The 57,671-nt window shown below is 70.8% G+C and carries 52 protein-coding genes, 2 tRNA genes and 1 pseudogene; 12 read left to right on the top strand and 43 right to left on the bottom strand.

Going from position 1 to position 57,671, the window contains the following annotated elements; genetic code table 11:
- Positions 1 to 33: 33 nt before the first annotated feature.
- On the top strand, positions 34 to 291 hold the full coding sequence (locus tag ACLQ23_RS29695) for a transcriptional regulator (protein WP_425881411.1): 258 nt from the start codon (positions 34 to 36) through the stop codon (positions 289 to 291).
- Positions 292 to 667: 376 nt separating this feature from the next.
- On the opposite strand, the gene ACLQ23_RS29690 is transcribed toward ACLQ23_RS29695, so the two are convergent.
- Positions 668 to 1,285, bottom strand: a complete 618-nt coding sequence (locus ACLQ23_RS29690) for a hypothetical protein (RefSeq protein WP_425881410.1) — start codon at positions 1,283 to 1,285, stop codon at positions 668 to 670.
- A gap of 52 nt (positions 1,286 to 1,337) precedes the next feature.
- Between ACLQ23_RS29690 and ACLQ23_RS29685 the strand changes: the two genes are divergently transcribed.
- Positions 1,338 to 1,883 (top strand): HAD domain-containing protein, encoded by a 546-nt coding sequence (locus tag ACLQ23_RS29685; RefSeq protein WP_425881409.1) that lies wholly within the window; start codon positions 1,338 to 1,340, stop codon positions 1,881 to 1,883.
- Between the two features lie 169 nt (positions 1,884 to 2,052).
- On the opposite strand, the gene ACLQ23_RS29680 is transcribed toward ACLQ23_RS29685, so the two are convergent.
- From ACLQ23_RS29680 to ACLQ23_RS29655, 6 genes are all read right to left on the bottom strand, one after another.
- Positions 2,053 to 2,211: a hypothetical protein gene (locus ACLQ23_RS29680; RefSeq protein ID WP_327031668.1), complete on the bottom strand. Its 159-nt coding sequence runs from the start codon at positions 2,209 to 2,211 to the stop codon at positions 2,053 to 2,055.
- Positions 2,212 to 2,419: 208 nt separating this feature from the next.
- Positions 2,420 to 2,557 carry a hypothetical protein gene (locus ACLQ23_RS29675; RefSeq protein ID WP_425881408.1) on the bottom strand — a complete coding sequence of 46 codons (138 nt, stop codon included), beginning with the start codon at positions 2,555 to 2,557 and terminating at the stop codon, positions 2,420 to 2,422.
- 81 nt (positions 2,558 to 2,638) lie between these two features.
- Positions 2,639 to 3,301 (bottom strand): hypothetical protein, encoded by a 663-nt coding sequence (locus tag ACLQ23_RS29670; protein ID WP_425881407.1) that lies wholly within the window; start codon positions 3,299 to 3,301, stop codon positions 2,639 to 2,641.
- Positions 3,302 to 3,655: 354 nt separating this feature from the next.
- Complete coding sequence (locus tag ACLQ23_RS29665; protein WP_425881406.1) at positions 3,656 to 5,014, bottom strand: WXG100 family type VII secretion target; 1,359 nt, start codon at positions 5,012 to 5,014, stop codon at positions 3,656 to 3,658.
- 1 nt (position 5,015) lies between these two features.
- A complete protein-coding gene (locus ACLQ23_RS29660; RefSeq protein WP_425881405.1) occupies positions 5,016 to 5,609 on the bottom strand; it encodes a hypothetical protein in 594 nt (197 codons plus the stop codon).
- A 33-nt stretch (positions 5,610 to 5,642) separates the two neighbouring features.
- On the bottom strand, positions 5,643 to 7,091 hold the full coding sequence (locus tag ACLQ23_RS29655; RefSeq protein ID WP_425881404.1) for a S8 family serine peptidase: 1,449 nt from the start codon (positions 7,089 to 7,091) through the stop codon (positions 5,643 to 5,645).
- Positions 7,092 to 7,710: 619 nt separating this feature from the next.
- On the opposite strand from ACLQ23_RS29655, the gene ACLQ23_RS29650 reads away from it, so the two are divergent.
- From ACLQ23_RS29650 to ACLQ23_RS29635, 4 genes are all read left to right on the top strand, one after another.
- Complete coding sequence (locus ACLQ23_RS29650; RefSeq protein WP_425881403.1) at positions 7,711 to 8,448, top strand: hypothetical protein; 738 nt, start codon at positions 7,711 to 7,713, stop codon at positions 8,446 to 8,448.
- A complete protein-coding gene (locus ACLQ23_RS29645) occupies positions 8,441 to 9,019 on the top strand; it encodes an XF1762 family protein (protein ID WP_387223194.1) in 579 nt (192 codons plus the stop codon). The genes ACLQ23_RS29650 and ACLQ23_RS29645 overlap by 8 nt, the downstream gene beginning before the upstream one ends.
- A 136-nt stretch (positions 9,020 to 9,155) precedes the next feature.
- On the top strand, positions 9,156 to 10,097 hold the full coding sequence (locus tag ACLQ23_RS29640; protein WP_425881402.1) for a tyrosine-type recombinase/integrase: 942 nt from the start codon (positions 9,156 to 9,158) through the stop codon (positions 10,095 to 10,097).
- 359 nt (positions 10,098 to 10,456) lie between these two features.
- The gene (locus tag ACLQ23_RS29635) at positions 10,457 to 11,083 is read left to right on the top strand and encodes a transposase (RefSeq protein ID WP_425881421.1); all 627 of its coding nucleotides are present in this window, start codon (positions 10,457 to 10,459) and stop codon (positions 11,081 to 11,083) included.
- A gap of 73 nt (positions 11,084 to 11,156) precedes the next feature.
- On the opposite strand, the gene ACLQ23_RS29630 is transcribed toward ACLQ23_RS29635, so the two are convergent.
- The 9 genes and pseudogenes from ACLQ23_RS29630 to ACLQ23_RS29590 all read right to left on the bottom strand — a co-directional run bounded on the left by ACLQ23_RS29630 (position 11,157) and on the right by ACLQ23_RS29590 (position 19,246).
- Positions 11,157 to 11,903: a hypothetical protein gene (locus ACLQ23_RS29630; RefSeq protein ID WP_425881401.1), complete on the bottom strand. Its 747-nt coding sequence runs from the start codon at positions 11,901 to 11,903 to the stop codon at positions 11,157 to 11,159.
- Positions 11,900 to 12,426: pseudogene (locus tag ACLQ23_RS29625) on the bottom strand (SigE family RNA polymerase sigma factor). The gene ACLQ23_RS29630 and the pseudogene ACLQ23_RS29625 overlap by 4 nt, the downstream one beginning before the upstream one ends.
- Before the next feature lie 122 nt (positions 12,427 to 12,548).
- Positions 12,549 to 12,977 carry a hypothetical protein gene (locus ACLQ23_RS29620; RefSeq protein ID WP_425881400.1) on the bottom strand — a complete coding sequence of 143 codons (429 nt, stop codon included), beginning with the start codon at positions 12,975 to 12,977 and terminating at the stop codon, positions 12,549 to 12,551.
- A gap of 913 nt (positions 12,978 to 13,890) precedes the next feature.
- Positions 13,891 to 14,385, bottom strand: a complete 495-nt coding sequence (locus ACLQ23_RS29615; RefSeq protein WP_425881399.1) for a hypothetical protein — start codon at positions 14,383 to 14,385, stop codon at positions 13,891 to 13,893.
- A gap of 13 nt (positions 14,386 to 14,398) precedes the next feature.
- Positions 14,399 to 15,100 (bottom strand): hypothetical protein, encoded by a 702-nt coding sequence (locus ACLQ23_RS29610; protein ID WP_425881398.1) that lies wholly within the window; start codon positions 15,098 to 15,100, stop codon positions 14,399 to 14,401.
- 413 nt (positions 15,101 to 15,513) lie between these two features.
- Positions 15,514 to 17,295, bottom strand: a complete 1,782-nt coding sequence (gene selB / locus ACLQ23_RS29605; protein ID WP_425881397.1) for a selenocysteine-specific translation elongation factor — start codon at positions 17,293 to 17,295, stop codon at positions 15,514 to 15,516.
- Positions 17,286 to 18,581, bottom strand: a complete 1,296-nt coding sequence (gene selA, locus ACLQ23_RS29600; protein ID WP_425881396.1) for an L-seryl-tRNA(Sec) selenium transferase — start codon at positions 18,579 to 18,581, stop codon at positions 17,286 to 17,288. Before selA ends, selB begins: the two co-directional genes overlap by 10 nt.
- Positions 18,578 to 19,123: an AIR synthase-related protein gene (locus ACLQ23_RS29595; protein WP_425881395.1), complete on the bottom strand. Its 546-nt coding sequence runs from the start codon at positions 19,121 to 19,123 to the stop codon at positions 18,578 to 18,580. Before ACLQ23_RS29595 ends, selA begins: the two co-directional genes overlap by 4 nt.
- Before the next feature lie 27 nt (positions 19,124 to 19,150).
- Positions 19,151 to 19,246: transfer RNA gene (locus ACLQ23_RS29590), tRNA-Sec, on the bottom strand.
- Positions 19,247 to 19,505: 259 nt separating this feature from the next.
- On the opposite strand from ACLQ23_RS29590, the gene ACLQ23_RS29585 reads away from it, so the two are divergent.
- The 3 genes from ACLQ23_RS29585 to ACLQ23_RS29575 are packed head-to-tail and all read left to right on the top strand — an operon-like array spanning position 19,506 to position 22,722.
- Positions 19,506 to 20,705, top strand: a complete 1,200-nt coding sequence (locus tag ACLQ23_RS29585; protein WP_425881394.1) for an acyl-CoA dehydrogenase family protein — start codon at positions 19,506 to 19,508, stop codon at positions 20,703 to 20,705.
- The gene (locus ACLQ23_RS29580; protein ID WP_425881393.1) at positions 20,702 to 21,556 is read left to right on the top strand and encodes a phosphate/phosphite/phosphonate ABC transporter substrate-binding protein; all 855 of its coding nucleotides are present in this window, start codon (positions 20,702 to 20,704) and stop codon (positions 21,554 to 21,556) included. Before ACLQ23_RS29585 ends, ACLQ23_RS29580 begins: the two co-directional genes overlap by 4 nt.
- Positions 21,553 to 22,722 (top strand): ferritin-like domain-containing protein, encoded by a 1,170-nt coding sequence (locus tag ACLQ23_RS29575; RefSeq protein WP_425881392.1) that lies wholly within the window; start codon positions 21,553 to 21,555, stop codon positions 22,720 to 22,722. The genes ACLQ23_RS29580 and ACLQ23_RS29575 overlap by 4 nt, the downstream gene beginning before the upstream one ends.
- A 695-nt stretch (positions 22,723 to 23,417) precedes the next feature.
- On the opposite strand, the gene ACLQ23_RS29570 is transcribed toward ACLQ23_RS29575, so the two are convergent.
- The 10 genes from ACLQ23_RS29570 to ald all read right to left on the bottom strand — a co-directional run bounded on the left by ACLQ23_RS29570 (position 23,418) and on the right by ald (position 33,152).
- The gene (locus ACLQ23_RS29570; RefSeq protein WP_425881420.1) at positions 23,418 to 24,374 is read right to left on the bottom strand and encodes a tyrosine-type recombinase/integrase; all 957 of its coding nucleotides are present in this window, start codon (positions 24,372 to 24,374) and stop codon (positions 23,418 to 23,420) included.
- A gap of 116 nt (positions 24,375 to 24,490) precedes the next feature.
- Positions 24,491 to 24,564, bottom strand: a tRNA-Pro gene (locus ACLQ23_RS29565).
- Positions 24,565 to 24,752: 188 nt separating this feature from the next.
- Positions 24,753 to 26,159: a ribosome biogenesis GTPase Der gene (der, locus tag ACLQ23_RS29560; RefSeq protein WP_377674119.1), complete on the bottom strand. Its 1,407-nt coding sequence runs from the start codon at positions 26,157 to 26,159 to the stop codon at positions 24,753 to 24,755.
- Entirely contained in the window at positions 26,156 to 26,836 is a 681-nt protein-coding gene (cmk, locus tag ACLQ23_RS29555) for a (d)CMP kinase (RefSeq protein ID WP_355595815.1), read from the bottom strand. The genes der and cmk overlap by 4 nt, the downstream gene beginning before the upstream one ends.
- Positions 26,837 to 27,030: 194 nt before the next feature.
- Complete coding sequence (locus tag ACLQ23_RS29550; RefSeq protein WP_425881391.1) at positions 27,031 to 27,801, bottom strand: pseudouridine synthase; 771 nt, start codon at positions 27,799 to 27,801, stop codon at positions 27,031 to 27,033.
- Complete coding sequence (scpB, locus tag ACLQ23_RS29545; protein ID WP_425881390.1) at positions 27,788 to 28,762, bottom strand: SMC-Scp complex subunit ScpB; 975 nt, start codon at positions 28,760 to 28,762, stop codon at positions 27,788 to 27,790. The genes ACLQ23_RS29550 and scpB overlap by 14 nt, the downstream gene beginning before the upstream one ends.
- Positions 28,755 to 29,885, bottom strand: coding sequence for a segregation/condensation protein A (locus ACLQ23_RS29540; RefSeq protein ID WP_425881389.1), 1,131 nt, complete (start codon positions 29,883 to 29,885; stop codon positions 28,755 to 28,757). The genes scpB and ACLQ23_RS29540 overlap by 8 nt, the downstream gene beginning before the upstream one ends.
- A gap of 41 nt (positions 29,886 to 29,926) precedes the next feature.
- Positions 29,927 to 30,850 (bottom strand): ParA family protein, encoded by a 924-nt coding sequence (locus ACLQ23_RS29535; protein ID WP_088990243.1) that lies wholly within the window; start codon positions 30,848 to 30,850, stop codon positions 29,927 to 29,929.
- Positions 30,851 to 31,031: 181 nt separating this feature from the next.
- Positions 31,032 to 32,015 (bottom strand): site-specific tyrosine recombinase XerD, encoded by a 984-nt coding sequence (locus ACLQ23_RS29530; protein WP_425881419.1) that lies wholly within the window; start codon positions 32,013 to 32,015, stop codon positions 31,032 to 31,034.
- Positions 32,016 to 32,036: 21 nt separating this feature from the next.
- Entirely contained in the window at positions 32,037 to 33,152 is a 1,116-nt protein-coding gene (gene ald, locus ACLQ23_RS29525) for an alanine dehydrogenase (protein ID WP_425881388.1), read from the bottom strand.
- Between the two features lie 217 nt (positions 33,153 to 33,369).
- On the opposite strand from ald, the gene ACLQ23_RS29520 reads away from it, so the two are divergent.
- Positions 33,370 to 33,702: a TM2 domain-containing protein gene (locus ACLQ23_RS29520; RefSeq protein WP_355595805.1), complete on the top strand. Its 333-nt coding sequence runs from the start codon at positions 33,370 to 33,372 to the stop codon at positions 33,700 to 33,702.
- Positions 33,703 to 33,782: 80 nt separating this feature from the next.
- Here ACLQ23_RS29520 and ACLQ23_RS29515 read toward each other — a convergent pair whose 3' ends face one another.
- The 10 genes from ACLQ23_RS29515 to recN form a co-directional block, all read right to left on the bottom strand.
- Entirely contained in the window at positions 33,783 to 34,388 is a 606-nt protein-coding gene (locus ACLQ23_RS29515) for an NUDIX hydrolase (protein ID WP_355595803.1), read from the bottom strand.
- Positions 34,385 to 36,136: a CTP synthase gene (locus tag ACLQ23_RS29510; protein ID WP_355595802.1), complete on the bottom strand. Its 1,752-nt coding sequence runs from the start codon at positions 36,134 to 36,136 to the stop codon at positions 34,385 to 34,387. The genes ACLQ23_RS29515 and ACLQ23_RS29510 overlap by 4 nt, the downstream gene beginning before the upstream one ends.
- Positions 36,137 to 36,299: 163 nt before the next feature.
- Positions 36,300 to 38,915 (bottom strand): hypothetical protein, encoded by a 2,616-nt coding sequence (locus ACLQ23_RS29505; RefSeq protein WP_425736091.1) that lies wholly within the window; start codon positions 38,913 to 38,915, stop codon positions 36,300 to 36,302.
- Positions 38,915 to 40,081 (bottom strand): glycosyltransferase family 4 protein, encoded by a 1,167-nt coding sequence (locus ACLQ23_RS29500; protein WP_355595798.1) that lies wholly within the window; start codon positions 40,079 to 40,081, stop codon positions 38,915 to 38,917. The genes ACLQ23_RS29505 and ACLQ23_RS29500 overlap by 1 nt, the downstream gene beginning before the upstream one ends.
- Positions 40,082 to 40,112: 31 nt before the next feature.
- Positions 40,113 to 41,807, bottom strand: a complete 1,695-nt coding sequence (gene murJ, locus ACLQ23_RS29495) for a murein biosynthesis integral membrane protein MurJ (RefSeq protein WP_425736090.1) — start codon at positions 41,805 to 41,807, stop codon at positions 40,113 to 40,115.
- Between the two features lies 1 nt (position 41,808).
- Positions 41,809 to 42,675 carry a hypothetical protein gene (locus ACLQ23_RS29490; protein ID WP_425736089.1) on the bottom strand — a complete coding sequence of 289 codons (867 nt, stop codon included), beginning with the start codon at positions 42,673 to 42,675 and terminating at the stop codon, positions 41,809 to 41,811.
- A complete protein-coding gene (locus ACLQ23_RS29485; protein WP_425736088.1) occupies positions 42,672 to 42,800 on the bottom strand; it encodes a hypothetical protein in 129 nt (42 codons plus the stop codon). Before ACLQ23_RS29485 ends, ACLQ23_RS29490 begins: the two co-directional genes overlap by 4 nt.
- Positions 42,797 to 43,741 carry a copper transporter gene (locus tag ACLQ23_RS29480; RefSeq protein WP_053657223.1) on the bottom strand — a complete coding sequence of 315 codons (945 nt, stop codon included), beginning with the start codon at positions 43,739 to 43,741 and terminating at the stop codon, positions 42,797 to 42,799. The genes ACLQ23_RS29485 and ACLQ23_RS29480 overlap by 4 nt, the downstream gene beginning before the upstream one ends.
- Before the next feature lie 27 nt (positions 43,742 to 43,768).
- Positions 43,769 to 44,947, bottom strand: coding sequence for a putative cytokinetic ring protein SteA (steA, locus tag ACLQ23_RS29475; RefSeq protein ID WP_425736087.1), 1,179 nt, complete (start codon positions 44,945 to 44,947; stop codon positions 43,769 to 43,771).
- Between the two features lie 119 nt (positions 44,948 to 45,066).
- Positions 45,067 to 46,824, bottom strand: a complete 1,758-nt coding sequence (gene recN, locus ACLQ23_RS29470) for a DNA repair protein RecN (RefSeq protein ID WP_425736086.1) — start codon at positions 46,822 to 46,824, stop codon at positions 45,067 to 45,069.
- Positions 46,825 to 46,935: 111 nt separating this feature from the next.
- Between recN and ACLQ23_RS29465 the strand changes: the two genes are divergently transcribed.
- Positions 46,936 to 47,970 (top strand): helix-turn-helix domain-containing protein, encoded by a 1,035-nt coding sequence (locus tag ACLQ23_RS29465; RefSeq protein WP_425736085.1) that lies wholly within the window; start codon positions 46,936 to 46,938, stop codon positions 47,968 to 47,970.
- A 49-nt stretch (positions 47,971 to 48,019) separates the two neighbouring features.
- Here ACLQ23_RS29465 and ACLQ23_RS29460 read toward each other — a convergent pair whose 3' ends face one another.
- From ACLQ23_RS29460 to ACLQ23_RS29440, 5 genes are all read right to left on the bottom strand, one after another.
- Positions 48,020 to 51,739, bottom strand: coding sequence for a S8 family serine peptidase (locus ACLQ23_RS29460; protein WP_425881387.1), 3,720 nt, complete (start codon positions 51,737 to 51,739; stop codon positions 48,020 to 48,022).
- A 158-nt stretch (positions 51,740 to 51,897) separates the two neighbouring features.
- The gene (locus tag ACLQ23_RS29455) at positions 51,898 to 52,782 is read right to left on the bottom strand and encodes an NAD kinase (RefSeq protein WP_355595975.1); all 885 of its coding nucleotides are present in this window, start codon (positions 52,780 to 52,782) and stop codon (positions 51,898 to 51,900) included.
- Between the two features lie 97 nt (positions 52,783 to 52,879).
- On the bottom strand, positions 52,880 to 53,737 hold the full coding sequence (locus ACLQ23_RS29450) for a TlyA family RNA methyltransferase (RefSeq protein WP_355595784.1): 858 nt from the start codon (positions 53,735 to 53,737) through the stop codon (positions 52,880 to 52,882).
- 36 nt (positions 53,738 to 53,773) lie between these two features.
- Entirely contained in the window at positions 53,774 to 54,112 is a 339-nt protein-coding gene (locus ACLQ23_RS29445) for a hypothetical protein (RefSeq protein ID WP_425736083.1), read from the bottom strand.
- Positions 54,109 to 54,732: a phasin family protein gene (locus ACLQ23_RS29440; RefSeq protein ID WP_355595782.1), complete on the bottom strand. Its 624-nt coding sequence runs from the start codon at positions 54,730 to 54,732 to the stop codon at positions 54,109 to 54,111. Before ACLQ23_RS29440 ends, ACLQ23_RS29445 begins: the two co-directional genes overlap by 4 nt.
- 111 nt (positions 54,733 to 54,843) lie before the next feature.
- Between ACLQ23_RS29440 and ACLQ23_RS29435 the strand changes: the two genes are divergently transcribed.
- Positions 54,844 to 55,182, top strand: coding sequence for an SCP2 sterol-binding domain-containing protein (locus ACLQ23_RS29435; protein ID WP_355595780.1), 339 nt, complete (start codon positions 54,844 to 54,846; stop codon positions 55,180 to 55,182).
- 37 nt (positions 55,183 to 55,219) lie between these two features.
- On the opposite strand, the gene ACLQ23_RS29430 is transcribed toward ACLQ23_RS29435, so the two are convergent.
- Together ACLQ23_RS29430 and ACLQ23_RS29425 are read right to left on the bottom strand one after the other, a co-directional pair.
- Complete coding sequence (locus tag ACLQ23_RS29430; RefSeq protein ID WP_355595778.1) at positions 55,220 to 56,245, bottom strand: HAD-IIA family hydrolase; 1,026 nt, start codon at positions 56,243 to 56,245, stop codon at positions 55,220 to 55,222.
- Entirely contained in the window at positions 56,242 to 57,168 is a 927-nt protein-coding gene (locus ACLQ23_RS29425; RefSeq protein ID WP_355595971.1) for a Replicase polyprotein 1ab, read from the bottom strand. The genes ACLQ23_RS29430 and ACLQ23_RS29425 overlap by 4 nt, the downstream gene beginning before the upstream one ends.
- Positions 57,169 to 57,671: the final 503 nt, after the last annotated feature.

The following is a 57,671-nucleotide window of genomic DNA, read 5'->3' as shown; positions in this document are numbered from 1 at the left end:
CTGCCCGAGCGACGAGCCACTATGGTGCCGGGTATGACTGCCGCAGAGACCCCGGAGCAGATCGCCCGGACCCGGATGGTCACCGCCCGGGCGGTCCTGCAGGGCCAAGCCGACCTGCGGACGTACCCCTATCGCCTGCTGGCCGTGGTCTCCCATCACGGCCTCGGCGGCGGCAAGGTCAGCGATGCGGTTGCTGCCGCCGAGGTCCTGGGCCAGTTCGGCTGGGACCTCGTCAACATCTCGGAATTCGCCTCCAACAAGATCGTCTACGCCTTCCTGCGGAGACGGTGACGATGACTCCCGGACCCTGCTGACCTGACGCGGCTGAGCAGGTGACCGCCATCGCACCGTAGCGTTCCGTGGATCTGCTGATCGCACTACTGGGGTGTCGCGCCGCCCAGCGATCTGCAGGAGGTTAACGCTCACCCGCGGCGAGGCCCGCAGGGGTGGATGCGGTGGAACGGGCTGTCGACAGGCCAGAACTGATGGCTGTTCTTGCCCGCAGGTCGGTTCGGCGCCTGCGATCGGCCCTACGGGCCCCCTCCAGTACGAGCACGTCCCGTTGACCGAGCAGTCGGGAGCCTCGACAGTTGGCGCGCGGTCAGTTGAATACCGGAAGGGCTACGACGGCGGCATGGGTCGAGGTTGCTCCGGCGTGCCGGACGGGTCAGAGGAAGTCCCGCCAGAACGCCACCGTCGCCTTCGGGTTCCAGCGCTGATCTGTCCTGTCCATACCCGGGCCGCCGAACTCCTGATGGATGTAGTCGACCAGGTCCATGCCGTAGTAGATGATGTCGGTCTCCACGATCGAGAGGACTGGGTGCCCGACGGTTCCACGCCCGGCGGGCAGGAACCGATGTCCGTAGACGGGTACCAGCCGTGGTGCCTGCGCAAGCTTGAGCCGCGCGGTCTCCAACGCCTCATCGCGGCCTGCCGGCCGATCGCCCCAGGTGTCGTGCCATACCGTGTTGTGTTCCACGTCGAAGAGCACCCCTTCCACGGGCCACTCCAGGCGCTCCCGAATGGCACCGGAGGTGGCATCGCGCCAGTCCGGCCAGGGCCTCTCCCACGCATAGGACACGTCCTCCTCTGGCTCGAACGGGACGTTCAGCGGCAGCCCCGCCGCAAGGAACGCGCGATGGTCATCGGCGAACTCGAAGCCGTACGTCCGCTCGATGCGATCGAACTCCTCATCCGTCAGGCCCGGCGCGATCTCACAACACCCGGTCTGCGCGAGTCGACGCGCCGCCTCCATGCCCAGTCGGGCACCATCACCCTTGATCACGCCGGCACGATAGTGCTTCGGGCCGGCCAGGATGAACCGATATCGTGCTGCCGTGACCGGCTCTGCAGAGCGTCCGCTGCTCTTCCTCGATGTTGACGGACCCCTCATTCCGTTCGGTGGGACACCGCAGCAATACCCACCTTGCGAGACGGACACTGAACCACGAGTGACCAGCTCGAATCCGCTTCTGGGCAGGATCAATCCCGAACACGGACCCCGGTTGACGGCGCTACGGTGCGATCTGGTCTGGGCCACGACATGGATGGACGACGCAAACGAGACCATCGCGCCACGGATCGGTCTGCCGCAGCTGGCGGTGGTGATCTGGCCGGAGCCGACCGACACCGACGAGCAGGACGAGCGGAACGGGCTGCACTGGAAAACCCGCGCCCTCGTTGATTGGGCCGCAGGCCGCCCCTTCGCCTGGGTCGACGACGAAATCACGAACACCGACCGAGCCTGGGTGTCAGCACATTACGCAGGACACGCCCTGCTTCATCGCGTCGATCCCCGTCAGGGTCTCACTGATGCTGATTACGCCGCACTTCTGGACTGGCTACACAGGATTCAGGACACATCGCCGCGTGGTGCGGCCTGAATCCCCAACCAGAGTTGGGTGCCGCGACACGCCGACGACTCAAAGTCGAGAGCCTCACTAGGCTCACCCAGATACCGGGCCGGCCGCCGCTGGTCCGACATGAGCCCAAGACCGTGCGGTTAATCCTGCGTCCGGCTGCTGCGCCTTCCATCCAGCTGAAGGCTGAGGCTTACCTCTGCGGACGGGCGTTGATCTGCTCGACGGGCGGGAGCCGCCGAACGGGTTCGTCACCGATGGAGTGAACCTCCAGGCAGCACAGATAGCCCTCACCATCGACGAGTAGCACAATGCCGGCGTAGAACTCGTCGTCGCTGATGTCAGCCGACACTGGTGCACCGGACAACACCGTGGCCGGCGCTGCGGCGCGGTCCACAGCAAGGTTGACTGTTAAGCAGCCGCACCCGCAGCTGCCCTCGACTGTGGCGAACGGCAACTGTGCACGCAACTCGTCGTGCCCGGGGAACGGCACGGACAGCAGCCGCGCGATGACGTCCCGCTCTATGTCGCTGAGTGGGCGAGGTATGTCGTCGCCGGTGTCATACCGCCGCCTGATGGGGCAGGCCGGCATGTAACCGCAGCAGCCGGACCTTGTCCTCGCCCAGGATCGGGCGAGCACTTTCGATCAGCTTGTCGACTTCACGGGCACGATCACGGGATGGCCCGTCATAGGTCATGGCCGCCTCCCGATCGAGCCATGGCCGACGGTTATCGAGACCTGACCGGGGATGCACAGCGGATTGATGGGTTGCACGCCACTACCGGGCTCCCCATTCGACGACGCCGGTGAGGTCGTTGGTCACGCGGTTGAGCGAGATCCACGATCCACCGGGAGGGGCCTGCATACGCCAGTCGTTGTCACGCCAAAGCAGGGTGAGCGTAAGCACGTGGTAGCGCGCGGTGCCTGCTGACAGGGCGCGTAGAACTAGCCCGATGACGGCGGTGTCGGGGCTGTAGGACTGGTAGCTGAAGCCGGCGATCTGGCTCAGCTCGCCGGGCTCCGACGAGTGGTCGGGGTTGGCACGTAGGGCGGCCAGGAGCTGGTCGCGGTTATTGCTGGGGAGGAACTGGCGTTGGACGGTGGGTTCCCAGCAGTCGCGACCTGCGGAGGCTGATGAGCGGATCATGATCTGCGCCGCCGCGATAAGAGCGCCGTCGGGCGTGTGTGCGTAGCTCACGGCAGTTCCGCCGGCGATGCGGGTAGGGCCGGCCGTCGCGCTGACCGGCACGGCGGTCTGGCCGACCAGCTCCCACCGCACACCGGCCGGCGGGGCGATCGGCACAGCGGTGGCCAGACTCTGCGCCTTCGTGGTGCCGTCAGGGACCAAAGTCGCGAGTGGCGTCGTGCCGGTGGCATCGACTTCGTCTTCGCCGCCCCGTGTGATGGCGAGCAACACGGCGGCGATGACGACGATCGCCACGAGCGCTGCGGAGACGATGACGCCGGGCCGCGTCCACGGCGGATGGTCGACGAGGTCCCGGCGGGCAGGGCGGGGCATTGGTGATCCTCCTGAATCAGCGCGGTGACCACCGATCTTGCACGGCTATCGGCAGCACAAACCAGATGAATGATCTTCGTGGTGCGGAGAAGGCGTGCCAGCCGCCGTTGTGTCGGAACTCGCCGTCGTTGGGTGACGGCGCCCCCGCTGTTGGACTGACCCGGCTGGCACGAGGTGTCCCGGTTTCCCGGAAGGTCTGCCGCGATCGTTGTCCGACTCGACCCAGCGACGACCGCGTGCCTTCAACGTGCGGAAAACGCTGGTCGATGCTGAATCTCAGCGCAACACGCCGTCCGTGCCGTCGTCGTCCGGGCCCCATACGTCGTCGTCTTCCCTGAGCCAGGTGCCGTGTTGGGACTCTTCGTTGCCGTCGCCGGACCCGCTGTTCGTCCCAGTCAGGCCGCCCCGGACGCCACCGCCGACCGCCCGGGCACCCGTGCTGCCAGACCCACCCCGGCCGCCCGCGCCGACCATGCCAGGCCCCATCGCCGCACCGCCCCTGCTGGACGGACCATTGGCACCGCGCCCGGCACCACCGGTACCAGCCGCGCCACCCGTCATCGGCGACATGCCGAGGCTGACCGGGCGGCCCAGGGAACCACCGCCCGGAATGGGGGCACCGGCCCCGCCCAGGCCTGCCGTGCCACCAAGGCCGCCGCCCCCGGCGCCCAGGCCGGTCGAGCTGGGCACACCACCGCCGGCACCAAACCCGGAGTTCACGCCGGTGAGGGTTCCCGTACCTGCGCCTGCGCCGGCCAAGCCGCTGCTGTACTCGCCGGCCAGAGCACCGCCACCGAGGTCGCTGCCGGCGCCCGAGGGCTTGCCGCTGCCGCTTGGGGCATTGCCGTCGTAGCCGCCAGTGCCGGAGGAGAGGTCCGGGTGGGTGACCGAGCCGACACCTCCCCCGCCAGAGCTGACGTGACCGGTTCCCAGAGAAGGTTCACCGCCGAGACCGCCGGTTGAAGGCCCTCCACCGAGGCTGGCCGGCTGGCCGGCACCGCCGGTGCCCGTCGGACCTTCCAGGTCCACCCCGCTCGGGCCGCTGCCCGTGCGCTTCTCCGACTGAGTGCCTCCGGGGGTCTCCCGCTCCCGGGCTGCATAGTCGTCGCTGACCTGGTCGTAGGCTTTGCGCGCGTCCTCGGTGTTGTTGTTGAAGAATTCGCCGATCCGGTCGTTGAGCTGGCCGAGCTTCTCCATCGGCCAACTACCCGCGAAGTCGGCCCGGATGCTCGCCTCGAACAGCCTCGTCTCGATGACTATGGCACCGTTGCGGGCCGCTGCCAGGTCACCCACGCACCCCTGTGGGACCGGCATCGCGTTCTGCGCACGCTCCAGGTCCTGCGCGGCGGTTTGCAGGACGGTCACGATGCTGTGCTGACCGCTGCCCGACTCCCGGGCACCGTCCACGATCGTCTCGGCTTGCTTGGTCAGCGCTTCCATGTGCGTACGGAACGCGTCGTACGCCGGGCCCTTCCAGCTCTCGCCGAGGTCACGGATGTCGGCGTCCACCAGCCGTTTGACCTCCTCGATGTTGCCCAGCAGCGCCTGCCAGCCCAACGCGGCGCTGGTGATGTCGGCCGGCCGGCCTGCGACCAGCACCTGCCGCGCCATGTCCTCCCAGCTCGGAGTGCTCACGTCAAACTCCTTCCGCGCTGCTGCCCGGAGCGGGGCCGCCGGCCCTCAGGGCTCGCTGCATCTCCTGCGCTGACATCTTGTTCGCCTCTTCGGCGGTGTCGTACTTGCGCTTCACCTCGCGCAGCGCATCGGCCGCCCGATACAGGTCGTTGGAGAGATTCGTCAGCGACTGCGAGGTCGTCTGGTGTAGACCGTGGTGAGCGGCGGCCAGACTCAGCCCTTTGGGAAAACCGCCCAGCGCGCCGCCGGGGCTGGCCAGCGCCGCTTCGCCGCCGAGCAGGTCCTTGATCTCCTCCATGTCGACGGCGAGCCGGCGCAGGTAGCTTGCGTGGCGCTCGATGTTGTCGGCGGCCGCCTCTAGGCGGTCCGCCTCCCACTCGGTGACGTCGCGCTGACCGGGCCCGCCCATGAGCTGTGACGGTGCCGATCCTGCGCCGGCGCGGACGTCATCCTGACGGAACCCCACGGCCGGCCCGTGCGCAGCCACCGTGGCGATGGGCCGCAACGGGCTGCCCGCTGGCATCGCGTCGGCGACGCCGGGCGGCACCCGCGTCCAGCCCTCCACCTGTGGTGGGCTGTTGCCCTCGTCGCTCATCTCCGTCCTCCCCGTTGATCGGTCGGTGGTGTGTCAGCGCTGGTGCGGGCCGCCCAAGCCCTGGGGCGGTGCGGTCCCGGGCTGCGCCGATCCGCCGGGCTGCCCCGGTAGCGAAGTGGGCGGAGGGAATGGGGGTACGGGCTGCGGCCTGGTCTGACGTGGATGAGGATGCTGCGCAGCATCTGACCGCGGGGGCGGCGTACCTCCCGGCGGGCCGTAGCCGGGCGGCGGGACGGCCGGGTGCCCGTACCCGGGCGGCGGGAACCCCGGACCACCCACCAGCGCTCTGCCCGGTTCGGGTCCGACCGGCGGCGCGGTACGGCGGCGCCGGCGGCGGGCGACGACTACGGCCAGCACCACCGCGGCGATGACGACGGCCAGGCACAGCACGCCCGCGACCATGAGGCCGGTCTTGTTCTTGACCTTGATGGCGACAGCCGGCCGTTCGGTCTGCCCGGCGCTGGGGGAGGTCGTCGCTCCATTAGGCTGCGCGCCGGCCGCCAGCAGCGGGTTGCCGTCTACGGCTGGCACCGGCCGCTGCAGCGCGGCAAGCGCGTCCACGGCGCCGAAGCCGAACTCCGGATCCCGACCCGGCACCCCCGCGTCCCGGGCCGTCCGGATCAGGCGATTGATCACGTTCGCCGCGTCCAGGTCCGGGTAGCGTGACCGCACCAGCGCGACCACCCCGGCCATGATGGCGGTCGCCTGACTAGTGCCCGATGCAACCGCGTAGCCGTTGTCCTGCACCGCCGTCGGCACGGGAGCGATGATGTCGTCGCCCGGGGCCGCGAGGACCACCTCAGGGCCGGCGACCGAGGCGCGGGCGAGGCCTCCCGATCGGGTTGTCGCGTTCACCGCGATCACACCAGGCGCGTTCGCCGGGGAGTCGACCGTCCGACCGCCCGCGCCGGTCGCCGCGACGAGCACGACGTTCTTGCTCAGGGCGTACTGGACCGCCTCGACGATCCGGATGCTGGCGGGCTGCTCGAAGCCGATGGACAGGCTGATCACGTCGGCTCCGGCGTCGGTGGCCCAACGGATGTCCCGCGCCACCTCAGCGTCGTTGCCGTTGCCCTCGCTGCCGCTCAGCGCGATCGGCAGGACCTTCGCCTCCGGCGCGATGCCGAGCTGCCGGTTCCGGTCGCCGCCCCGCCCGACGATCAGGCCGGCCATCGACGTGCCGTGGCCCTCCTCCTTATCTCGGTCGATCCGGCCTTGCGGAGATCCCGCCGGGGCGGCACCGGGGCGGCCGGCCAGTTGGCCGGCGAGCGCCGGGTGCGTCGCGTCGACGCCGCTGTCGATGACAGCGATCGTCACCCCACGCCCCTTGGTGATCTCATGGGCCTGCGGGATCTGCAGCGCGTCGAGATACCACTGCAGGCCGCGTACCGTGTCGGCCGCCGACGCTGGAGCTGGCACGCCCACCACCCCGGACCCGACCACCGCGCCGACCATCGACACGGCGACGGCGAACCTCAGCACCGATCGGCGACCTCTACCCGTACGCACGGCACTCCCCGAACCTCGTCGACTAGCTACGCGTTGCGGCTCCGGTCCGGCTCGAGCCGGACCGGAGCCGCACGTCTGATTTTCTCAGCCTTGCACTTTGGTTGGCCTTGCTCATTTCGGTGGAGACGTCGTTGCACGGCCAGCACCGACGGCGCCGCCGTTCTCATTCAAATCTTGCCGACGTCCGGACGGCGGGGAAGTCGCTGCTTCGATCTCAAACACCAGGTTCCGCCCTTCCGTCTCTTGTGGCGGCGGATCCGCGAGGCGGTCCTCCACCGCATGGCCGCCAACCAACCCGGCCGCGTTGCAGGTGAGACGCTAGCGCAACGCGTCAAGATCCCGCCACCCTGCGTGACCAGCCGAGCCGGCGCGACACCTCGTGCAGGTGATCCGACGGTTGCCATCCACGCCAGACTCGTCGGCAACCCGCCGCGCGGTTCGCCACCGCTGCCGGGCCGGAGGTTGGCCAACCGTTGGCCAACGGTTGGATCGCCGTTGGGTGGCCAACGCACTGCTCCCCCAGCAAGCCCGCCGTCACGACCGCTCTTGGTGGTCGTGAGCACGGGCCAGCCGGTGTGGAAGCCACCCACCGATGACCAGATCCTCCGCGACACCCGAGAACCCCAGCGGGCCGACCCCTTCGTCCCGAGACGGCAGACCCGACCCATACGCCGACAGCTCCACCTTCGGCCACCACCGCGACTTCCTTCACGTCGACGTCATCGTCGGTGGCTCGCCGATCTGGATCTCGGTGTGGCGCAGCGGCGCCCCTAGCGAGACCAGCGCGTCCACATTTCGCCGCCTGCTGGCGCGTCGGATCATCGCCGTCTACAGCCGGCGCGGCGCAACCCTGGTCGACTTCGACGGCGACCCGACCGTTCGCGACGAGAGCATTGCCGCGGGCCGCACCTACCGCCCAATCACCCATGCTGCGGACCTGGCCGGCCTCGACACCGTGGAGCAGGTCGACCTGGTCGTGCTGCGCTGGCCTCGACCTCAGCCGCTCGCGCGACCCAGGCCGGTCGACGGTGCGGTGGCCGATCTCTTCCGTGCCCTCCATCTGGTCATCACGCCGGACGGCTTCGCGGTCCTCATCGTCGAGCAGCGTCCGACCCAACCGGCGCCCGCCGAGGTCGTTCACCTGACCGGGCTTGTCCCCGAGGCTCACGCCGGTGGGATGAACTACCTCCAGCACGTCCTCGCGATCCCCGCACCGGTAGGCCTCACTGCGGATAGCGCAGACCCCACACGGTCGGCGGCCAATCTGCACGGCTCGCCGACGGCCCTGCACCTGCTGGTCTTCGTCGTGCGAGCAGGCCACCGTGACTGACCAGCCGGAGACTGCCGCCCACTATCGTCCGTCGCGTCGCCGCCCAGCCCGTCCGCGGGTACGGCCGATCAGCTACCGGCAGGCGTGCGCCTACATCAGCGCCCACCACCAGCAGCTCGAACGACCGCGAGGACACACGTTTTCCCTCGGACTGACCAACCACGCCGGCAACCTCATCGGGGTCGCAATGGTCGGCCGTCCCGACGCACGCCACCACGACGACGGCCTGACCGCCGAGGTCAGCCGCCTGGCGACCGACGGGCCACGCGACGCGTACTCGGTCCTGCTCGCCGCCGCGTGGCGAGTCGCCCGACGCATGGGCTACCGACGCATGATCACCTACACCCGCATCGACAGGCCCGCCGCCGGCCTACGGGCCGCAGGTTGGAAGGTCATGACCGAAACCCCTCCCACACGCGGGCGGAATCGGCTCAGCCGGCACCGAGCGCCGCGCGGCACCGGCGACGCAACCCGCACTCACTGGCAGGTCACCACCGAGGACTGGCGCACCCGAACCGAAGCCGCCGACCGCGTCCCCCGGCGGGCCAGAGATGGACAGGATCCACGGTGACCGGCCACACCGCAGCCGCCCACGCACCAGCGGATCAGTTGCTCAACCACCGCGACGGATCCATCGGCACGCTGTGGCCGGTCCTCGACGACTGCTCGACCTGGAGCGTCACCCCATGCCAATAGACGCAGGAAAGATGCTCGCTGGCCTGCCCCCTTCTTGGCGAGGTTTCCTAGAGGACTGGCATCGGTCATTGCGGTCCGGGAACTATCCGGAGACGACCCGCTACAACTATCTGCTCGCTGCGGCGCAACTGGCCCGCTACCTGCAGGATCGCGCGGAATCGGCACCTGACACGTCGGAGGCAGCACACGATCCCACTGCCGTGGCCCGGGCGCACGTGGAGGAGTTCCAGGCGTGGATGGTGGAGACACGCTCACCCGCAACCGCCCTGAACAAGCACAAAGCTCTGCAGCAGTTCTTCAAATGGCTGGCGCTCGACGAGGAGGAGATCGATCGATCTCCGATGGAGCGCGTTCGGCAGCCCAAGACGCCGCAGAAGCTGATACCGATCATCCGCGACGACGACACGCGACGCATCCTGGAGACGTGTCGCGGCAGAGCGTTCGTCGACCGGCGAGACGAGGCGATCATCCGCCTGCTGTACAACACGGGTGCCCGGCTGTCCGAGGTCGCCAACCTTCATGTTGACGATGTCAGCCTCGCCGACACAGACACTGTTCGCTACCACGGCAAGGGTGCCAAGGACCGCCGGGTACGACTGGGACCCAAGACGGCGCGGGCCATGAGCCGCTACCTCCGAGCACGGTCCCAGCACAAAGGAACGCTCCTTGCGGAACTCTGGCTCGCGGACCGAGGCGTACGGGCGCTTGCGGCCAACGGCATCAAGCTCATGCTCAAACGTCGCGGTCGCCGCGCCGGCGTCGCCAACGTCCACGCCCACCGCTGGAGGCACAACTTCGCCCACGAGTGGAAGCGCGCCGGCGGCGACACAGGCGACCTGATGCTGCTGCTCGGTTGGACCTCAGACGACATGCCCCGGCACTACGGCGCAAGCGCAGCCGCCGAACGCGCCCAGGAGAGCCAATCCCGTGTCGGGATCGGTGAACGTGTCTGAGCCCGAAGAACGGAAAGCCGGGTCGACGGGGCTGACACCCGAGCAGCGTCAACGCCGGGCACGTATAGCCGCCCACGCATCCTGGGCCAAGACGACCGACCGCCGCGCCCGCACGGCAGCCGGGACGCAGGGCTTCCTTGATCGCTTCGAGCGACAGGTCGACCCCGAGGGCCTGCTCGATGCAGATGTACGCGCGGAAATGGCACGACACGCCAGGACGGCGTACATGTTGCAGCTGGCGGATCTGTCTCGGAAGTCCCGCCGTCGGCGTGCTGGAGACACACAGCACTGAGAGCGCGTTCTATGGTCGGACAGCGGGTCCGGTCGATTGGTGAAGCTCGGGCCGTAGACATGCATGGATCGAGTGGCAGTACCCTTCTGACCTGACCGACGCCGAGTGGGAGATCATTGAGGCGATGCTGCCTTCGCCGCAATGGATGGGCAGACCGGAGAAGAATTTCGCCGGGGTCGTCGACGCCATCCCGTACGTGGTGCGCACCGGCCGCACGTGGCGGTACCTGCCCGTCGACTTTGCAGCGGTTTTAGGTCACCGACACCCTCGGGCTCTTGGTCACCGTCTGGGTCCTGACCGCCTCGTGGCAAGACCCAGACGGCGCAAGGGCCTCGCCACCTACCCGGCGACCACCATCCGGCACGCCTTCGCCGACTCCGGCTTCGCCGGCCGCCTCGTTGACTGGGCCCGCGACCCCCTCGCACCACCAATGAAGATCGTCCGTAAACCGGCCGACCAGCAAGGCTTCGTTGTGCACCCGCGCCGCTGGTCGTCGCACGGACCCTGGCCTGGCTTACCGACCACCGCCCCCTGGCCCGCGAGACTACGAAGCCCACCGAAAACTTCAGAAGCCATGATCCGATGTGACGCCCTCGGCGGCATGCTCCGTCGCCTTACCCCGAGGCGCACCCGCCACCGGCCACCGGCCACCAGCCACCAGCCACCAGCCACCAGCCACCGAACCCAGACCTGAACACACCCGACTACCGCAGAAGTGCAAGGTCCTGCGATGCTGTTCCATCTGGGCACATCCAGGCGGTCCCACTTCAGTTGGTGACGACAGCGCCAGGCGGCAGAGGCAACTGATAGGTCCTCGTATCCGGTAGCTGTACCCGGACCTTGATCTGCCAGGGCTCCGCCGTTTGGACCATGACGACCGTGCCGTGGGGGTCGCCTGGCGTGGCGAACGTTCGGCCTTCCGCCGTGGTTACCTCGATCTGGCGGCCGGCCGGAACGGCCACAAGGACATAGGTTCCGCGCCCCGGAAGGTGGCGGACCACCACCACCCCCAAGCCTCCGGATCGCTCGGTGCCACAGACGGCGTCCTCGGCAACGCAGGCGAAGTCGTAGGAGATGTAATCCGACTTACGGTTAAAGGCCCCAGAATTGGTGGCTACCCACAGTTCGGCCGACTTGCCGCCGGCTGCCGCCTCCTCCGGTCGCGCGGACCGCTTCACCAGCACCAGGTCTTCATCCCCCGCCCGCCCGGCAGCCAGAACCTGTTGCGCAGTCACCACCGATCCGCTGTCCCGGCTCAGCCGCCGCACGGTCTCATCAATGTCCTGTCCAGCCGGCGCGACTGGACTCGCGGTGGGCGCGCTCAGACCGAGATCAGTTTCAGCGACCACCAGCCCTCCGGCGGCCACCGCGAATAGAGACAGCCCCACCACCGCTCCTTGCCTCCGCCGACGTCGTGCCCGGCTGCCCCTGACGACCCGAGCCGCCAAGTCGCCGGGCACCTTGTGCGCCTCGACGGCACGGTCCATGAGTGACCGCAAGTCAGAGTCGTTCATGGCGCTACCCCTCCACTAGTTCCGGCGGACACGACACGGGTGTGGACAACATTCCCCGCAGCCGGTCAAGGCCTCGCGACGACTGACTCTTGACTGCTCCGATTGAGCAGCCGAGCGCCTCTGCTGTCTCCTTCTCAGACCAGCCCGCCCAGTGCCGCATAACCACAACTGCACGCATGCGGGGTGGCAGCGAGCGAAGCGCCCGCAGTAGGAGGGCGCGGTCGTCTGCACGCGCCATCTCGTCCCCCGCTGCAGCCTTGTCCGGCACCTCTGCAACGCGCCGACGGACCCAGGGCGATCGCCACCGGCTGACAACACGGTTGGCGATCGCGCGGCGTACGTAACGTTCGGGATCGCCGTCGCGCAGCCGACCCCACCGCGGATAGGTCTGCTCCAAGACCGTCTGCAGGACATCTTCGGCGTCCGTCGGATCGCCACACATCAAGATGGCGAACCTGAGGAGACGTTGGCCACTGCCGTGCACGAAGTCCTCGAAGTCCTGGATGCTCAAAGGTGGCTCCATGTCCTGATAACGCTGCAGCTACAGCAAAGGTTGAGTCACTCGAGCGGCTCGGCCGATTCGCCGAGCCGCTCGGTGGCGTGCCGGTCATCGCCACAGAAGAAATCTCTGGGGCGATGACCGGCTCACGCGACGAGTGCTGACACCATGATCCCGACGCAGAACGCTGCTCCGACCCAGCAGAGCAGGTAAATCCGCTTCTTCCGAGCGGAGAAGGCGGTCGCCCAGGAAGAGGCGCTGCCCGACGCCACTGACGACCAGACCATGATCACCCGACCGAACCCGAAGCTCACACCCAGCAGAGGTGCGAGCCACCACGGGGCCGCCAGTACGGCGACTCCGACGAGGACGTATGGCAGGTGAGTTGGTACGTAGGTGCGCATACCAGAGCCCATCTCGAAGCCAAACTGCAGCGCACCCGCACCATCCGCTCGAACCAGGATGTCACTTGGAACCTGCCGACCGTTCTGAGGTAGCCGAAACGGCACAATCTTGGCGTCGCAGGCGATACAGAGCAATGTCAGCGCGGCGAGCAACAGCAGCCGTGCCGTCAACGGAAGTACCGTCTGCGCCAGCGCCGCAGGGAGTAGGGCCAACATACCGGTCCCCGTAGCGCCCAACATCAAACCATAGTTGAAATATCGAACGTTCTTTGTTCCTCGCCAGACCGACGAGGTCAGCAAAGCTGCTGAGTTGTGGCTTCAAATGGAGCCCGACGTGGAAAAGCCAGCGACGACTCCGACCGAACAGGCCGCCAGAATCGCCCCAATAATGGGCTGTAGCCCAGCGCCGACAATCGCGACGAGGCTACAGCCGACGACGACAGCCCACGTCGCCTCGAACGGTCTACTTAGGCGACCGGCCGCAGAGGCTGATGTACTTCCACCGCGCGGCATCACAAATCAGCCACCCGACCGTTTGCACGAGGTGGTGTACCACCAGTAGTCGCCTGTCGCGGTTTCCACGTCCTTGAACTTTCCGTCCCAGCACGAGACGCGGCCGCTCCCGCCATCCCAATACCACCCCGCGTAGCCCCCACAAGCGGGATCCCAGTAGTGGTATCGTCGCGTCGAGCCGTCAATGTTCCTGGTATCGGTCCGGTGATACCCGTCCGAGGCACACCAGGACGACCCGATGTACTGCCTTCCCCAACATGGAATGTCACCACCAGGGGTATCGTAGGCCATGCAATGCTGTGGATGACGCGATGTCCGAGTGGCCGCGTAGGCGGGAATGCGATCACCTACCCAGCCGAGCATTGTCACGGCTAATGCTCCACCGCCGACGAGCGCCATCCGCAGAAAGCCGCGTCGCTCGTACGTGCTGGGCTGACGCGCGGTTGCGGAAACTTCGGAGTCAGGGCGGTTCGAGGCAAACTGACGAGATGATCCTGATTCGGGCAGGATCACAACTTCCGGAACTCGATCAAGTAGGCCGGGCATATTCCTCTCCTTTGCTCGTTGCTGGCTAGCTGGACACCGCACTACTGCTATTCATGATCTCGTAGCACCTCTTACGCAGAGCCACGGCCGATCCGACCGGTTCAGCGGAGAGTAATTCACCATTCGAATCAATGATGAGAAGGGCTGGCTGGTATGCGAGCAGGAACGGCGAGGTCAGCTCACCAGCGGTCTTCAGCTCAGTTCCTTCGGGTACAAGCCATTCCGTCGAGCCGTCGAGGCTGATCGTCACTGGCCGGTGCCCCACGCCTTTGAGGTCTTGCGCCACGCCGCGCCATTCCTCGAAGGCCTCGGCGCAGGTGGGGCAGGTTTTCGTGACAGCGAGAGCGACCGTGCTGAGCGATCGCTCCGGCGCAGCTAGCTCGGGATATAGCGTCCGGTTCGGGTGTGTCCCGCGAGACTGCAGCTCACGGATCTGGACGACGAGGCCGCCGTAACCTAGGGCGAGGAGCGCGATCGCTAGCCAAGCCGTAACGACTGCGGCTGACAAAACAGTGAACATCTAGCCCCTAACCTCAGTTCGACCACTGAATGTCGAGGGAGTCGAGCAGGTCTTCCAACGCTGCTTCGGTTACCCGCTCGTCACGGCTCCTGTCGTCGGGAATCAGCGCAACCGCGGAGTTATTTACATGCACGAACGTCTCACCGCGCTGAGCCCCGTTCACATCAAGCGACTTCTTCCACACATGTCCGGTGCCGACTCGCAGGCCGTTCCCGTCCGGCACCAAGGCGCCGGCTTCCGTCAGTGGATAGAAGGTGACCGGGCCAGCACCCGAAATGTCCGTCGTTCCGGCCATGTTCCACAGCACGACACCGCTTCCAGCCAACGGGCGGAGGACGAGCCCGGCAGGCGCGTCAGCGATGTCGATCAGGTCGAGAAGGGCGACCACCGCCGTCATGTCCGGCCCACTGTTAGCGCCCCCGAACATCAGGTCGTGGTGGGGCCCCTTCCAACCGATAAACCAGCCGTCGCGTTCAGCATTTACGGCGCGCAGAAGGGTGGACGATTTGTACGTGATCCGGTCGACAACTTGAAGTTTCTGACTCTCCAGGTTCTTGTCGACATAGCCAGGGCGTCCGATAGTGACACCGACCGAAACTGTCTTGCTTGTCAAGCGCATCTGCCAAAACCAGTCGTCCCGCAGTCCGTTTACCCTGCAGGCAAATGAAACTCGACGCCCATCTGGCGCCACAGTTTTGTAGGTCTTTACCGTCATGAGATCCCTCTCTTTACTGGACGACATGCGACTCGCGCCACGTGCACCTGTGGGTAGAAATTCCCCGAGCGCCAAGCTGATGGTCAGTCTGGTCAATCCACCCATAACTCCGATGGAATTGCGGGTTGACCGCTCAGAGGGGACGTCCGATTTCGCGCCGACAGCGCTGGATGTTCGCGACCAGCGGAGAGGAATCCGACCTGGGCGACCTTCCTCGACCCACAATACTGGGCAGGTCGCGCAACAATCGGCTTCGCATCAAGTAATCCCCCGTGTAAGAGCGCTCAGATCATCACTCCACGATGGATCTTATATTAGTGGCCCCCAATGTCAACCTCGTAGTCCGGCGGCCCGAGTGTGTACTCATGTCCAAGTTGGACATGTTGTGCCACTATTGGGACCATGAACCCCGATTATGTCGGTTGTCGATGGACCATTCGGTGTGTGGTACCCGTGCGTCGGGTGGCGCCCTGATTGTCGAGGTACTCCAGCAGCGGCACGGCGACGCGGCGGCTGGTGCCCCAGGCGACGCGGGCCTGGCTGACGGTGAACGGCTGCTCGATACCCTCGAGTCGGCGCACCGCCTCGGCCGGCGCGTCGGGCAGCAGGTAGACGTCGTCGGCGACACGACAGAGCAGGCCCGCCCTGACCGCGGCGCCCAGGTGCTGCCGCGACAACCGGTGTCGTACGAGTTCGTCGGCGCTGGGTGCAGCGAACGGGTCCTTACGAAGCCGCGCGCAAATCTCGTCGAGTACACGGCTCACTGGTTCGGGGAAGCAGATTCTGGTCTCCCTGCGATGCACGCCGCCACTGCCGAGGACGAGCCCCGCCTCGGTGGCGAGCACTCCGATCAGCCGGAGATCGGTGACGCCGGCCCTGCGTGCCGCCATCTGCGGCGCGAGACCGGTTGACAGCGGATTCGCCGACATCCACTCGTCGACCGCTGCGCTCAACGTGGACACCCAGGTCTTCCAGAGGGTCGGGTCGACCAGCCACTCGCCCGCGACGACGACGTCTGCCGGTGCCGGGGCCTGCTGGGCCAGGACGCCTGCGGTTACAAGAGCTTCGCGCCGGACAGCCCCGCGGCGGGTGATCTCGGCAACCACATCGGGCCGATCCGTCATGCGCGACAGTTGCGTGGCCCGACGTCTAGCGTCGCCTCGCGCGGGGAGTTGCGGGGGCATGGTGTCGAGGACGACGATGCCGGCAACGATGTGGTGGGCACCTGGGTCGCGCAGTAGGCCCCGCTCACCCATGTGTAGGGGCAGCCCGGTGGCCAATGTGAGGCGGGCGGCGTCCGGTCCGAGCATTCTCAGGCGTACGGGCACTGCCGCCGACCCGACGTGCAGGACGAGGTGAGACGGCGGCCTGTCGACGTGCCGCACCAGTCGTACGTCCATTGTTGTGACCTGGGCGAACGCGCCCGGCTGGACCAGCGCGTGCCCGCGGCGGATGTCGTCGGCGCCTAGGCCGCGCAGGTTGACCGCCAGCCGGGATACAGCCTCGGCCCGTTGGACCTTGGTCTTGAGGCTCTGCAGGCCGCGGACCTGTACAGTCCTGCCCGCGGGTTCGAGGACGAGGTTGTCGCCAACCGCAATGGTTCCCGACCCGAGCGTTCCGGTGACCACGGTGCCGCTACCCCGTATCGTGAAGGATCGATCGATCCACAGTCTCGCCGGACCCGGTTGGGGCGCCGGAAGTGCCCGCGTGAGTTCACGCAGAGCGGCGCGCAGAGCATCGAGGCCGTGGCCGGAGGCCGCTGACACCGCGACCGCGGGCATCCCGGCCAGACCGGTATTCCGCAGCCGTTCGCGTGCCTGAGCAATCGCCGGGCTGGGGTCGGCGAGGTCGCAGCGGGTGACCGCAAGGACGCCGTGGCGCACGTTGAGGGCCTGCAGCGCCGCCAGATGCTCCGTCGACTGCCGCCGCCAGCCCTCGTCGGCGGCGACGACGAACAGGACGGCGGTGACCGGCCCGACGCCAGCCAGCATGTTCGACACGAACCGCTGGTGGCCAGGCACGTCGACGAACGCTGTCATGTGCTCGTCATCCAGGGTGGTCCAGGCGAACCCGAGGTCGATGGTCATGCCGCGACGGACTTCCTCGGCCCAGCGGTCAGGTTCCATGCCAGTCAAAGCCCGCACCAACATCGACTTGCCGTGGTCGACGTGGCCAGCCGTGGCGATCACGAACACGCGCGCTCCACAGCCTCGGCCACCGCGTCGTCCTCGGCCAGCGGGACGCAGCGCAGGTCCAGAAGAAAGTGGCCATCGTGGACCCGGCCAACCACGCACGGGATACCGTGGCGCAGCGGCTCGGCGAGTCCTGACGGGAGTCGGACGGCCCAGCCTGGCAGCCGCAGGCCCGGCGCCGAGCCGCCGCCAACGACACCGTCGCTGGGCGTCACCGTCGCCGCGATGCCGCTGCCAACCAGCCGAGCGGCCAGCTTGCTGGCGCGTTCCCGTAATTGCCCCTCGTCGGCGTTCAGGGCTGAGGTGGTGGGGGTAACAGGCCGGCGAAGGGTCGCCTCCAGCGCGGCGAGGGTGAGTTTGTCGACGCGCAGCGCTCGGGCGAGAGGATGGCGGCGCAGCGTCTCGATCACTTCGTGGCCGCCGAGCAGGAGCCCCGCCTGCGGGCCGCCGAGCAGTTTGTCGCCGCTCGCGGTCACGACCGTCGCGCCTTCGCGCAGCCAGGTCGCAGCGTCCGGCTCGTCGGGCAGAAGCGGTTCCGGCCGCAGCAGCCCCGACCCGATGTCGGCAACCACCGGAACCGGTAGCCCGGCCAGCTCGGCTACGCCGACTGCCGAGGTGAAGCCTTCGATCCGGAAGTTGGAGGGGTGGACCTTGAGGATGAATCCGGTCCGCGGGCCGACGGCCTCGGCATAGTCGCGCAGGTGCGTCCGGTTGGTGGCACCGACCTCGCGCAACCGGGCACCGGTACTGGCAAGCAACTCGTGCAACCGGAAACCGTCACCGATCTCCACCATCTCGGACCGGGCAACGACGATCTCCTGGCGCGCTGCGAGCGCGGTGGCAGCCAGCACGATCGCGGCCGCCCCGTTGTTGACCACATGTACGTCTCCGGCGTCAGGCACTGCGGCCCGAAGGGCATCGAGGGCGCTACGGCCGCGGCGGGCACGGGCGCCGGTGGTCACGTCGTACTCGATGTCGACGTACCCTGCGGCCGCGGTGACCGCCTCGACGGCCGCGGCCGACAGCGGCGCGCGGCCGAGGTTGGTATGTAGCACCACGCCGGTCGCGTTGATGACCCGGCGCAGCAGCGCGGGCGGCGGCGACAGTGCGGCGAGCGCGGCCGGCAGCACTTCGGCAGGCTTAAGCCGGCCGTCCCGGGCCCGCTGCTGGGCCTCCCGGACAGCCTCCTTCACAACGCCGGCGCCGAACAACCGGTGTGCCTCCGACAGACGTGGATCGGCGAGAAGAGTGTCGGTACGGGGAATGTGCCGGCGCGGGTCGCCGGTCACCCGGCGACCAGGGTGTGATTGCCATCGGCGGGAACCAGCTCGCCGATCACCTTGGCGCCGGGGATCTTCCCCGCATCCAGCAGGCCACCCGAGGTCTGCGCCTCGGCGAGCAGCAGCCGCTCCAGGTCGATGACATCCGCGCCCCAACGCGTGTGCGGCCGCACCCAGTCGAGGTCGCAGCAGCTGCCTCCGCTGACGGACCCGTCCCGGGCAGCCTCCCGGGCGCCGTCCGGGCACGGCGTCGCGGCCGCGTCGACGACCGCTGTCACCCCACTGGCGCGGGCAAGCTTATGTAAGTGCCCGAGCAGGCCGAAGTCGGTCACGTCGGTCGCCCAGATAACCCCGACGGTAAGGTCGGAGGGAGAGGCGTCCCGGTTCAGGGTGGTCATCGTAGCGACCGCGGCCGGAAAGACGTAGCCGGTCACGTCGTCGCCGATTTCCAGACCGACGAGCAGTTCGTGAGCCGGCGCGGTGAGCAGACTGAAGACACCGGCCAGCGCGGCGTACCAGGTCGGACGCAATGAGTCTTCTACCGAATCCATCGACGTACCGCCCCCGTAGACGTCTTTTGGCGGAGGCGGACAGGAATCGAACCCGCCGGCCAGGCTGAGCCAGGCCCACCCGCTTTGAAGGCGGGGGAGACCACCAGGAACTCAAACGCCTCCATGCGCGGATAGACTCTAGCCCGAGTACCGTCGGGCTCGTGCTCCGAGTGTGACGGTCAAGCTGACGTAGCTGTATTACAGCCGTTCGCCACCGCTGGGACACCGGGCTTGGTCCAGCGGCAGTAGCGAAGACGCCTTCAACTTTGCCTGCGATGTCCACATGAGACCTATCAAGTTCGATGCCACCACACACTAGGACCATGCCGTCAGACCCCGAGTGACTTACGATGCAAGCCCTCGACTTCCGATGTGGACCCACATGGTCCGGCCGCGTTATCGTCCATCGCGATCAATCGGATTCGGGATTCTGTACGGGGGAAGCATGCTGGAGCATCGGGCCGCGTTGCAGGCGGTATTGGACGTAGATGTCCGCCCGCATGCGGCGGACATCGATCGATCAGGGCGATACCCTCGCTCCGCGATTGCTGCTCTCGGCGACGCTGGTTTGCTGGGCCTGACGAGTGCTCGCGAGGTGGGCGGCGCCGGTCTGGGGCTGGACGCGGCCGCTGAGGTAGTTGAGGCCCTCGCCGGGGTGTGTGGATCTACCGCGATGGTGACATTGATGCACTACGCGGCGACCGCCGCTATTGAGCTGAGCGGGCCGGAGGACGTCCGTCGGTCGATCGCTGCCGGCCGGCACGTTACTACGCTCGCCTTCTCCGAACAGGGCTCACGCAGCCACTTCTGGGCGCCGCAGTCGACCGCAACCAGTAGCGGCGACAAGGTGCGCCTCGACGCTCGCAAGAGCTGGGTGACGTCCGCTGGCGAAGCCGACAGCTACGTCTGGTCGAGCCTGCCACTGGCCGGGGACGGGATGACCCTGTGGCTGGTCCCGTCGGCAACGGCAGGGCTGGAGGTGGCCGGGCCGTTCGATGGTGTCGGCCTCCGGGGTAACGCTTCCCGCCCGATCACCGCGACCGACGCGGTGGTACCCGCCGACGCGCTGCTCGGCACAGACGGCGCTGGCCTCGACATCGCACTGGGAGTGGTGCTGCCGGTGTTCACCGTGCTCAGCGCCGCGTTCTCGCTTGGCGTGTCGGAACGCCTGGCCACGCTGGCAGCCGAACACCTCAACCGAGCCCGCCTCGACCACCTGGGGCAGTCCCTGGCCGAGCAGCCGATCCCTCGGGCCGCGTTCGCTCGGATTCGGACGAGCGTGGACACCACCCGGGCGTTCCTGTCTGCCACTCTGGCCGCCATGAACGCCGGAGACCCCGCCGCCCAGTTGCGGGTTTTGCAGGTCAAGGCGGTCGCCGGGGAGACAGCCGTGTCGGTCGCCGACGAGGTGATGCGCCTGGCCGGTGGTTCGGCGTTCCGCAAGGAGTTGGGCATCGAACGGCATTTCCGGGATGCTTTGGCTGCCAGGGTGATGGCGCCGACCACCGAGGCGCTATACGACTTCACCGGCCGGGCGGTCCTCGGTCTGCCGCTGTTCGATGCTCCGGCGGTGCCGGCATGACCGCCTTCACGATGGGCGCGGTTGCCTACGATCCGAAGGTCGTGACCATCTGGGACGGCTTCCGGGTCTGGCTCACCGCCGCCGGGCTGCCGTTCGACTACGTCCTCTACTCCCATTACGAGCGGCAGGTCGAGGACCTGATCGACGGGCGCATCGACGCGGCCTGGAATTCCCCCCTCGCTTGGGTTCGTGCCCGCCGGCTCGCCGGTACGCGGGGCCTGCCAATCCGAGCGCTGGTCATGCGGGACACGGACCGCAACCTTGCCACTGCGGTCGTGGTCCGCGTCGACAGCGACATCGCCTCGCTCGACGACCTGCGGGGACGGACGGTCGCGACCGGGGCAGTCGACTCACCCCAGGCGACGCTGCTGCCGCTGGAGCACCTTCGCCGTTACGGCTTGCAGCCCGGCACGGACTTCACAGTCCGCCGTTTCGACGTTGGGGTCGGCTTGCATGGCGACCACGTCGGCGGGGAACGTGACGCCGCTCGGGCACTGATCGCCCGCGAGGTCGACGCCGCCTGCGTGCTCGACGGCAACCACCTGCTCTTCACCAAGGAGGGGGTTCTGCCCTCCGGGAGCACCCGGCTGCTCACCACCACTGATCTCTACGACCACTGCAACATGACGGTCACCGGTACCGCCGACCCGTCCCTGGTGGCGCGGTTTGAGGAGCTGCTGCTGTCGATGTCGTACGCCGACCCGGCCATGCGCCCGCTGCTGGACCTGGAGGGACTTACCTCCTGGGAGCCTGGCCGTACGGACGGATACAACCTACTGGAATCGGCGGTCACCGCATCCGGCTTCTACGACGGGACGGGAAGGGTAACCGCCGACGAGTACCAGCCGTGAATTTGGACCTGGCCGGCCTGGCCTTCGACACCGGCGGCCGCCTGCTGGTACAGAAGACTCTGGCCGGCTTGCCGCCGGGAAGCACGATCACGGTCACCGGCCGCGACCCTTTCCTGACCCTGCACCTGCGGGCCTGGTGCCGGACGGCCGGCCACAGCGCGACCACCGACGACGGCCGGGTCCAGGTCGTCAAGGGCCGCCAAGACGCCGACCGCTGGGCGCGCGCCGAACGGGCCGGCGAACCCGGCACGGTAACCCGCCGCCCGCCCGGGCACTGGGGGCTGGCCGCCCGCGGCGCGCTACTCGAAGCAGGCGGGCCTGAGCCGGCCTACGACCTGGCCGACCGGGACGTCGTCTGGGCCGACCTGGCACCCCGGCTCTACGCTCACGCGGCCGCCGCGCAGTGGGACCCGGCGACCGCAGTCCCCTGGGACTCGCCTTTCACCCTGCCGGCGGACATCGAGGCTGCGGTCGTGCAGATCATGACCTACCTGGTCGAGAACGAGCAGGCCGCCCTGGTGATCCCGGCTCGGCTTCTGACCCGCATCCACCCGCACTTCCGTGAGGTGGTCGGGCTACTCGCGGTTCAGGCCGCCGACGAGGCCCGGCACGTCGACGTCTTCACCCGCCGGGCACTGCACACCGGTGGTCGGATAGGCACCTCCTCGGCCGGCGGACGGGCATCCCTGGCTTCCCTGCTGACCGAGCCGGACTTCACCCTGGCCTCCTTCCTGCTGTCGGTACTCGGCGAGGGCACCTTTGTGTACCTGCTCACCTTCCTCGATCGATACGCCCCCGACCCTGTCACCCAGACGGTCACCCGACTGGCCCGCGCCGACGAGGCCCGGCACGTGGCGTTCGGGGTGGCGCACCTCGAACACCAGTCGGCATCAGACCCGACGATGCTCGGCCGGCTGCGCGGCGCCATCGAACGGCGCCACGACGTGCTCATCGACACCGCCGGCCTCAATCAGGACGTGTTCGACGCCCTGCTACTGCTCGCAGCAGGCGATTGGACCCCGGAGGCACTCACCCGCGGCCATCTCGCCGTGCAGCAGTTGCAAGCCGACATGGATACCGGACGTAGACGCCACCTGTCCCGGCTCGGCTTCCCCGACGACGAAGCCGCCGAACTGTCCGCGCTGCACACCCGCAACTTCATGTGAGGCTCATACTGCAATGGGGTCGAGGTTCGGTCGACAGAGCTTCACGTTCGGCGTTGAGGCAGGACTGTGGCTCGCGGTTCGAGGGTCACCCAAGGATCCCACCATCGGGGTATCCACGCGCTGCCCGAGTGCTCAGGCTTCGCGACAGGCCCTCACCGAGGTGGCGTATACCCAGATCCGTTAATGGTCGATCCGGCGAGACGGCCTGCCGAGTTTCCCGTTCGGCTGAACCTTGCTCACCGCCCACCGAGGGTCCGGGCTGGCCATCCCATCCCATTGAACCGGTGCTGCCGTGCCGGATCGTGTCCTCGTCGGCTCGAACGAGGCGGGCGAATCGCCCGGCACCGTATTCCCTCCCGGGAGGACGCGAGCACGACCATGGTCCGCCGTAGTCGGATCAGTGAACCGAGCTCCGGCGGGTGATTTCCAGCAGCTACTGATCTTCCTGGTCGCCGAGCCGCCGCACGCGTACTGGATCTGCCACCGCCACAGCCCGGCAACCCTGACGCCGGCCGGCAGGCAGGCCACAACCTGACTCGGCGTGCATGGATCCTCTACCGATGGGAGGGCCGCCCCAACCGTCGCCGATGACCACCACCGTTCGCGCGACCTCTAACTCGGTTCAGGTCCGCCGATCGACGACGAGGACAACGGGGTCGGCCAGCCCGTACTCGGATCGACCGTGTTGCCCGCGTCTACACCCCTTCCCCGATGCCCAGTTGCACCTGGATCTCCTGCGCCCGTTCGGCCGCCGCGCTGGCGCCGTAGTGCCGGGGCATGTCCTCCGAGGTCCAACCCAACAGCAGCATCAGGTCGCCGGTGTTCCCGCCGGCACGCTTCCACTCGTGGGCGAAGTTGTGCCGCCAGCGGTGAGCGTGCACGTTCGCAACGCCCGCGGCGAGACCCAGCCGCTTCAGGCGAATCTTGATGCCGTTGGCCGCCAACCTCCGGCCACCGCGGTCGGCGAGCCACAGATCCGGCAGCTCCGAACCCTTGTGCTTGCCTCGCGCCCGTAGGTAGCGGCTGATCGCCCGGGCCGTCTTCGGCCCGAATCGCACCCGGCGGTCCTTGGCACCCTTGCCGTGGTAGTGCACCGACTCCGTGTTCAGGTCGACGTCATCGAGCAGCAGGTTGCCGACCTCCGACAGACGCGCTCCGGTGTTGTAGTACAGGCGAATGATCGCCTCGTCGCGCAGGTGCGGGAAGGTCTTGCCCTTGCAGGCGTCGAGGAGCTTCTTCGTGTCCTCGTCGCGGATGATCGGGATCAGCTTCTGTGGAGTCTTGGGCTGCCGAACCCGATCCATCGGAGAACGGTCGATGTCCTCCTCGACCAGCAGCCACTTGAAGAACTGCTGCAGACCTTTGTGCTTGTTCAGCGCGGTCGACGCGGACCGGGTCTCGATCATCCACGCCTGAAACGCCTCCGCATGTCCCCGGGTCACCTCGGTGGGGTCCTCCGCGGCATCGACGGCATCAGGGTCGGGCGAGTGCTCGGCCAGGTAGCGGGCCAACTGTGCCGCGGCGAGGAGGTAGTTGTACCGGGTCGTCTCCGGGTAGTTGCCCGCCCGCAGCGTCCGGTCCCAGTCCCGCAGGTATCCCGCCCAGGTCGAGGACAGGTCGGTGGTGAGCTTGTTCAGGTCCAGTAGAGCCATGTCGGTCACCCGTCGAGTCAAGGGGTCGATAAGCGGCGTGCTCGACCTCGACGAACCACCATGAACACAAAAAAGAGGGTTTCCACAGGCTCTGACCTGTGGAAACCCTCTCGCTGTCGGGACGGCCGGATTCGAACCGACGACCCCTTGACCCCCAGTCAAGTGCGCTACCAAGCTGCGCCACGTCCCGCTCTCGCGAGGTCTCCCCTGCGACAGCCGGTACAGCTTAGCGCAGCTCCCGCCGCCCGTCCGCACAGACCCCACCCGGTTCAACTCGGCACTGAACCACCACACAACCCCTACAGCGTCCTAGGAGGGTGGGGTAAAGAAAATGCCGGATGGGCATACCCGCCCATCCGGCATTTCTGGGGAACAGCGTCAGCCGTGCGCCTTGCCCCGGCCGCCGGGGCCGAGCTTCTTGCGGGGGCGGACGGAGATCTCGATGGGGCTGCCCTCGTACCCGAATTCCTCGCGGAGCTTGCGCTCGACGAAGCGCTGGTAACCGGCGTCCAGCGGCCCGGTGGTGAAGAGCACGAACCGTGGCGGCGCCACCCCGGCCTGGGTGGCGAACAGGATGCGCGGCGCGCGTCCACCGCGTACCGGGTGCGGGGTGGCCTGCACCAGCGCGGTCAACCACTGGTTGAGATGCGCGGTCGGCACCCGGGTCTCCCAGCTGGCGAGCGCCTTGTTCAGCGCCGGGGCCAGCTTGTCCACCGCACGGCCGGTCATCGCCGACAGGTTCAGCCGGATCGCCCAGGGGATGCGGCGCAGCTCCCGGTCGATCTCCTTGTCCAGGTAGTACCGACGGTCGGCGTCGACCAGGTCCCACTTGTTGAAGGCGATGACGAGCGCCCGGCCGGCTTCGGTCACCATCGACAGGATCCGCTGGTCCTGTTCGCTGATCGGCTCGCTGGCGTCCAGCAGGACGACTGCCACCTCGGCGGCGTCGATGGCCCCCGCGGTACGCAGGCTCGCGTAGTACTCGGTGCCGCTTGCCTTGCCGACCCGCTTGCGCAGCCCGGCGGTGTCCACGAGCTGCCAGGTCTGGCCGCCGATCTCGACGAGGCTGTCGACCGGGTCGACTGTGGTGCCGGCGACCGAGTCGACGACCGCCCGGTCTTCACCGGAGAACCGGTTGAGCAGGCTGGACTTGCCCACGTTCGGGCGGCCGACAAGCGCCACCCGACGCGGCCCGCGCGGCCGGTTCTCCACGATCGTCGGCGCCTCGGGCAGCGCGGCGAGGATGGCGTCCAGCAGGTCGCCGGAGCCGCGCCCGTGCAGCGCCGAGACGGGGAACGGCTCGCCGAGGCCGAGTGACCACAGCGACGTGGCCTCCATCTCGATGGAGGTGTTGTCCGCCTTGTTGGCCACCAGGATCACCGGCTTGGCGCTGCGGCGCAGCATCTTCACCGCTGCCTCGTCCACGTCGGTGGAGCCCACCATCGCGTCGACGACGAACAGCACCACGTCGGCGGTGACCACCGCGATCTCGGCCTGCGCCGCGATGGCCGCGGCGCGGTCCTTCGCGTCGGGCTCCCAGCCCCCGGTGTCCACCACTGTGAACGCCCGGCCGTTCCACTGGGCGTCGTACGGCACCCGGTCCCGGGTCACCCCGGGGACGTCCTCGACGACCGCCTGCCGGCGACCGATGATCCGGTTGACAAGCGTGGACTTGCCCACGTTGGGACGGCCGACGACGGCCACCACCGGCTGCGGGCCGGTGGGTTCCTCGACGGCGACGTCGGGCTCACGCAGCTCGACCCACCCTGCGCCGTCGCTACTCATGCCACCCCCCGCTCGGCGAGCAGGTCACGCAGCCGCACGACGACCTCGTCGATGCCCAACTCGGTCGTGTCCAGCACGACGGCGTCCGGCGCCTGCGCCAACGGGTTGACCTTGCGGGTCGAGTCGAGCCGGTCCCGGCGGGCCAGGTCGGCAGCGGTGGCCGCCACGTCGGCGGCGTCCTCGGCGCTGCGCCGGGCAGCGCGGGCCGCCTCGGAGGCGGTCAGGAAGACCTTCAGGTCGGCGTCCGGCGCCACGACCGAGCCGATGTCGCGGCCCTCGACCACCATCCGGCCGGCGTTGACGATCATTTCGCGCTGCCGGGCGACAAGCAGCTCACGGACCGCCGGCACCGCGGCCACGGCGGAAACCGCCCCGGTCACCTCGGTGCCACGGATGTCCGTGTCGACGCTCACGCCGTCGACTGTCACGCCGTACCCCTGGGGGTCGGTGCCGATGCGCAGGTCCACCTCGCCGGCGACCTTGGCCACCGACGCGGCGTCCGTGAGATCCACGCCGGAGCGCAGCACGGCCCAGGTGACCGCCCGGTACATGGCACCCGTGTCCAGGTAGCGCGCACCGATGCCGGCGGCGAGCCGCCGCGACACGGTGGACTTACCCGAACCGGACGGCCCGTCCACAGCGACCACACATCGCCCGGTCCGTACGTTTTCCTCCACCGTGTCCTCCTCAGCCCGTACCTCACGGATCGCCCGGTGATTCGGCGCCGCAAGCGGTTGTCAATCGTCATCAATCATGCCCGGGCCCTCTGGTGGGCCCGCGCGCGAAGCCGCCGGAGGCGACCCACGCCACCCGGGCGACCGCGTCCCGGCCGTTCCGCAGCCTACCGGCTGCCGTACCCCGAACCTGGGGGTCAGTCACCCACCGCGTGGAACAGCGCGGCGACCTCCGCGTTGGTCAAGCGCCGGAGACGCCCGGTGCGCAGGTCGCCCAACCGGATCGGCCCGATTGAGGTACGCACCAGCCGGGTGACCGGGTGCCCGACCTCGTCCATCAACCGGCGGACGATGTGTTTGCGGCCCTCGTGCAGGCTCAGTTCCACCTGAGCGCTCTTGCCCAGGGTGCCCACCACCTTGAACGAGTCGACAGTGACCGGCCCGTCCTCCAGCTCGACGCCTGCGAGGAGTCGCTTGCTCAGGTTGCGCGGAAGCGGCCCGACCACCTCGGCCAGGTACGTCTTCAGCACCTCGTACGAGGGGTGCATGAGCTTGTGCGCGAGGGTGCCGTCGTTGGTGAGCAGCAGCAGGCCCTCGCTGTCGGCGTCGAGCCGCCCGACGTGGTAGACCCTCTGGTCCAGCCGCCTACCGATGAAGTCGGCAAGCTCGTTGCGGCCCTTGTCGTCCGCCATGGTGGTGACCACCCCGCGCGGCTTGTTCATCGCCACATAGACCAGGCGGGTGTCGACCTGGAGGCGTTCGCCGTCGACGTGGATCACGGCGATGGCCGGGTCGACCTTGTCGCCGAGCTTGGCAACGCGCCCGTCGACAGTGACGCGGCGGCGGAAGATCAGATCTTCGCAGGCGCGCCGGGAGCCCACGCCGGCGGCGGCGAGCACCTTCTGCAGGCGCTCCGCCCCCTCGAAGACGGGAGCATCGGGTTTCGGGGAACGGTTATCGGGTCGCATCAGCAAGCTCTTCTACGTCGTCGGGCAGGAAGGGGGCAAGGGGCGGCAGCTCGTCGACGGTGTTCAGCCCGAGCTTCTCCAGGAACAGCGTGGTCGTCCGGTAGAGGAAGGCCCCGCTGTCAGGTTCGGTGCCGCACTCCTCGACCAAGCCTCGGGTGACAAGCGTACGGATGACGCCGTCGCAGTTGACACCCCGGATGGCCGAGATCCGCGACCGCGTCACCGGCTGCTTGTAAGCGACAACGGCCAGAGTCTCCAACGCCGCCTGGGTCAGTCGCACGGACTGCCCGTCCAGGACGAACCGCTCGACGTACGTAGCGTATTCCGGCCGCGTGTACAACCGCCAACCGCCGGCCGCCCGGCGCAGCTCGAACCCGTGCCCCGCGGCCGTGTAGCCGGCGGCGATCTCGTCGAGCATCGGCCCGATCCGCTCGGCCGGCTGCTCCAGCACCTGCGCCAGGACCAGCTCACTGACGGGCTCGTCCACCACCAGCAGGATCGCCTCCAGCGCGCCGCGCATCTCGGCGTCGGACAACTCCGGCGCGGGCTGCGTGACAGCCGTCACCCGCCGCCGCCCCACCGGGCCGTCCCGCCGGGGTACGCCCCGAGCACCGCCCAACTCCCCCGCACCCGACTCGCCCGCCGGCTCACCGGCACCAGGCTCGCCGGCACCAGGCTCACCCGAGATCTTGGAAAAATTCGGCCCTGGGAGGGGCGGTTCGCTTCCAAGATCTTCCGGGGCCATCGACGGGGCGGTGACGGACGCGGGTTCGGGCCGATTGGTGGCGCGTTCTTCGCCTCGCTCGTCGGGTTCGGCGGCGGCGGGAGACTCGACCGCTTCGGGGGTGCCTGGAGACTCGACGGCCTCGGAGGTGGGAGCCGGTTGGCGAGGGCGCTCCCATGGGGGGATCCAGGCGGCGGCCTGGTCGGCCAGGGAGTCCCGACGCTGCTCGTCACTCATGCCGCTCGCCCTCCATCGTTCCCGTCCGGTCCACTCCCCCGGCCTCCCCCGCCCGCCCCAGCTCCAGCACGAGACCGCGCTCCCCCTCGGGACCGGCCTCCAGCACGGAAGCAGGCTCCCCCTCAGGAGCAGGCTCCAGCACGGAAGCGGACTCCCCGCCGACAGCGGGCTCCGGCACGGAAGCAGGCACCGGCACAGAACCGGGCTCCGGCACGGGAGCAGGCTCGGGGTCGGCGGGGGTGCCTGCGTACTCGTCGACGTGCAGCTCGGTTTCGCCGTCGACCGGGCCGGTCCAGCGCACCGTCAGCTCCTCAAGTGCCTGCTCCTGTACGAAGGACACCAGGCCCTCCCGGTAGAGCTCCAGCAGCGCCAGGAACCGCGCCACCACCTCCAGAGTCGCCTCGCAGTCGGCGCAGAGCAGCGAGAACGTCGCCGTGCCAGCCCGGCGCAGCCGGGAGGCGAGGATCGCCGCGTGTTCCCGGACGCTGACCCGGACCATGTGCACGTGGGCGATGGAGACCTCCGGCACGGGTTTCGGGGTCATCGCCTTGACGGCCAGCTTCAGCAGCCGCTGCGGGCCGATGCCGAGCACCAGGTCGGGCAGCGCCTCGGCGTAGCGGGGTTCCAGGCTGACCGCCCGCGGATACCGCCGGCCGCCCACTGCCTCCAACTCGGCGATGTGCGCCGCCGCCTCCTTGTACGCCTTGTACTGCAGCAGCCGGGCGAAGAGCAGGTCCCGGGCCTCCAGCAGGGCGAGGTCGGCCTCGTCCTCCACCTCGGCGGAGGGCAGCAGCCGGGCCGCCTTCAGGTCGAGCAGGGTCGCGGCGATGAGCAGGAACTCGCTGGCCTCGTCCAGGTCCCACTTGTCGCCCATGGCCCGGATGTAGGCGATGAACTCGTCGGTGACCGTGTGCAGTGCCACCTCGGTGACATCGAGCTTGTGTTTGCCGATGAGTTGCAGCAGCAGGTCGAACGGGCCGGTGAAGTTGGCCAACCGCACGGTGAACCCGGAGGCCTCGGCGGTGGGGAGCACACCGTCGACCTCGGCGGCCAGTTCGGCGGCGACCGCCGGGGCGGTGGCCTCGTGCGGCCCGGCCGGCGGGTCGAGGGGTGGCGCGGTCACCGGACGACCGTAGTGCACGAAGCGGGCACGGGGTGTTCCGGCTACCGCTCCGACTGGGCGGCGATCACCTCGCGGGCCAGCTGACGGTAGTTGCGCGCGCCGGACGACGCCGGATCCATAGTGGTGATGGGAGCACCGGCCACGGTGGACTCGGGGAACTTGACCGTCTTGGTGATGACCGTCTGGTAGACCTTGTCGCCGAACGCTTCCACGACCCGCTGCAACACCTGACGGCAGTGGGTGGTGCGGCTGTCGTACATGGTGGCGAGGATGCCTTCGAGTTCCAGGTCGAAGTTGAGCCGCTCACGCACCTTGTCGATGGTGTCCAGCAGCAGTGCCACACCGCGCAGGCTGAAGAACTCGCATTCGAGGGGGATGAGCACGCCGTGCGCGACGGTCAGCGCGTTGATCGCCAGCAGGCCGAGTGACGGCTGGCAGTCGATGAGGATGTAGTCGTACTCCTTGCGCACCGAGCGGAGCACCCGGGCGAGGGCCATCTCGCGGGCGACCTCGTTGACGAGCTGGATCTCGGCGGCGGACAGGTCGATGTTTGCCGGCAGCAGGTGCAGGCCCGCCACGTCGGTCTTGATGAGGACGTCCTCGGCGGTCACGTCGTCCTGCATGAGCAGGTTGTAGACGGACAGGTCGAGGTTGTGCGGGTTGACCCCCAGCCCCACCGAGAGCGCGCCCTGCGGGTCGAAGTCGACGAGCAGCACCTTGCGGCCGTACTCGGCGAGCGCCGCGCCCAGGTTGATGGTGGTGGTGGTCTTGCCGACGCCGCCCTTCTGGTTGGCCATCGCGATGATGCGCGCCGGGCCGTGCCGGTCGGTAGGCATCGGCTCGGGGATGGGCTTGCGCATCGTGTAGGCAGCCGGGTCCGCAGGACCCAGGTCCGCGCCGAGCGTGGCCTGCTGCTCGCGGAGCTCCGACGTCCAGGTCTCGGCACGGTCACCGTTGCCAGCCATGTCCTCGTTGCCCCCTCCCGACGACCCACCCGGCGTCGGAGCCGTCCGACGTCCTTCGCGGCGCCGCTGCGCACCCCGGTCGTATCGCTCCAGGAGGTCCGCGCCGATGCCGACTGTACGCCACCGACCAGCAGGGCGTTCGGCACCGGCCCGGCGTGTCGGGCCGACCGCTGCCAGGGTTTCAGCCGAGGGCGCGCGGGTGGGCGGTGGCGTACACCTCGCGCAGTCGCTCGACGGTGACCAGCGTATAGACCTGGGTGGTGGTCACCGAGGCGTGCCCGAGCAGTTCCTGGACGACCCGCACGTCGGCGCCGCCGTCGAGCAGGTGGGTGGCATACGAGTGGCGCAGTGTGTGCGGGGACACCGCTGCCGGCCCGTCGACCGGCAGGCCGGCCCGTCCGGCGGCGCGACGCAGGATCGCCCAGGCGCCCTGCCGCGACAGCGCTCCCCCGCGCGCGTTGAGGAAGACCGCGGGGGTGCCCCGGCCCACGGCGGCCAGGCCGGGGCGGGCGCGGACCAGGTAGGCGCGGACCGCCTCGACGGCGTACCCGCCGATCGGCACCAGCCGCATCCGGCCGCCCTTGCCGCGCAGCAGCACCGTGCCCTCGTCGGTGTCGAGGTCGTCGATCGCGGCGCCGATCGCCTCGGAGATCCGCGCGCCGGTGCCGTACAGGAACTCCAGCAGCGCCCGGTCGCGCAGTGTGAGGGGCGCGTCGTCGCCGGTCGCGGTGACCGGGCCGGCGGTCTCCAGCAGCCGGACCACGTCGTCGACGGGCAGCGCGCGGGGCAGCCGGCGGGGCGGGGCGGGTGGGCGGAGGTCGCGGCTGGGGTCGGCCCCGGCCAGCCCTTCGCGCAGCGCGAAGCGGTGCAGGCCGCGGACCGCGCTGGCCGCGCGGGCGGCGGACGACACCGCAAGGGGCGGGTGCGCGTCGTCGCCGGCGCGCAGGCGGGCCAGGTGCGATTCGACGACCCCGGGGCCGACCGACGCGAGGTCGGCGATGCCGGCGGCGGCCAGCGTCGTGAGGTAACGGTCCAGATCCCGGCGGTACGAGGCGAGGGTGTTCGCGGACAGGCCACGTTCCACTGTGAGGTGGTCGAGGTAGCCGCGGACGGCACGGCGCAGGGCCGGCGCGGGCTCGTCGCCAGCGCCGGCCCTGGCCGCGATGCCGGTCAGTACGCCACCGTTCTAGGCCAGCGCGTCGGCCAGCGGGAGCACGTCCATGCCGTGCGCCTCGGCGACCGGCCCGTAGGTGACCTTGCCGTCGTGGGTGTTGAGGCCCAGCGCCAGCGCCGGGTCGTTGCGCAGCGCCTCGCGCCAGCCGTTGTTCGCCAACTCCAGGGCGTACGGGAGGGTGACGTTGGTCAGCGCGTACGTGCTGGTGTTCGGGACCGCGCCGGGCATGTTCGCGACGCAGTAGAAGATCGACTCGTGCACCTTGTAGACCGGGTCGGCGTGCGTGGTCGGACGTGAGTCCTCGAAGCAGCCGCCCTGGTCGATGGCGATGTCGACGAGCACGCTGCCCGGCTTCATCCGGGAGACCAGCTCGTTGGAGATCAGGGTCGGGGCCTTCGCGCCGGGCACCAGCACCGCGCCGATGACCAGGTCGGCGTCGAGCACGGCCCGCTCCACCTCGTACGCGTTGGAGGCGACGGTCTGCAGGTGCCCCCGGTAGATGGCGTCGGCCTGACGCAGCCGGGCGACGTTCTTGTCCAGCAGCAGCACCTCGGACTGCAGACCCAGCGCGATGGCGGCGGCGTTCATGCCGGAGACCCCGGCGCCGATCACCACGGTCTTGGCCGCGTACACGCCGGAGACACCACCGGGCAGCACACCCCGCCCGCCGCCGGTACGCATCATGTAGAAGGCGCCCACCTGCGGGGCGAGCCGGCCGGCGACCTCGGACATCGGGGCGAGAAGCGGCAGCGACCGGTCGGGCAGCTCGACGGTCTCGTACGCGATGCCGGTGACCTTACGGTCGATGAGCGCGTCGGTGCACTCCTTGGAGGCGGCCAGGTGCAGGTAGGTGAAGAGCACCTGACCTTCGCGCATCCGGTGGTACTCCTCGGCGATCGGCTCCTTGACCTTGAGCACCAGCTCGGCGGCGTCCCACACCTCGTCGGCGGTGGCCAGGATCTTCGCGCCCGCCGCCGCGAACTCGTCGTCGATGATGCTGGAGCCGACTCCGGCGCCGGATTCGACGAAGACCTGGTGGCCGCTGCGGGTGAACTCGTTGACGCCCGCGGGCGTGATCGCCACGCGGTACTCGTGGTTCTTGACCTCGCGTGGGATTCCGACCTTCACGATGCAGACACCTCTCTTCGGGGCTGCGTCCCCCGACTGCTCGGTGCCGCGACGGCCCCATTGCCGCCACGGTTCACCGGTCCCGTCGGCGGCAGTCTAGGCGCGCCCGGCCCCACCGAAAGCCAGCACTGTGGCATCCGGTGGTCGGGTGTCCTGACGGTGTGTCAGGGCACCTACCAGAGGCCGGCGGTGCGACCCCACCTCAGCCGTCAGGACAGTGTTCGCCATTATCGTCCCATCTGGCGGGCGCGCCTGCGGACAGCGGCCGAGTGGATCACTAATGTGTCCGCCCATGACAACTCCTCCATACCAGCCCGGCTACGGCCCGGGCCTGTCCGACAAGAGCAAGGTCGTCGCGGGCATCCTCGGCATCCTGCTCGGCACCTTCGGTGCCGGTCGGTTCTACACCGGGCACACCAAGATTGCTGTGCTCCAGCTCGTGGTCAGCATCGTGACCTGCGGCGTCGGCGCGCTCTGGGGCGTCATCGACGGCATCATGATCCTGGTGAACGGCGGCACCGACGCACAGGGCCGCCCGCTGCGCGACTGACCCACCGCACCAACGTGAGAGGGGCCCCGCGGCTGACCGCGGGGCCCCTCTTTCGCGTACCCCCGGAAGGGTTTGCGGGATCAGCGTGGCAGCGGCGTGTCCGCCCGGCGCAGCGCCGAGAAGCCGGTGTCCCGGGCGCGGGCCGCGGCCAGCAGACCGGCCACCGCGGACGCGTTGGTGATCTCGCCGGCCAGGACCATGCCGACCGCCTCGTCCAGGTCCATCCGGACGATCTGCAGGTCGGCCTCCTCGTCGCGGCGCTCGTGGCGCTCGTTGGCCGGCACGTCGGCCAACTCCCGGGCGAGGTAGACCCGGACCAGCTCGTTGGTGAACCCCGGCGAGCTGTGCAGGTCGACGAGCACGTCGATCCGCGCGGCCGTGAGGTCGGCCTCCTCGGCCAACTCCCGCAACGCGGCGGCCGGCAGCTCCTCACCGGAGACGTCCATCAACCCGGCCGGCAGCTCCCACAGGTGCCGCCCGACCGGGTGCCGGTACTGCCGGATCAGCACCACCTGGCCGGCGTCGTCGAGCGCCACCACCGCCACCGCGCCGACGTGCCGCACGATGTCCCGCAGCGCGGTCCCGCCGCCGGGCATCGTCACCTCATCGGTGACCACGTCGAAGATGCGGCCCCGGTAGTGCTCGTCGCGGGAGCGCACCTCGTAGCGGTGCTCCAGAGCGCTCACGACGCGGACGCGGCCTTGGTCGCGGCGCCGTTGCGGGCGGCCTTGCGCGTCGTGGGGGCCTCCCCCGCCGGGTCCAGGTCGACAGGCAGCTGGTCGGCCTGCGAGTACGCCACAGCGGCCTTCACGAACGAGGCGAACAGCGGGTGCGGCCGGGTGGGGCGGCTCTTCAGCTCCGGATGCGCCTGGGTGGCCACGAAGAACGGGTGCAGGCTCCGGTCCAGCTCGATGAACTCGACGAGCCGGCCGTCCGGCGACGTGCCGGAGATGTGCAGACCCGCCTTGGTCAGCGCGTCCCGGTAGGCGTTGTTGACCTCGTAGCGGTGCCGGTGCCGCTCGCTGACGTCCGTGTCGCCGTACGCCTCGGCCACGAGCGAGCCCTCGGTAAGCGTGGCCGGGTACGCCCCGAGCCGCATGGTGCCGCCCAGGTCGCCCTTGCCGGCGACGATGTCCTCCTGGTCGGCCATCGTGGCGATCACCGGGTGCGCGGCCTGCTCGTCGAACTCCAACGAGTTGGCGCCGTCCAGGCCGGCGAGGTGCCGGGCCACGTCGATGGTCATGCACTGCAGACCGAGGCAGAGGCCGAGCAGCGGGATGCCGTTCTCGCGGGCGTACCGGGCGGTGCCGATCTTGCCTTCGATGCCGCGTACGCCGAACCCGCCCGGGATGAGGATGCCGTCCACGCCGGCCAGGGCCGCCGCGGCGCCGGCCGAGGTGACGCACTCGTCGCTGGGCACCCAGCGCAGCTGCACCCGGGCCCGGTGACCGAAACCGGCCGCCCGGATCGCCTCGCTCACCGACAGGTACGCGTCGGGCAGGTCGACGTACTTGCCGACCACCGCGACGGTCACCGTGTGCCGAGGGCGGTGCACCCGCTCCAGCAGGTCGTCCCAGCTGGTCCAGTCCACGTCCCGGAACGACAGGCCGAGCCGGCGCACCACGTACGCGTCGAGGCCCTCGCGGTGCAGCACCTTCGGAATGTCGTAGATGCTCGGCGCGTCCGGTGCGGCGACGACCGCCTCCCGGTCGACGTCGCAGTAGAGCGACAGCTTCTCCTTGAGCTTCTCCGGGATCTCCCGGTCGCAGCGCAACACGATGGCGTCCGGCTGGATGCCGATGTTGCGCAGCTGCGCCACGGAGTGCTGGGTCGGCTTGGTCTTCAGCTCGCCCGACGGCGCCAGGTAGGGCACCAGCGAGACGTGCAGGTAGAAGCAGTTGTCCCGGCCCAGGTCGTGGCGGACCTGGCGGATCGCCTCCAGGAACGGCAGCGACTCGATGTCGCCGACAGTGCCGCCGACCTCGGTGATCACCACGTCCGGCACGACGCCGTCGTCGTCCGGGTCGGCCATCGCCAGGATCCGCGACTTGATCTCGTTGGTGATGTGCGGGATGACCTGGACGGTGTCACCCAGGTATTCGCCGCGCCGCTCCTTGGCGATCACGTCGGAGTAGATCTGGCCGGTGGTGACGTTCGCCTTGCCGGACAACGCCCGGTCCAGGAACCGCTCGTAGTGCCCGACGTCGAGGTCGGTCTCAGCGCCGTCCTCGGTGATGAAGACCTCGCCGTGCTGGAACGGGTTCATCGTTCCCGGGTCGACGTTGAGGTAGGGGTCGAGCTTCTGCATCACCACGCGCAGACCGCGCGCGGTCAGCAGATTGCCGAGGCTGGAGGCGGTGAGGCCCTTGCCCAGCGAGGAGGCGACGCCCCCGGTGACGAAAATGTGCCTGGTCGTCCGTGCTGATGGGGCCAAGGCCTGCTCCCGTGTCGTCTGTCGCGGTCATGCAGACCGCCGTGCTCGATCACCAAAGTGATCACGCGATCCACGGGATTCCACGGTAACACCTCTGCCGCGGGTAGTCGCAGGCCGCACCCCGGGCGGGCCACCACCGGGTCACCACGACGACGCCCGGTGCTCAGGGCGCGGCAACCTCCGTCGATCCTCTGTCGGTTCGCGCCTGCGGCGCGGTGTCGCTCGGCACCCGCTGCGCGGGGGCCACCGGCGACGCCAGCGCGCCCTCTGCCAGGCGGTCGCCAGGCGGCGCATCCTCTGCCGGGTGGTCGCCGGGCGGCCGTGCGTCGCCGCCGGCCCCGTCCGGGCCGGGATGCGCCGGCCCGTCATCCGCCGCGGGTTGCGGCGGTCCTTCCGTCAGGGCGGCGTGCGCCGGCCCGTCATCCGGGGCGGGGTGCGCCGGGCCGTCGTCCGGGGCGGCGCTGGGCGGCGGTGTGACGGACCGTGGTGGGCCGGCGGGCGGCGCGCTGGGCGGCGGTGTGACGGACCGTGGTGGGCCGGCGGGCGGCGCGCTGATCGGCCGGGGATGACCGGCTCCGAGCGGTCCTCCGCCGCCGGTCGGGCCGTCGCTCCCGCCGGCCGGGCCGGCGCCGCCGGAGCCGCGTTCGTCGTCGGCACCGTCGTCACGGGTACGGCCCGTGCCGGGGCGGGTGCGGTCCGCGGCGTGCCCGAGAACCCGCAGCGACGCCAGCGCGGCCATCGGCACCACGAGGGCGGTGGCCGCGCCGGCCACGTCCAACGCCGCGCCGTCGAGCAGGCCACCGAGCACCGCCGCGACAGCGGTGCCGGCAAGCGCGGCCCGTACCGCCGGGTAGATGCCGAACAGCCGCATCAGCCCACCCCAGGGCTGCATCAGGGCGAACCACACCACGAGCGCGCCGACCAGGGCCAGCACTGTCAACGGGCTGTTCACGAACGTCTCGAAGTTCGCGGTGCTGGAGCGGTGCACGGTAAAACCGCCGGTGCCGTCGCCCACTGCGGACAGGAACCGGCCCAGGCTGCCGCGTTCCGCCGCCGGACGGCGCAGGTCCACCACGGCGAAGCCGATCCCGACGGCCAGGGCTGCCATGGCGGCCCACGCCAGGCGGCTGATGGTCAGCCAGCCACCGGCGCTGATCACCGCGGCAACGCTCAGGCCGGCCGTCAACGCGATGGCCCCGACCGGATCGGCGCCCAGGTACGGGCTGCCGACCACCACGACGGCGAGGCCACCCACGGCGACCATCACCGCCGGCCGCCAGCCACGGTGCACCCGCTGGGCGAGCCAACCGCCGGTCAGCAGGGCACCGGCGAGGAACACTCCCAGCCCGACAGTGCTCAGCCCGGAGTACCGGCCGCCCTGCAACGCCGAGTAGCCCACCACGCCGTTGAGTTGCAGGCGGGCTCCGGTGAGCACGTCCAGCCCGACGACAAGTGTGGTGAGGCCGGCCGCCGCGCCGAACGGGCCGAGCGTGTTCGCGTACCCGGGGGCGAACCTGACCGCCGCCGTGCCGCCGGCCACCAGCAGCGCCGTGACCCCCGCGAAGATCCACCCGGGGTGCTCGCTACGCCACCAGGGGACGGCGTCGGCGAGCAGCGCGGCCGGCACTGTCAGCGCCGCCGCGACAAGCAGCACCTCCACCACCGCCACGACCCGCGGGGACGCCGGGGTCGGGCCTGCCGGTCCGGCGTGCGGGCGGGCCCTGCGCAGCAACGGCAGCACCGCCAGGGCCAGCAGCACCTGCACCCCGGCGAGCAGCGTGAAGAACCTGCCGGACACGGTCCGCTGGGCGGCTGCCTCCCGGTCGGCGTCGGCCGGAGCGTTGATCGCGGCGGTGAGGTCGCCGGTGCGTTCACCTGTGCTGACGGCGGGCCGGCCGAGGAAGAGCCGCTCCGGCATCGGCCGGCCCAGAGCGGCCAACGCCGTCGGCGCGAGGTCGACAAGTTGCAGGTAGCCGTCGCGGCCGGTGCTGGCCGAGGTGAGCCAGCCGCGTTCCCAGCCCGGCCCGTCGGCGACCGCCACGTGCAGCCGTGACGGCTGCTCGGTGTCGGAGATCCCGGCGACGAGCACCAGCGACTGCGGTGGCCGGGCGGCCAGCACCCGGGCCAACTGGGCGTCGGCCGCCCGTGCCTGCTCGGCACGCGCCGTCGGCTCGGCCCCGTCCACGGTGCCGAGGTCGACGATGCTCAGCACGCACGAGCCGAGCAGCGCACTCGGATCGGCGGGCAGCCCCGCGGCGTACCTGTCGACCCGGCCGAACGGTCGGGCTGCGGCGACGGCCGCGCCCGGACCAACAGCGACCGAGCAGCGCACCGACTCCGACAGCGAGCCGGGCACGGTGCCCCAGGGCAGCCGCTGCTGGTTGTACTGGACCACGCTCTCCTGGTCGGGCAGGTTCGCGCCGATCCCGTCCGGTTGCTCCACCGTCACCCCGACAGGCGGGCACCCACCGGCGGGCCGGCTGCCGTTCCACCCGGCGAAGCTGCCCGCTCCCAGCGTCAGCCAGCCGTCCACCGGGCAGGTGGGCCGGTGCGCCGAGCGCACCGACAGCGAGCCGATCGAGCCGTCCTGGGCCATCCGCCACAGCGTCGGGGTGCTCTCCGGGCTGACGTCCTCCCAGCGCAGCCCCGCGACGCCGACGACCACCACGAAGTCCGCCGTGCGCTGCGGAGTGCCCTGCGGCGGCCGGGCCGCCAGCGCGGCGACGCCCAGCGCCACCACGAGCACCGTCAACAGTGCGGGCGCGAGTCGGCGCAGCATCACCGGTGTCCCGTCATCGGCGCGTCGGAGCCCGGAGCCGCCCGACCTGCGGGTTCCGCAGCCAGTTCGGCGTACAGGGCCGCCAGCACGGCGACCGTGTCGGCCTCGGTGGGCCACGTCGCGGCCCGCTCGGTGCCGCGCCGGGCCAAGTCGGCGTGCGCCTGCGGGTCGTCAAGCAGCGCGCGTACCGCCGCGTCGACCGCGTCGACGTCACCGGCGGGGACCAGCGCGGCGGCGTCGCCGACCAGTTCCGGCAGGCCACCCACATCGGTGGCGACAAGGGGTACGCCGGCCCGCATCGCCTCCTGGGCGAAGAGTTGGCGGGCCTCCCAGTCGCTTGTCACCACGGCCAGGTCGGCGCCGGCGAGCAGGTCGGCGACGTCGGTGCGGTGCCCCAGCAGGGTCACCGGTGCGCGGGCCGCGGAGGTCCGGGCGGCCAGCGGCAGGTACGCCGGGCCGCTGCCGGCGATCACCACGACCGGCGGCGGGGTACGCGTGCGCCAGCGGGCTGCGGCGTCGATGAGCACGTCGTAGCGTTTCTGCGGGTGCAGCCGGCCGACGGAGACGATCAGCGGCTGGTCCGGGCGTACGCCGAACTCGGCCCGCACGGCGGCGCGACGGCGACCCGGGGCGGGCAGTGTGGGGGCGGCGACCGGGGCGAGGCGGGCGTCGGTGGCGCCCAGCGCGACGGCCCGCTGCACCAGGTCCGTGGAGGCGCCGAGGGCCACCCGGGCGCCCCGGGCCACCATCCGCTCGACGAGGCGGGACACCCCGCCGCGCAGGCCACCGGCGAGCACCGCGTTGTGCCAGGTGACGACAAGCGGCGCGCTCGGGCGGGCCAGTACGGCGACCAGTCCGGCGCGCAGACCGTGCGCGTGCACCACGTCCACCCGGGCGGCGGTCAGGGCGCGCCGCAGGGCGAGCACCGCGCGGGCGTCGGCCGGGGTGGGGCTGGCCGGGATCTCCACCGGCGTGAAGCCGGCGCCCACGCCGGTGAAGTCGAACTGCTCCTGGGTCGCCGCCGGCCCGCAGACCACTACTGTGGCGCCGCCCGCGACGAGCCCGCGTGCCAGCGAGCGGACGTGTTGGCCGACCCCGCCGGTGCTGGAGGCCAGCAGCAGCGCGACCGTTCCCGACCAGCCGGCGGGCAGGCTGGGCTCCGTCATCGCGACCCCCGTCGGTCCCCGTTTCCAACGCTCACCGAACCGCCGTCTCCTTCCCGTCGCCCCGCTCCGGGGGGATCGTGTCCGGCGTCGACGTGCCGGCCCGGTCCCGTGCTCCCCGTCGGCGGAGCCGACGCGCCACCCCGTGCAGCAGCGGCCGTACGTCCCGGCGGTCGACGAACCAGACCACGACGAGGAACACGACACCGACCAGAACTCCGGACAGCATGCCCTGACCGAGTGCCGCGGCCATCGTCGGGGTGCCGTCGCCGGCCGACTGGAGCAGTCGGCTCAGGCCCAGCCCGGCGAGGGCGGCGAGCACCCCGGCCAGCACGCCGGCGGTTCCGGCGCGGGCCGCGCCCGCAAGCGCCGGACGGCCCGCGCTGCGCAGTACCGCCGCGACCAGCAGCGCCCCGAGCAGCAGCATGCCGACCGAGTTGGCTGCCGTCACCGCGAGCACCCGGTCCCGCAGCGGCAGCAGCGCGCCCAGCAGCAGGACGGCGGCGGGGACGGCCAGCCAGCCGACCGCTGTGGCGATGGTCGCCGCGCGGGTCTCGCGCCGGGCGTAGAGCGCCCGGGTGAGCACCGCGAACAGGCCGTAGCCGAGCAGGCCGGGCGCGAAGCCGATGATCGCTGCGGCGGCGGTCGGCGCGGTGGCGGCGGGGAAGAAGAAGTGCCCGACCGGCCCGGCGGTGCCGATCAGCGCGGCCGCGCCGAGGCAGCCGAAGAGCAGCACGCCACGGACCGCCGGGGCCAGGGTCGCCCGGTAGGTGTCCTCGTCGCCGGTGGCCTGGGAGGCGACAAGGGTCGGGTACGCCGCCACCGCGAGGGGCACTGCCAGCACCGCCCACGGCAGCAGGTAGACGGTCTGGGCCAGGTTGTAGACGCCCGGGTTGGTGGCGGCGCCGTAGGTGACCTGGTTCAGGCTGACGATCAGGGCGACCTGCTGGGAGGCGACGGCGACCGCGCCGGCCACCGCCAACCCGCCGATCCTGCTCCGCGCGTCGGTGGGGAACCCGAAGCCGGGTCGCAGCCCCAGCCGGAGCCGGCGGACCGGGATCAGCAGCGACAGCGACAGCACCACCACGCCGAGGGTGGTGCCCGCCGACAGCAGCAACTCCCCGTCGGCGCTGACGCCGCCGACGGTGGCCAGCCGGCCCTGGGTGGCGGTGAACGCCAGGTAGACGACGATCACGGTGAGGCTGGACAGCAGCGGGGCCAGGACCGGCCAGGCGAAGCGGCGGTGCGCCTGGAGCACCCCGGTGAGCACGATGCCGATGCCGTACAGCGGCAGCTGCGGTGCGAAGACCCGCAGCATCCGGGCGCCGCTCTGCTGCTGGGCTGCGGTGAGGCCGTCGCCGAGCGTCCCGATCAGCGGCCCGGCGAACAGCACCACGAGCAGCGCGAGCGGCACCAGCAGGGCAAGCGTCCAGCTCAGCAACGCGCCGGTGGTCCGTGCCACAGCCGTCCGGTCGCCGGCTTCGACCGCCCCCGCGAGCAGCGGCACGACAAGGCTGGCCAGTGCCCCACCGGCGACGATCTCGAAGATGAAGTTCGGCACCGCGTTTGCCACCACGTAGGCGCCGCCGAGGTCGGTGGGGGCCAGGCTCCAGGTGAACACGGCGGTACGGCCGAAGCCGGCGAGCCGGCTGAGCACGGTGAGGACGGCGATGAGCGCGGCTGCCCCGGCCAGCCGGCCGGCGCCGGCGAGGGGTGCCGGTCTGGTCACGTCAGTCGGCGCGCCGGCCCAGTGCGTCGAGCTCCCGCAGCCCCGGCGTCGACTGGATCACCGACGTGAAGCTGACCTTCTCGCTGGCGGCGGTGAGACCGGCGAGCACGGCCAGCAGCCCGGCACGGCCGAGCGGGCCGGTACGCGCGGCGAGCGCGACACCGAGCAGCGCGCCGAGCGCGTTGGCGCCGCTGTCGCCGAGCATGACGTCCTCGGCGAGGTCGTCGTGGAGCAGGCCGGCGGCGGCACCTGCCGCGCCCGAGGCGATGCCGCCGTGCGGGCCACCGGTCAGTGGCGCGGCGAGCAGCAGCCCGGACTTGAGAGCCCGTCCTGGCCGCAGGTCGAGCAGGTTGAGCAGGTTGGCGGTGCCGGCGATCACTCCGGCGCCGAGCAGCACGTCGACGCCCCTGCCGAACACACCGTGGCGCTGCCGGCGCGGGTGCGCGGCGACCCGGGGGTCGGCGGCGAGCAACGCGGCGGCCCCAAGGCCTGCGGCGCCCACCCCGACGACCTTGACCATGCCGGCGGTGACCCGCCCCTCGCGCAGCGCGGCGAGGTGCCCGGCGAAGCCCTTTGCGGCCTTCTGCTCCGGCCGCGAGCCCACCACGTCGTCGTAGAGCCCGACGCCGCCCGCGCCGAGACCGGCGACCAGGGCGGCACCGCCGGAGGCGGCGCTCGTGGCACCGAACGCGCCCACTGCGGACGCGCCGGCGGCGAGCGCCGGCCCGGCGGCCAGGGTCACCGTCCGGCCCCGGAAGTTTGTGCGCTCCAGCGCGGGCCCGACCGGTGCGGTGCGCACCTCCCGCAGCGCGTACCGGGCGGCGGCGGCACCGGCCCCGGCGATCAGCAGCCGGCCCAACGCCTTCACGCCACCACTCCGCTGCGCTCGGCGGCGGCGTCGGCCGCCGCAGTACCCCGCCTCAGAATCACGTGCTGCGCTCGCTCGCGCACCACCTCGGCGGTTACGGACATGCGGGTACGTCGTTCGCTCACTGGGGCAGTCTAGGCAACAGGCCGGAGGTGGCGTTGTCTCCGACGCCGTACTGGCCGGCCTTCTTCTCGGTGAGCTGCTCTGCCAGGGCGAGGCTGCTGACGAACTGGCCCTGCACGGTGTTGGCGTTGTCGACCGTGGAGATGGTCTGCGACAGCACCGGGTCGCCGCGCACCACCGCCACGACGTTGCCACCGGCGGAGCCGTTGCCGCTGACCACAATCGATCCGGTCCGGTCGAACTGCTCGGCGATCTTGACCACCGACTCGTCGCGCCGGTCGGAGTCCTTGTCGACGTACGGCTGGCCGCTGACCACGACGACGCCCTCCGCCGGCCCGGTGACCTTGTTGTTGTCGGTGGTCAGGTAGCCGGCGTTGTTGTACGCGGCGAGCACCGCCCGCCGGTCGGCGTCGCTGACCGGCGTGGTGCCCTGTGGCCGGTCCAGCAGGACGCTTGCCAGCAGCGCGCTGGACGTCTCCACGCCGTGCCCGTTGCCGGGCAGCCCGGTGGTCTGCGCGGTCGGGCGGGCGGCGGTGACGGCCAACTCCAGCAGGTTGGAGTTGTTGTCCGGGTTGATGAACTTGTCCTGGAGGTCGACGCGGCCGGTGATGGTGGCACCGGCCTGCTGGAGCTTCTTGAGCACGGCCTCGGTGTGGTCGCGGCCGTTGGGAAGGCTCAGCACCACGACCCGGCGACCGGTGAGGGTGCCCGGCAGGACGACCTGGGACACCTGCTCGGCGAACTCCTCTTCCAGCGCGAGCTGCTTCTCCATGCTGTTGACCTGCTGACGCCACTGCTGGTTGTCCTTGCGCAGCCCGGTGACCTGCGCCTCAAGTGAGTCGGCAACCGGGCCGTTGAGGGCGGCTGTGCCGACCACCAGGCCGATCGCCAGAGCCAGGAACACCGCGGTGAGGGACACCACGTGGTAGCGGAAGTTGATCACGCTTGCAGCCTCTTGATCGGTCGGGAACTAGAAGAGCCGGTACAGCTGGAACACGAAATTGTCCCACCACTCGGCGACCACGCCCAGGTACGCCTTACCGACTGTAGAGACGGCCACCGCCGAGGCCATCGCTGCGATCGCCGAGAGCACCAGCAGCAACAGCGACGAGCCGGAGATGCTCTGCCGGTAGAGCCGGCTCACACCCTTGGCGTCGACAAGCTTGCCGCCGACCTTCAGCCGGGTCAGGAACGTCGAGGCCATTCCGCCGCGACCCTTGTCGAGGAATTCGACGAGTGTGGCGTGGGTGCCGACGGCGACCAGCAGCGAGGCGCCCTTCTCGTCGGCCAGCAGCATGGCCAGATCCTCGCTGGTCGCCGCGGCCGGGAAGGTGATCGCCGGCACACCGAGGCCGTTGACCCGGGGCAGGCCGGGCGCCCGCCCGTCCGGGTAGGCGTGCACGATCACCTCGGCGCCGCAGCGCAGCACGTCGTCGGTGACCGAATCCATGTCCCCGATGATCATGTCGGGCGTGTATCCGGCCTCGACGAGCGCGTCGGCCCCGCCGTCCACGCCGATCAGCACCGGCTTGAACTCCCTGATGTACGGGCGCAGCACGTCCAGGTCGGCCTTGTAGTCGTAGCCGCGCACCACGATCAGGCAGTGCCGACCCTGCATCTGGGTCTCGATGTCCGGGACGCCCACGCCGTCGAGCAGCAGGTCGCGTTCCTGGCGCAGGTAGTCCATCGTGTTGGCGGCGAACGCCTCCAACTGCACCGACAGGCCCTCCCGGGCATCGGACATCGCCTTGGCGACCGACTCGGCGTCCTGCAGGGTGCCGTGCGCGACCGGCTCGTCACCGGCGTACACCGTGTTGCCCTCGATGCGGACCTGGTCGCCCTCGCGGATCTGCTCGAAGACGCCCTCCCCCAGGTCGTCCAGGAGTGGGATGCCGGCGGCGATCAACACCTCGGGCCCGAGGTTGGGATAGCGGCCGGAGACCGACGGCTTGGCGTTGAGCACCGCACCGACACCGACAGCTACCAAAGAATCGGCAGCGACCCGGTCCAGGTCGACATGGTCGATGATCGCGATGTCACCCGGGCGCAGCCGGCCGACCAGGCGCTTTGTCCGGCGGTCGAGGCGCGCGGTGCCGAGGACTCGGCCCGGCTCCGTGTTTCGGTTCCGGCGCAACGTGGGTAGACGCATCGTGACCATCCTGGCATGTGAGGCAGGCTTTTCTGTCGCGACATGCCTGAGCAGGGCCGCCTACCCAGGGAAGCACACACCGGCACAAGCCGGTGTGCTTGCGCTCACAATACGCGGCGTCACAACCGCCTTTCCTTCGCCGCCACCGCGAGAAGCTCTTCCGCGTGGGCGATACCCAGATCCGAGTCCGGCAAACCTGCGAGCATCCGGGCCAGCTCCCGGGCGCGTTCGGTGTCCTCCACGACCCGGACTCCGCTTGTCGTCACCGCGCCGCCGGTGTCCTTCGCCACCACCAGATGCCGATCGGCGAACGCCGCCACCTGCGGCAGGTGGGTGACGACAAGCACCTGGTGGGTGCGCGCCAGCCGGGCCAGCCGGCGGCCGATCTCCACTGCGGCCTGGCCGCCCACCCCGGCGTCGACCTCGTCGAAGACCAGCGTGGGCGGGCCACCCGAGCCGGCGAACACCACCTCGATGGCGAGCATCACCCGGGACAGCTCACCGCCAGATGCGCCCCGCTGCAACGGCAACGACGGCGCGCCCGGGTGGGCCAGCAACCGCAGCTCCACCTCGTCACCGCCGTCCGGGGCGACACCCACCTCGACACCGTTGACAGTCAGCGTCGGCTCGGCCCGGCCCGCCGGCCGGGGCAGCACCGCCACCTCGATCCGGGCGTGCGGCATGGCCAGCCCCGCCAGCTCGACGGTGACCTGATCGGCGAAGCGGACCGCCGCCTCCTGCCGGGACACCGACACCCGCGACGCCAGGTCGGCGACCTCGACGGCCAACCGCTGCCCCTCCGCGTCCAACTCGTCGAGCAGGTCGTCGGACGTGTCCAGATCGGACAGCCGCGTGCGCGCCCGCTCGGCCCAGGCGATCACCCCGTCGACGTCGTCGGCGTACTTGCGGGTCAACGCCCGCAACGCGGCCCGCCGCTCGTAGAGGTGCTGCAACCGGGCCGGGTCCGCGTCAAGCGTCGCCAGGTACGTCGACAGCTCCGCCGAGACGTCGGTGACGAGCGTGGCCGCCTCCTCCAGCCGGGCCGCCAGCTCACCGAGCGCCGGATCGGTGCCGGCCTGCGCCTCGAGGGTGCGCCGGGCGGTGCCGAGCAGCGCCGCCGCGTCGGGTGTCTCGTCGGCCGCGTCCGCACCGCCGGCCACACACAGCTGGGCCAACTGCGCGGCCGTCCGCAGGCCCTCGGCGTGCTCCAGCCGCTGCGCCTCGGTCTTCAGATCGTCGTCCTCACCGGGCTGCGGATCGACCCTGGTGATCTCGTCCAGGCCGAGCCGCAACAGGTCAGCCTCCTGATTGCGCTCGCGGGCGTTGCGCCGCCGGTCGGCCAGGTCGTCGACCACCCGCCGCCAACCGGTGTACGCCTCGCGCAGCGCGTCGAGCAGCTTCTCGTGCGCCGGGCCGGCGAACCGGTCCAGTGCGGCCCGCTGCTCGGCCGGGCGCAGCAACCGCAACTGGTCGGACTGGCCGTGCACGGCCACCGCCTGCTCGCCGACCTCGCCCAGCATCGACACCGGCATGCTCCGGCCACCGACGTGGGCACGCGAGCGGCCCTCCACCGTCACCGTGCGGCTCAACAGCAGCGACCCGTCCTCGTCAGGCTCACCACCGGCGTCGGTGATCCGCGCGTGCACGGCGTCGGCAGCCCGGCCCCGCAGGCGCAGCCGCCCCTCCACCACCGCCCGGCCCGGCTGGGCACGGACCCGCCCGGCGTCGGCCCGGCCGCCGAAGAGCAGGCCGAGGCCGGTCACCACCATGGTCTTGCCCGCACCGGTCTCGCCGGTGATGACGTTCATCCCGCCGGTCAACGGCAGCGTGGTGTCCTCGATGACGCCGAGTCCGGTGATCCGCAGCTCTTCCAGCACAGCACCCGACAGTAGACGCGTGGGCCGACAGTGACCAGCCGCCGAGCCCGCCGCAACCCCGCCGATGGGCCGTGGCACGGCCCGTACGCAGGCGACGTACAGTCTTGCCCCGTGTTGGACGTGATTGGCCTGACCTCGGCCGAGGAGGAGCTGTACCGCTGCCTGCTCCAGCTCACCACGGCCCGCGTCGACGAACTGGCCGGTCGGCTGCGACGGCCCCGGGCGCAGGTGCTCGAGCAGGTCGAGGCGTTGCGGGCCAAGGGCCTCGTGCAGCCCACCGACAGCGATCCGGACGCCCCGCTGCGCCCGACCGCCCCGGACGTCGCCCTCGGCGCGACGCTGCTGCGCCGGCAGGAGGACCTGGAGGCGGCCCGGCTGCGGGTCACCCAACTGGCCGAGGAGTACCGCGCGGGGCTGCGCCGCCACCACGTCGACCACCTGGTCGAGGTGATCAGCGGCACCCGTGTGCTGCGCGACCGGCTGCGTGATCTGCAGAACTCGGCGCGTACCGAGGTGCTCTGGTTCTGCCGGGCGAACCCTCTGGCCATGGCCGGCCCGGAGAACGTCGAGGAGTTCGACGCGCTGGCCCGTGGTGTCAGCTACCGGGCCATCTACGAGCGGGATCTGCTGCTGGAGCCGGGTGCGCTGGCCGACCTGACAAAGGGGGTCGCCGCCGGCGAGCAGGCCCGGGTCCTGGACCGTCTACCGGTCCGGCTGGCCATCGTGGACGGCCGTACCGCGATCTGCCCGCTGGTGCCCGACCGTGACGGCGGCGAGCCGAGCGCCGCGGTGATCGGCCGCAGTCAACTGCTCGACGCGTTGCTCGCCCTCTTCGAGAGCCACTGGCGGGTGGCCACCCGGCTGCGGCTGGACGACCCGCTCAGCGTCGCGGCCACCGACAGCCGGCGAGCCGACGCCGACAACAGGCACACCGACGACCGGCACACCGACAGCTACCAGCCGGACGCCGACGAGGCACGGCTGCTGTCGCTGTTCGTGGCAGGCGTACCGGACAAGTCCATCGCCTCCCAACTCGGGGTGAGCCGGCGGACCGTGCAACGCAGGATCGCCGACCTGATGGCCGCCGCCGGCGTGGACACACGACCCGGGTTGGCGTTCCAGGTCGCCCGGCGCGGCTGGCTCTGAACACCCACAGGGGCGGGACGGCACCTGGCCGCCCCGCCCCCGTCCACGATCAGCGCAGCCCGTACGCCTGAAGCACTGTCTGGTCGACGGTGTTCCCGGCCCGGTCGGCGGCGTGCACCCGCAGCGACACCGTTCCACGCCCGGCCGGCACCGTTGCCGTGTACCGGGTGCCCGACCCCTTGGTCGCCACGGTGCGCCAGGTGGCGCCCCCGTCGAAGGAGACCTGCACCGTCACGCTGGTACCGCTCGGCGCGGCAACCCCGGCCGGCTGGCGCAGCGTCAACCCCAGGTGGTGCGGCTTGTCGCCGCGTACCGTGCCGAGCAGGTCGGCCGGCACCCCGTAGTCCACCTGCAACAGCGACAACGGCTTGGCGGCGCCACCGGCCGGCCGGGCGGAGCTGAACTGCCAGGCAGTCTCGGTGCGGGTCGCGTAACGCCACGCGGCCGAGGACCGCACGGTGGTCATCTCCAGGCGGTAGCGGGCCGATCCGGCGGTGGTGGGCACCGACGCCCAGCCGTCGGAGAGGTCGGCGATCTGCCGCCCGTCGCGACTGACCCGGACCTGGACCGTGTCCGACTCCTCGCTGTCGCCGCCCACGCTGAAGTGGCCTGCCGCGTCGACGAACTCGGGCACCCGCAGGTCGAGGGTGTCACCGGTGCGGGTGGGCACCTGCGCCCCGCTGGCCGGTACGGCCGGGCGGACCACCGGCGCGTGCCAGGTCTCGACCTCCCGGTCGTCGGCGGCGTACCGCCGGGGCTCCTGGGTCAGACCGCCGGTCAGCTGCCCCCACTGCATGAACATCGACTTGTGCAGCACCCGGTGCTGCCACCAGGTGTCCCCCGCGCTGACGAACTCCTGGCGGGTGGTGCCGTTGCGGACCAGGCGCTGGTCGTCGTTCCACGAGTACTCCTGCCACGGACGCCAGCCGAACCGCTGCTCGGTGGCCCAGCCCGCACCCATGTCGCCGTAGCTCGCTGTCACCTCGGCGGTGTTCTTCGCCGTCACCGTGTGCACGATCCGCTCCGGCACCCGGTCCTTCGACACCTGCCACACGTCGTAGAGGTAGGGGCTGTCCACTGTCAACGTCAGGTCCAGCGTCGTCCGGCCCTTACGGGCCGCCGCGATCAGCCGCTGCCCGTCGTCGTACGCCACCACCATCGACGGGATCGCGAGGCGGTCCCCGCCGGGTCGCCACACCGTCCACGCGCTGAAGTCCGCAGACCGGACGATCAGCACCGCTGCGGCGCCGGCTCCCGCGGCCGCGGCGACCTGCTCCTCCTCGGAGCGGTCCGGGTCGCCTGTCAGAAGCGCGGCGGCTCCCCGCACCCGGTTCAGCTCAGCCGGGCTGCCGGTGCCGGCCCACACCAGCGGCAGCTTGCGCCGGCCCGTCGGCGCCGGTGACATACCCATGAGGTTGATGTCCAACGGGCCGGACACCCCGCTGATCTTCGCGTCCACCATCGGCGCGACGAGCTGCCAGCGCGAGGCGAACTCGAACTCGCCCTGCCGTACCCGCCGGGTCGGATTGACGTTCACCTGCTGCACCGTGCTGAAAGCCATCACACCGTGGTCGATCTGCCGGCCGTTGCCCAGCACCCGGTGCACGTAGTAGCTGAGTGTGGCCCGCTGCTCGCTGGGCTTCGGCGTCTCGATGCGTACCGGCGTGCCCTTGCGCGCGTCGAGCACCACTGTCAGGTCCCGGTCGACAGTCAGCTCCGGCTCGATGAGCTCCGTCAGCTGCTCGTCCAGTGGGGCGCCGTGCTCGACCATCGCGGTCAGCAGGTACGTGCCCTCCTCGACGCGCAGGGTGCCCTCGCCCGGCCACCAACCCAGGTAGTCCGACTCGGGCTGCTCACCGAAGAGCGTCAACCCCGGCGACAGGGTCAGCTTGCCTTGCCGGTCCAACACCTTCACGGTGACCTCGTGCAACGGGCCGCTGACGGTGAGCCCGACCGGAGTCCGCACGGCGACGCCGTTCGCGCCGGTCGCCACCAGCCAGCCGCCGTGCGGTCCACGGCCCAGCTTCGCCGGATCAGCGCGCAGCGGCACCGCCACGCTGGCACCCGCCGGCACCGTCACCGCACCGGCGACGGAGACACCGTCGGTCTCGGCCACGCCGGTGTCGAGGTTGCGCAGGTCCAACGCCAGCCGCAGGGTCTGCGCGGCCTTCGTGCCGTTCGTGTACGTCACGGTCCGCTCGACCGCCGCACCGCCGGTGCTGACCCGGCCGAAGCCTGCGGTGGCCGAGGCGTACACCTGCTGCTGAAGCGCCCGGGGCACGTCGACGCGACCGCCGCCCTGCTCGAAGACGGTAAGCGCCGGGTTGGCCTTCGTGGTGCTGACCAGCGCGTCCTTGAGCTTCGCGGCGGACCAGTCGGGGTGCTCCTGGGCAAGGATCGCCGCCGCGCCGGACACGTGCGGCGTGGCCATCGAAGTGCCCGACGCGGTCGTGTACGCGTCGCCCACCGGCGTACCCATCGTGGTGCCGGCGGCCCGCGCGGCGACGATGCCGACGCCCGGCGCGGTGATCTCGGGCTTGAGGCCGTTGTCGCCGAGGCGTGGGCCGCGGCTGGAGAACGTCGCCAGGTTGTCGTTCCGGTCGACAGCGCCCACGGTGAGCGCTGCGGTGGCCGCGCCCGGCGAGCCGACGGTACGCGCCTCGCCCGCGTTGCCGGCGGCGACCACGAAGAGCGCACCCGTCTCGGCGGTCAGGTCGTCCAGCGCGAGGCTCATCGGGTCGGTCCCGTCGGTGGGGTCGCCGCCGAGGCTCATGCTGACGACCTTCGCGCCGGAGCGGGCTGCCCACTCCATGCCCTCGATGATGGCCGAGGAACTGCCGGACCCGCCGTCGTCGAGCACCTTGCCGACCAGCAGTCGCGCGCCGGGCGCCACGCCCTTGCGCAGCCCGTCGGACGCCACGCCACTGCCGGCGATGGTGGCCGCCACGTGGGTGCCGTGACCGTGACCGTCGCGGGCGCTGCCGCTGCCGGAGAAGTCCCGCGCCTCGACGACCCGATCGACCAGGTCGGGGTGGGTGTTGTCGACGCCGGTGTCGAGCACCGCGACCTTCACGCCGGCGCCGTCCCGGCCGGCCGCCCAGGCCGCCGGTGCGCCGATCTGCGGCACGCTGTGCTCCAGAGCGGGACGGACCCGCCCGTCCAGCCAGACGCGGGCGACACCACCGCCCAGTCGAGGTGCGGCGGCGGTCGTGGTCCGGGCCGCCGGGGTGCCGGCGAGGGAGGTCCACAGGCCGCCGAGGTCGCCCTTGCCCACCCGCAGCGCCGCGCCGTTGATGCTCTCCAGCGGTCGGGCGTCGGTGGCGCCGGCGAGCGGCCGGACCCGGCCGGCGGCCGGCTCCTGGTAGCGCACGATCAGCGGCAGGAAGCCCTGCGCGGCGTCGCCGTACCCGTCGGCGGCCAACTCCTGCACGTCGAAGAGGTTCGCGTCGAGGACCCCGCTGGAGACGTAGGGCAGGACGTCGCTGGGCAGCACCCGCAGCCCGCCGTCGACCTCCAGGGTCTGGAAGATGACCCGCTCGCGCCCGGGGCCGGGACGGACGGTGGCGGCGACCCGACCCGGGGCCGCGGGCGCCAACTCCACCTGGTCACCGGTGATGAGGGTGATGCGGACGGGCACGGCGCCCGGGGCGGACGCGCCCAGGCTCGGGCCGGTGGGCGGGGCGGGCGGCTCAGCGGAAGCCGGTGCGGCGAGGCCGACCACCAGCGCGCCGACCACGCCGACGGTGAGCCAGCGAGGGGACCAGTGCATACGATGCGCTCCTTCACTCCGGTAGGCCCGCCATCCGTAGATGAGGACCGATCGGAGTCTGCGGCGCGACGCAGCACCAGGTCACTAACCTTCGACCGCCGCAGCGGCGACATGGCGCCAGGTGGACAACCGCCGTACACCGAGGGTGTGCCCCACGGTCACTGGCGGCTGCCACGCCACCCGTGCACGGGCAGCCCGAACTTGGCGACCAGCCGGTCGGTGAACGGCCGCGGCTGCAACCGCACGATGCGCACCGGCAGGGTGCCCCGCCGCACCGTCACCCGCGCGCCGGGCGGCAGGTCATAGACCCGCCTGCCGTCGCAGCAGAGCACGGCGAGAGTGGTGAACGGGTCGACGGTGATCACGAAGGTGGACGTGGGTGCGGTGACAAGCGGACGGCTGAACAACGCGTGCGCGCTGATCGGCACCAGCAGCAGCGCCTCCACCTCCGGCCAGACCACCGGCCCACCACCGGAGAACGCGTACGCCGTGGAACCGGTCGGGGTCGCACAGACCACACCGTCGCACCCGTAGCGCGACAGCGGCCGCCCGTCCACGTCGACGAGCAGTTCGAGCATCTGCGCGCGCTCGCCCTTTTCGACGCTTATCTCGTTGAGCGCCCAGGACTCGATGGTCGGGCCACCGTCGAACTCGGCTGTCACGTCAAGGGTGAGCCGCTCGTTCACCGTGTAGTTGCGCTCGACGACGTCCCGGACCGCGGTGTCCAGGTCGTTGATCTCCGCCTCGGCCAGGAAGCCGACCTTGCCGAGGTTGATGCCCAGCAGCGGCACCTTCGCCGGGCGGGCCAACTCGGCGGCGCGCAGGAAGGTGCCGTCCCCGCCGAGCGCGAAGACGATCTCGGCGCCCTCGGCGGCCTCCGGCCCGACGACCGGAAGGACACCGGGCAGATCGAGGTCGTCGGCTTCCTCGGCGACCACCCGTACCTCGAAACCGGCGGCGATCAGGTCGGCCGCGACCGACCGGGCGTGCTCGGTGCTGCGGCGGCGGCCGGTGTGGGTCACCAGCAGCGCGGTCCGGCTCATCGGCCCGACCACCTGTCCACGACCGAACGGCCCGCCACCGTCGTCCCGCCACGGCGGCGCGTCCCGCGCACCGTGGCGGGACGCTCGCTCCACTCGTTCACCCTGGGACCTCCTCCGCCGCCAAGCCCGGCTCGTCGCCGGCCGCCGGGCCGTTCGGCCCGGCCGCCACCACGGCCCGCACCCGCTGCGGGTCGGCCGATGGCGCGCCTCGGCGCAACCATACGAAGAACTCCACATTGCCGCTCGGCCCGGGCAGCGGGCTGGCCGCCACGTCCGCCAAACCGAGACCGAGCTGCGCCGCCGCCGCGGCCACGTCGAGCACCGCCTCGGCGCGCAACGCCGGGTCGCGGACCACACCGCCGGCGCCGACCCGGTCCTTGCCGACCTCGAACTGCGGCTTCACCATCAACGCCAGGTCGCCGTCGTCGCTGGTGCAGCCGGCCAGCGCCGGCAACACCAACCGCAGCGAGATGAACGACAGGTCGGCCACCGTGAGGTCGACAGGCCCGCCGATCGCAGCCGGTTCGAGGGTACGAACGTTCGTGCGTTCGAACACCCGGACCCGCTCGTCGGTCCGCAGCGACCAGGCGAGCTGCCCGTAGCCGACGTCCACGGCCACCACCTCGGAGGCGCCGGCGCGCAGCAGCACGTCGGTGAAACCACCTGTCGACGCGCCGGCGTCCAGGCAGCGCCGGCCGGCGACGCGCAGCCCACCCGGGGCGAACGCCGCCAACGCGCCGGCGAGCTTGTGGCCGCCCCGTGAGACGTACTCCTCGGCCGGGTCCGCTCCGGTGACCAGCAGCGGATCGGCGGGGTCCACCATCGCGGCGGCCTTGCGCGCCCGCACCCCGCGCAGCTGGACGCGCCCGGCCTCCACCAGCGCGGCGGCCTGCTCGCGTGAACGAGCCAGACCGCGGCGGACGAGTTCGGCGTCCAGCCGGTTGCGACGTGCCATTGGTGGTTCTCCGGTCCGTGGGGCTTGGTGGTCCGCTCAGGTCTGGTCGATGGTGGCGAGGGTTTCCTGGAGCGTCTCGTAGGCCGCCTCGTACTGCGCGATCTGGTCAGCGGGGGCGAGCGTCGCCGCGTTGGCCATGGCACGCACGGCGGCGTCGACCGCCGGGTGCCGTGCCTCGTCGCCCTCGACCTCACCCATGTCCGAGGGCGGGGCGGGACGGTTGTTCACCGGCGGCCCGGGGCGGGCCACGGACGGCGGTCCCGGCCGGCCGGCGGCGGGCGGGCCGGGCCACGCCGCCGGGGACGGGCCGGGCCGGGCGGCGGGCTGCCCCGGGCGGATGCCGGGCGGCGGGCCGGGGCGCGCGCCGTCACTCACGAGTCAGCCTCCGGGCGCCGCTTGCGGGCTGTCGCCTTCTTGGCGGGCATGACAGCCGGAGTCGGAGTGTCGTCGGTGGTGCTGATGGTCGCCGGTGGCTTCTTCATGACGGCCTTCTTGGCGACCGCCTTCTTGGCCACGGCTTTCTTCGCGACCGCCTTCTTGGCCACCGGCGCGGAGACCGGCGCGCCGGCTGGGCCATCCGACGGCACCAGACCCTCGTCGGGCGACGCGACGCGCGTCGGGTCGGGCTGCGGCGTGGGGCGGGCGGGCGGCTCGGCGGCCGGTCCGGCGGCGGGCGTCGTGGCCTGCTCGGTGGCTCGCGCCTCGCGCAGCTGCCGTTCCAGGTCATGCACCCGGCGGGTCAGCTCGGCAACCTCGTCGGCGGTGGCCAGACCGACAGCGCCGAGGGCCCTGTCGACCTCGAAGCGGACGAGCTTGGTCAGCGCCTCCCGGTTGGCCGCGCCGGTGGTGACAAGTTCCTCGCCGAGTGCCTGGAGTTGAGCGGCGGTCGCGCCGCCGGAGCCGACGAGGCGGCGCACCGCGTCCTGGGCTTTCTTCCGGGGCGCCTCCGCCAGGCCCATGGCCAGTTCGAGGTAGGCGCGCCACGCGTCCTGCATGCCTGAGTCCTTCCATCCGGCGGGGTGTGCAGGTGTCACGCTACCGGGCGCCCCGGACGCTCCCGTGCGGTACGGTGCCGAGGACGGCATGGCGATCGGCGAGGGGGAGATGTGGCCAGCGTGGACGAGTGCCGGCAGGCATTGCAGGACCTGGCCGCGCGCCTCGATCGCAACGCCGAGACGGTACGCGACAAGGTCGACCTGGAGCGGACGCTGGCCTGCCGGATCACCGACCTGGACACCGCGTTCCACGGGCGCATCAGCGGCGGCCGGCTTGTCGAGCTGGCCGACGGCGACGATTCCAAAGCCAAGATCGCGCTGAGCACGTCCAGCGACGACCTGCTCGCCCTGGTCCGCGGCGACCTGGACGTCACAAAGGCGGTGACCTCCCGCCGGGTGTCGATCAAGGCCAACCCGTTCGATCTCATGAAACTGCGCAAGCTGCTCTGACTGGCGCCCTCGCCAGCCGCTCAGACTGGCGCCCTCGTCAGCCGCCGGTGGGCAACCCGAAACTCTCCAGCGCGTGGGCCGCGTCCGCACCCACCGGGCGGATCTCCGGCAGCGCCGGCTCCGACCACGCCGCCGCGCAGAGCGCGGCCAGCGCGTCCAACGACCGGCCCGAACCGGCCAGCTCCAACGTCCCGTCGCGGCCCGTCACGGACCAGCCGCCGGTGTCCGCCGTGCCCGGGACCCGCACTGCGGCAGCCGGGTCGAAGAGCCCCGCCAGGTCCCTCGCGACGTACGTCGGACGCCGCTGCGGCTCGGCGGCGAGCAACTCGGCTACGCCGCTGACACCTGTGAGTACGAGCAGACTGTCCAGCCCCGCCCGACGGGCGCCCTCGATGTCGGTGTCCAGCCGGTCCCCCACGACCAGGGTCCGCCCGCCGTCACTGCGCCGGGCGGCGGTCTCGAACAGGGCCGACTCCGGCTTGCCGACCACCAGGTCGGGATCCCGCTCCAACGCCGTCCGCAGCACTGCCACCAGGGAACCGTTGCCCGGCAGCGGTCCCCGGGCGCTGGGCAGCGTCCGGTCGGTGTTCGTGGCGACCCAGATGGCCCCCTGCCGCACCGCGACCGACGCCTCGGCCAGCTCGGTCCAGCCGACCTGCGGGCCGTAGCCCTGCACCACCGCCGCGGGCTTCTCGTCGGCGAGGGTGACCGGGGTCAGGCCGACCGCGCGCAACTCGGCACGCAGCGCCTCCGCGCCGACCACCAGCACCGGCGCACCGGCGGGCAGCCGGTCACGCAGCAGCTCGGCGGCGGCCGCAGCGGAGGTGAGCACCTCCTCCGGCCGAGCCGGCACACCCATCCCGGTCAGCAGGTCGGCGACGTCACTGGACCGACGGGAGGCGTTGTTGGTGGCGTACGCCACCGATCGCCCCTCGGCGTGCAGGCGGGCCACCGCGTCGACCGCGCCGGGGATCGGCCGGTCGATCAGGTAGATCACCCCGTCCAGGTCGAAGACGACAAGGGTGTACCCGTCGACCAGCCGCTCCCCGGCGTCCGTACTCACCGCTGCGTCGACTCCGACTCGTCGCCCCGGGCCGGGACGGTCGCGTCGTTCACCGCGTCGGCGTTCGTGGTGTCGTTGTTCACCGCGTCGTCGTCGCTGGCTACCGGAGTCCGATCGACGGCAGCAGGCTCGGCCTGTCCCCGCTCATCGTCGTCGTCGTCATCGTCATCGTCATCATCGTCGTCGTCGTCGTCATCGTCGTCGTCGTCATCGTCATCGTCATCGTCGTCGTCATCGTCATCGTCGTCGTCGTCATCGGTCAGCTCGGTGTCGGGCTGGGCCGGCACGGCGCCCGGGGTGCCGGGACCGGCGACGGCCTCCTCGACCGCCTCGTCCTCGTCGTCGCCCTCGATGACCACGCCGTCGAGTTCCAGCAGCCGCTCCGCGGCATCGGTCTCGCCCTCGGTGTCCACGTCGGCGGCCCGGGAGAACCACTCGCGGGCCTCCTCGCGCCGGCCCACCGCGAGCAGCGCGTCGGCGTACGCGTAGCGCAGCCGCGCCGTCCACGGCACCGTCGCCTCACTGGTGAGGTCCGGGACCTGGAGCATCGCGACCGCGGCGTCCTTCTGCCCGAGGTCACCCCGGGCGCCCGCGGCGACGATCAGCAGCTCGATCGCGACGGCCTGGTCCAGCTTCTCCTGGTCGGCGCCACGGAACAGGTCAATAGCCCGCTCCGGCCGGCCCAGAGCGCGCTCACAGTCCGCGAGCACAGCCACGTGGCTCTGCAATCCACTCATCCGGTGGTACGTGCGCAGCTCGGCGATCGCCGTCTGCCACTCCCCCGCGTGGTACGCGGCCAGGCCGACCGCCTCGCGGACGGCCGAGATGCGCGACGCGAGCCGTCGGGCGGCCAGCGCGTGCGCCAGCGCCTCGGCCGGATCCTCGTCGATCAACTGTCCAGTGGCGACCAAGTGTCGGGCCACCGTCTCGGCGACCGGCTTGTTCAACGAGAGCAGCTCAGCACGGACGTCCTTGTCGAGGTCCGTGGCGACGATGTCGTCCGGCAACGCCGGGGCCGAACTGCGCCCGCCCTCGGCCGACTCGGAGCCCGTGCCACGGTCGTCCCGCCGGTAGTCGCCCTCACGACGCGGCCGCTCATCAGCGCGGGAGCCTCCGTCTCGGTCCCCACCGCGGTAGCCACCTTCACGACGGTCACCGCCTCGGAATCCACCGTCGCGGTCGCCACCACGGAAGCCGCCCTCACGGGGCGGGCCGGAACGACCACGGTCGCCCCCACCCTGGTAACCACCCTCACGACGGTCACCACCACGGAAGCCACCCTCGCGGGGAGCACCCGAGCGCGAACCATCACGATCGCCACCACGGAATCCACCGTCGCGGTCACCGCCACGGAAGCCGCCCTCACGGGGCGGGCCGGAACGACCACGGTCGCCCCCACCCTGGTAACCACCCTCACGACGGTCAC

The organism is Micromonospora sp. DT41 (assembly GCF_049841715.1).
Classification (GTDB): domain Bacteria; phylum Actinomycetota; class Actinomycetes; order Mycobacteriales; family Micromonosporaceae; genus Micromonospora; species Micromonospora profundi.
The sequence above is the reverse complement of the archived record's forward strand: the minus strand, read 5'-3'. Positions and strand labels throughout refer to the sequence as shown.

Coding starts and splice junctions, on each gene's coding strand:
- scpB (WP_425881390.1), bottom strand. CDS start 28,762: ATGAGTGACGAGCAGCGTCGGGACTCCCTGGCCGACCAGGCCGCCGCC.
- ACLQ23_RS29450 (WP_355595784.1), bottom strand. CDS start 53,737: ATGGCACGTCGCAACCGGCTGGACGCCGAACTCGTCCGCCGCGGTCTG.
- ACLQ23_RS29550 (WP_425881391.1), bottom strand. CDS start 27,801: ATGCGACCCGATAACCGTTCCCCGAAACCCGATGCTCCCGTCTTCGAG.
- ACLQ23_RS29505 (WP_425736091.1), bottom strand. CDS start 38,915: ATGCTGCGCCGACTCGCGCCCGCACTGTTGACGGTGCTCGTGGTGGCG.
- ACLQ23_RS29460 (WP_425881387.1), bottom strand. CDS start 51,739: ATGCACTGGTCCCCTCGCTGGCTCACCGTCGGCGTGGTCGGCGCGCTG.
- der (WP_377674119.1), bottom strand. CDS start 26,159: ATGAGTAGCGACGGCGCAGGGTGGGTCGAGCTGCGTGAGCCCGACGTC.
- ACLQ23_RS29535 (WP_088990243.1), bottom strand. CDS start 30,850: ATGGCTGGCAACGGTGACCGTGCCGAGACCTGGACGTCGGAGCTCCGC.
- ACLQ23_RS29640 (WP_425881402.1), top strand. CDS start 9,156: ATGCTCGCTGGCCTGCCCCCTTCTTGGCGAGGTTTCCTAGAGGACTGG.
- ACLQ23_RS29660 (WP_425881405.1), bottom strand. CDS start 5,609: ATGAGCGACGAGGGCAACAGCCCACCACAGGTGGAGGGCTGGACGCGG.
- ACLQ23_RS29585 (WP_425881394.1), top strand. CDS start 19,506: ATGGTCCGGCCGCGTTATCGTCCATCGCGATCAATCGGATTCGGGATT.
- ACLQ23_RS29695 (WP_425881411.1), top strand. CDS start 34: ATGACTGCCGCAGAGACCCCGGAGCAGATCGCCCGGACCCGGATGGTC.
- ACLQ23_RS29630 (WP_425881401.1), bottom strand. CDS start 11,903: ATGAACGACTCTGACTTGCGGTCACTCATGGACCGTGCCGTCGAGGCG.
- ACLQ23_RS29650 (WP_425881403.1), top strand. CDS start 7,711: ATGACCAGATCCTCCGCGACACCCGAGAACCCCAGCGGGCCGACCCCT.
- steA (WP_425736087.1), bottom strand. CDS start 44,947: ATGCGTCTACCCACGTTGCGCCGGAACCGAAACACGGAGCCGGGCCGA.
- ACLQ23_RS29615 (WP_425881399.1), bottom strand. CDS start 14,385: ATGTTCACTGTTTTGTCAGCCGCAGTCGTTACGGCTTGGCTAGCGATC.
- ACLQ23_RS29675 (WP_425881408.1), bottom strand. CDS start 2,557: ATGACCTATGACGGGCCATCCCGTGATCGTGCCCGTGAAGTCGACAAG.
- ACLQ23_RS29570 (WP_425881420.1), bottom strand. CDS start 24,374: ATGGCTCTACTGGACCTGAACAAGCTCACCACCGACCTGTCCTCGACC.
- ACLQ23_RS29455 (WP_355595975.1), bottom strand. CDS start 52,782: ATGAGCCGGACCGCGCTGCTGGTGACCCACACCGGCCGCCGCCGCAGC.
- ACLQ23_RS29595 (WP_425881395.1), bottom strand. CDS start 19,123: ATGGATTCGGTAGAAGACTCATTGCGTCCGACCTGGTACGCCGCGCTG.
- ACLQ23_RS29610 (WP_425881398.1), bottom strand. CDS start 15,100: ATGACGGTAAAGACCTACAAAACTGTGGCGCCAGATGGGCGTCGAGTT.
- ACLQ23_RS29500 (WP_355595798.1), bottom strand. CDS start 40,081: ATGACGGAGCCCAGCCTGCCCGCCGGCTGGTCGGGAACGGTCGCGCTG.
- ACLQ23_RS29580 (WP_425881393.1), top strand. CDS start 20,702: ATGACCGCCTTCACGATGGGCGCGGTTGCCTACGATCCGAAGGTCGTG.
- ACLQ23_RS29440 (WP_355595782.1), bottom strand. CDS start 54,732: ATGCAGGACGCGTGGCGCGCCTACCTCGAACTGGCCATGGGCCTGGCG.